The 49,812-nt window shown below is 61.6% G+C and carries 42 protein-coding genes (1 of these 42 cut by a window edge); 26 read left to right on the forward strand and 16 right to left on the reverse strand.

The genetic code is table 11. The features are described 5' to 3' along the window. The 11 genes from ISP19_RS09460 to ilvA all read left to right on the forward strand — a co-directional run. Positions 1 to 620: the end of a 2-isopropylmalate synthase gene (locus ISP19_RS09460; protein WP_204681110.1), read on the forward strand. The gene continues 1,042 nt to the left of window position 1, outside the view; only the last 620 of its 1,662 coding nucleotides appear in the window; its start codon lies off the left edge, out of view; it ends in the stop codon at positions 618 to 620. Next, complete coding sequence (locus tag ISP19_RS09465) at positions 617 to 1,606, forward strand: branched-chain amino acid transaminase (RefSeq protein WP_204681111.1); 990 nt, start codon at positions 617 to 619, stop codon at positions 1,604 to 1,606. The genes ISP19_RS09460 and ISP19_RS09465 overlap by 4 nt, the downstream gene beginning before the upstream one ends. Continuing rightward, complete coding sequence (gene leuC / locus ISP19_RS09470) at positions 1,603 to 3,015, forward strand: 3-isopropylmalate dehydratase large subunit (RefSeq protein WP_204681112.1); 1,413 nt, start codon at positions 1,603 to 1,605, stop codon at positions 3,013 to 3,015. The genes ISP19_RS09465 and leuC overlap by 4 nt, the downstream gene beginning before the upstream one ends. After that, positions 3,012 to 3,596, forward strand: coding sequence for a 3-isopropylmalate dehydratase small subunit (leuD, locus tag ISP19_RS09475; RefSeq protein ID WP_204681113.1), 585 nt, complete (start codon positions 3,012 to 3,014; stop codon positions 3,594 to 3,596). Before leuC ends, leuD begins: the two co-directional genes overlap by 4 nt. Then, positions 3,593 to 4,684, forward strand: coding sequence for a 3-isopropylmalate dehydrogenase (leuB, locus tag ISP19_RS09480; RefSeq protein WP_204681114.1), 1,092 nt, complete (start codon positions 3,593 to 3,595; stop codon positions 4,682 to 4,684). Before leuD ends, leuB begins: the two co-directional genes overlap by 4 nt. An 11-nt stretch (positions 4,685 to 4,695) precedes the next feature. Then, positions 4,696 to 6,408 carry a dihydroxy-acid dehydratase gene (gene ilvD / locus ISP19_RS09485; protein ID WP_204681194.1) on the forward strand — a complete coding sequence of 571 codons (1,713 nt, stop codon included), beginning with the start codon at positions 4,696 to 4,698 and terminating at the stop codon, positions 6,406 to 6,408. Next, complete coding sequence (gene ilvC, locus ISP19_RS09490) at positions 6,405 to 7,418, forward strand: ketol-acid reductoisomerase (RefSeq protein ID WP_204681115.1); 1,014 nt, start codon at positions 6,405 to 6,407, stop codon at positions 7,416 to 7,418. The genes ilvD and ilvC overlap by 4 nt, the downstream gene beginning before the upstream one ends. A gap of 75 nt (positions 7,419 to 7,493) precedes the next feature. Then, a complete protein-coding gene (locus tag ISP19_RS09495; RefSeq protein WP_204681116.1) occupies positions 7,494 to 7,808 on the forward strand; it encodes a VOC family protein in 315 nt (104 codons plus the stop codon). Positions 7,809 to 7,890: 82 nt separating this feature from the next. After that, on the forward strand, positions 7,891 to 9,759 hold the full coding sequence (gene ilvB / locus ISP19_RS09500) for a biosynthetic-type acetolactate synthase large subunit (RefSeq protein ID WP_204681117.1): 1,869 nt from the start codon (positions 7,891 to 7,893) through the stop codon (positions 9,757 to 9,759). Between the two features lie 31 nt (positions 9,760 to 9,790). After that, positions 9,791 to 10,030, forward strand: coding sequence for an acetolactate synthase small subunit (ilvN, locus tag ISP19_RS09505; protein ID WP_204681118.1), 240 nt, complete (start codon positions 9,791 to 9,793; stop codon positions 10,028 to 10,030). Then, on the forward strand, positions 10,027 to 11,592 hold the full coding sequence (gene ilvA, locus ISP19_RS09510; RefSeq protein ID WP_204681119.1) for a threonine ammonia-lyase, biosynthetic: 1,566 nt from the start codon (positions 10,027 to 10,029) through the stop codon (positions 11,590 to 11,592). Before ilvN ends, ilvA begins: the two co-directional genes overlap by 4 nt. Here ilvA and ISP19_RS09515 read toward each other — a convergent pair. Beyond that, positions 11,581 to 11,976, reverse strand: coding sequence for a VOC family protein (locus ISP19_RS09515; protein WP_204681120.1), 396 nt, complete (start codon positions 11,974 to 11,976; stop codon positions 11,581 to 11,583). The two genes, ilvA and ISP19_RS09515, sit on opposite strands and share 12 nt — an antisense overlap. A 261-nt stretch (positions 11,977 to 12,237) precedes the next feature. On the opposite strand from ISP19_RS09515, the gene ubiA reads away from it, so the two are divergent. Continuing rightward, positions 12,238 to 13,131, forward strand: coding sequence for a 4-hydroxybenzoate octaprenyltransferase (gene ubiA, locus ISP19_RS09520; protein WP_284385137.1), 894 nt, complete (start codon positions 12,238 to 12,240; stop codon positions 13,129 to 13,131). Positions 13,132 to 13,135: 4 nt separating this feature from the next. Here the strand turns inward: ubiA and ISP19_RS09525 are convergent, their stop codons facing one another. From ISP19_RS09525 to ISP19_RS09535, 3 genes are all read right to left on the reverse strand, one after another. After that, positions 13,136 to 15,295 (reverse strand): DUF6311 domain-containing protein, encoded by a 2,160-nt coding sequence (locus tag ISP19_RS09525; RefSeq protein WP_204681122.1) that lies wholly within the window; start codon positions 15,293 to 15,295, stop codon positions 13,136 to 13,138. Between the two features lie 93 nt (positions 15,296 to 15,388). Next, the gene (locus ISP19_RS09530) at positions 15,389 to 16,102 is read right to left on the reverse strand and encodes a ComF family protein (RefSeq protein WP_204681123.1); all 714 of its coding nucleotides are present in this window, start codon (positions 16,100 to 16,102) and stop codon (positions 15,389 to 15,391) included. Between the two features lie 14 nt (positions 16,103 to 16,116). Beyond that, the gene (locus ISP19_RS09535; protein WP_204681124.1) at positions 16,117 to 16,323 is read right to left on the reverse strand and encodes a hypothetical protein; all 207 of its coding nucleotides are present in this window, start codon (positions 16,321 to 16,323) and stop codon (positions 16,117 to 16,119) included. Positions 16,324 to 16,464: 141 nt separating this feature from the next. Here ISP19_RS09535 and bioB point away from each other — a divergent pair, with 141 nt between their 5' ends. The 5 genes from bioB to bioC are packed head-to-tail and all read left to right on the forward strand — an operon-like array spanning position 16,465 to position 21,165. Further along, complete coding sequence (gene bioB, locus ISP19_RS09540; RefSeq protein ID WP_204681125.1) at positions 16,465 to 17,505, forward strand: biotin synthase BioB; 1,041 nt, start codon at positions 16,465 to 16,467, stop codon at positions 17,503 to 17,505. After that, the gene (bioF, locus tag ISP19_RS09545) at positions 17,489 to 18,688 is read left to right on the forward strand and encodes an 8-amino-7-oxononanoate synthase (RefSeq protein ID WP_284385085.1); all 1,200 of its coding nucleotides are present in this window, start codon (positions 17,489 to 17,491) and stop codon (positions 18,686 to 18,688) included. The genes bioB and bioF overlap by 17 nt, the downstream gene beginning before the upstream one ends. Positions 18,689 to 18,716: 28 nt before the next feature. Then, positions 18,717 to 19,517, forward strand: coding sequence for a sulfurtransferase (locus ISP19_RS09550; RefSeq protein WP_204681127.1), 801 nt, complete (start codon positions 18,717 to 18,719; stop codon positions 19,515 to 19,517). Further along, positions 19,514 to 20,287: a pimeloyl-ACP methyl ester esterase BioH gene (bioH, locus tag ISP19_RS09555; RefSeq protein WP_204681128.1), complete on the forward strand. Its 774-nt coding sequence runs from the start codon at positions 19,514 to 19,516 to the stop codon at positions 20,285 to 20,287. The genes ISP19_RS09550 and bioH overlap by 4 nt, the downstream gene beginning before the upstream one ends. Further along, the gene (gene bioC / locus ISP19_RS09560) at positions 20,284 to 21,165 is read left to right on the forward strand and encodes a malonyl-ACP O-methyltransferase BioC (protein ID WP_204681129.1); all 882 of its coding nucleotides are present in this window, start codon (positions 20,284 to 20,286) and stop codon (positions 21,163 to 21,165) included. The genes bioH and bioC overlap by 4 nt, the downstream gene beginning before the upstream one ends. Before the next feature lie 24 nt (positions 21,166 to 21,189). On the opposite strand, the gene lptA is transcribed toward bioC, so the two are convergent. The 6 genes from lptA to ISP19_RS09590 all read right to left on the reverse strand — a co-directional run bounded on the left by lptA (position 21,190) and on the right by ISP19_RS09590 (position 26,358). Continuing rightward, a complete protein-coding gene (lptA, locus tag ISP19_RS09565) occupies positions 21,190 to 21,819 on the reverse strand; it encodes a lipopolysaccharide transport periplasmic protein LptA (protein WP_204681130.1) in 630 nt (209 codons plus the stop codon). A gap of 122 nt (positions 21,820 to 21,941) precedes the next feature. Next, positions 21,942 to 22,520, reverse strand: a complete 579-nt coding sequence (locus ISP19_RS09570; RefSeq protein WP_204681131.1) for a DNA-3-methyladenine glycosylase I — start codon at positions 22,518 to 22,520, stop codon at positions 21,942 to 21,944. Between the two features lie 92 nt (positions 22,521 to 22,612). Then, entirely contained in the window at positions 22,613 to 23,356 is a 744-nt protein-coding gene (locus ISP19_RS09575; RefSeq protein ID WP_204681132.1) for an MHYT domain-containing protein, read from the reverse strand. Between the two features lie 17 nt (positions 23,357 to 23,373). Beyond that, positions 23,374 to 24,141 carry a hypothetical protein gene (locus ISP19_RS09580; RefSeq protein ID WP_204681133.1) on the reverse strand — a complete coding sequence of 256 codons (768 nt, stop codon included), beginning with the start codon at positions 24,139 to 24,141 and terminating at the stop codon, positions 23,374 to 23,376. Positions 24,142 to 24,403: 262 nt separating this feature from the next. Beyond that, the gene (locus ISP19_RS09585; protein ID WP_204681134.1) at positions 24,404 to 25,354 is read right to left on the reverse strand and encodes a pyridoxal-phosphate dependent enzyme; all 951 of its coding nucleotides are present in this window, start codon (positions 25,352 to 25,354) and stop codon (positions 24,404 to 24,406) included. Beyond that, complete coding sequence (locus ISP19_RS09590; RefSeq protein ID WP_204681135.1) at positions 25,354 to 26,358, reverse strand: aldose 1-epimerase; 1,005 nt, start codon at positions 26,356 to 26,358, stop codon at positions 25,354 to 25,356. Before ISP19_RS09590 ends, ISP19_RS09585 begins: the two co-directional genes overlap by 1 nt. A 67-nt stretch (positions 26,359 to 26,425) precedes the next feature. On the opposite strand from ISP19_RS09590, the gene pepN reads away from it, so the two are divergent. Then, positions 26,426 to 29,071, forward strand: a complete 2,646-nt coding sequence (pepN, locus tag ISP19_RS09595; protein WP_204681136.1) for an aminopeptidase N — start codon at positions 26,426 to 26,428, stop codon at positions 29,069 to 29,071. Between the two features lie 67 nt (positions 29,072 to 29,138). Here pepN and ISP19_RS09600 read toward each other — a convergent pair whose 3' ends face one another. Beyond that, entirely contained in the window at positions 29,139 to 29,324 is a 186-nt protein-coding gene (locus ISP19_RS09600) for a hypothetical protein (RefSeq protein WP_204681137.1), read from the reverse strand. A gap of 543 nt (positions 29,325 to 29,867) precedes the next feature. Here ISP19_RS09600 and mnmG point away from each other — a divergent pair. The 4 genes from mnmG (at position 29,868) to ISP19_RS09620 (ending at position 37,136) form a co-directional block, all read left to right on the forward strand. Continuing rightward, positions 29,868 to 31,745, forward strand: a complete 1,878-nt coding sequence (gene mnmG, locus ISP19_RS09605; RefSeq protein WP_204681138.1) for a tRNA uridine-5-carboxymethylaminomethyl(34) synthesis enzyme MnmG — start codon at positions 29,868 to 29,870, stop codon at positions 31,743 to 31,745. A gap of 91 nt (positions 31,746 to 31,836) precedes the next feature. Further along, positions 31,837 to 32,601, forward strand: coding sequence for an RDD family protein (locus ISP19_RS09610; RefSeq protein WP_204681139.1), 765 nt, complete (start codon positions 31,837 to 31,839; stop codon positions 32,599 to 32,601). Positions 32,602 to 32,781: 180 nt separating this feature from the next. After that, positions 32,782 to 35,112 carry a Tex family protein gene (locus ISP19_RS09615; RefSeq protein WP_204681140.1) on the forward strand — a complete coding sequence of 777 codons (2,331 nt, stop codon included), beginning with the start codon at positions 32,782 to 32,784 and terminating at the stop codon, positions 35,110 to 35,112. 173 nt (positions 35,113 to 35,285) lie between these two features. Continuing rightward, a complete protein-coding gene (locus ISP19_RS09620; protein WP_204681141.1) occupies positions 35,286 to 37,136 on the forward strand; it encodes an autotransporter domain-containing protein in 1,851 nt (616 codons plus the stop codon). Positions 37,137 to 37,224: 88 nt separating this feature from the next. Here ISP19_RS09620 and ISP19_RS09625 read toward each other — a convergent pair whose 3' ends face one another. Continuing rightward, complete coding sequence (locus tag ISP19_RS09625; RefSeq protein WP_204681142.1) at positions 37,225 to 38,088, reverse strand: YbaY family lipoprotein; 864 nt, start codon at positions 38,086 to 38,088, stop codon at positions 37,225 to 37,227. Positions 38,089 to 38,705: 617 nt separating this feature from the next. Here ISP19_RS09625 and ISP19_RS09630 point away from each other — a divergent pair. Beyond that, positions 38,706 to 39,296 (forward strand): helix-turn-helix domain-containing protein, encoded by a 591-nt coding sequence (locus ISP19_RS09630; RefSeq protein WP_204681143.1) that lies wholly within the window; start codon positions 38,706 to 38,708, stop codon positions 39,294 to 39,296. Between the two features lie 392 nt (positions 39,297 to 39,688). Next, positions 39,689 to 42,544, forward strand: coding sequence for a TonB-dependent receptor plug domain-containing protein (locus tag ISP19_RS09635; RefSeq protein ID WP_204681144.1), 2,856 nt, complete (start codon positions 39,689 to 39,691; stop codon positions 42,542 to 42,544). A gap of 74 nt (positions 42,545 to 42,618) precedes the next feature. Here the strand turns inward: ISP19_RS09635 and glyS are convergent, their stop codons facing one another. After that, positions 42,619 to 44,766 carry a glycine--tRNA ligase subunit beta gene (gene glyS / locus ISP19_RS09640; protein ID WP_204681145.1) on the reverse strand — a complete coding sequence of 716 codons (2,148 nt, stop codon included), beginning with the start codon at positions 44,764 to 44,766 and terminating at the stop codon, positions 42,619 to 42,621. Continuing rightward, on the reverse strand, positions 44,763 to 45,674 hold the full coding sequence (gene glyQ, locus ISP19_RS09645) for a glycine--tRNA ligase subunit alpha (RefSeq protein ID WP_204681146.1): 912 nt from the start codon (positions 45,672 to 45,674) through the stop codon (positions 44,763 to 44,765). The genes glyS and glyQ overlap by 4 nt, the downstream gene beginning before the upstream one ends. 98 nt (positions 45,675 to 45,772) lie before the next feature. On the opposite strand from glyQ, the gene tfpB reads away from it, so the two are divergent. Next, positions 45,773 to 47,599, forward strand: a complete 1,827-nt coding sequence (tfpB, locus tag ISP19_RS09650; RefSeq protein WP_204681147.1) for a type IV pilus assembly ATPase TfpB — start codon at positions 45,773 to 45,775, stop codon at positions 47,597 to 47,599. 25 nt (positions 47,600 to 47,624) lie between these two features. Further along, positions 47,625 to 48,353: a glutamine amidotransferase gene (locus tag ISP19_RS09655; protein WP_204681148.1), complete on the forward strand. Its 729-nt coding sequence runs from the start codon at positions 47,625 to 47,627 to the stop codon at positions 48,351 to 48,353. A 7-nt stretch (positions 48,354 to 48,360) separates the two neighbouring features. Here ISP19_RS09655 and ISP19_RS09660 read toward each other — a convergent pair whose 3' ends face one another. Beyond that, positions 48,361 to 48,684 carry a DUF1820 family protein gene (locus ISP19_RS09660; protein WP_204681149.1) on the reverse strand — a complete coding sequence of 108 codons (324 nt, stop codon included), beginning with the start codon at positions 48,682 to 48,684 and terminating at the stop codon, positions 48,361 to 48,363. Between the two features lie 9 nt (positions 48,685 to 48,693). Beyond that, positions 48,694 to 49,377, reverse strand: coding sequence for a rhomboid family intramembrane serine protease (locus ISP19_RS09665; RefSeq protein ID WP_284385082.1), 684 nt, complete (start codon positions 49,375 to 49,377; stop codon positions 48,694 to 48,696). Positions 49,378 to 49,812 lie beyond the last annotated feature (435 nt).

Consider the following 49,812-nt stretch of genomic DNA (forward strand, 5'->3'; position numbering starts at 1 on the left):
ATTCCGGCCGCCATGCGCTGCGCCAGCGCCTGGAAACACTCGGTCACATGGTGGACGAAGTCGCCATGGATGGCATCTTCAAGCGCTTCAAGGCCCTCGCCGATCGCAAACGCGATATCCGCGACGAGGATCTGGAAGCGATCGCACTGGGTCAGGATCCGGATGCCACCGGCCCGTGGCATCTCACCCAGCTCAATACCAGTTCACACCTGGGCGGCAGCGCGTCGGCCACGGTGAAACTGAGTCACGAGAATGGTCGTGAAATCGGCGAAGCCGCGATCGGCGATGGTCCGGTCGACGCCGTGCTGCGCGCGATCGAGCGCGCCACCGGCACCGACATGCAGCTGACCCGCTTCCAGGTGCGCGCCATCAGCGAAGGCGGCGATGCACAAGGCCATGCGCAACTCACCGCACGTCACGCTCAGCGCGATTGGAACGGCAGCAGCGTGAGCACCGACATCATCGAGGCCACTGCGCACGCCGCGCTGGCCATCGTCAATCGCATCGAGCGGCAGGGTGGTGAACGCGCCGCCTATGCGCCGACTAAAGCGCTCGGTCATGGACGACCACCGTCTGATCTTCGGGCACAGGGACGCACGCAACCGGAGACCTCCGCATGAACACACCCTTCCTTTGGCACAACGGGCGCATCAAGCCCTGGGCGGAGGCGACCGTCCACGTCAGCACGCACGCGCTGCATTACGGCTCGTCCGTCTTCGAGGGCGAGCGTGTGTACGCCACGCCGGAAGGTCCCGCGTATTTCCGCCTCGCCGATCACACCCGCCGCCTGTTCGAGTCGGCACGGGTGTACGACATCGACATCGGCTACAGCGAAGACGAGATCAATCAGGCTTGCATGGACGTGATTCGCACCAATCGGATGGCCTCCGCCTATGTGCGGCCCATCGTGTTTCGCGGCGTCGGCGGGCTCGGCGTCCTCCCCAGAGACGGTGCGCCCGTCGACGTTGCGATCATGGCGATGGAATGGGGTGCGTATCTGGGAGAGGCCGCTGAAGTCGGCGCGGACGTCTGCGTGTCGTCCTGGCATCGCCCGGCACCCAACACGCTTCCGAGCTGGGCGAAAGCCGGCGGTAATTACCTGAGCAGCCAGCTGATCGGCCTGGAAGCGCGCCGCGGCGGTTATGACGAAGGCATCGCGCTGGGTTCGAACAGCCTGTTGAGCGAAGGCGCGGGTGAAAACCTGTTCCTGGTCAAGCGCGGCAAGTTGCTCACGCCACCTTCCAGCGCCGGCATTCTCGCGGGCATCACGCGTGACACGGTCATCACGCTGGCCAGCGACCTGGGCATCCCGTGTGAAGAACGCGACCTGCCACGCGAAGCGCTGTACTCCGCTGATGAAGTGTTCATGACCGGCACCGCCGCAGAAATCACCCCGGTGCGCTCGGTCGATCGCAAGAACATCGGCAACGGCACGCCCGGGCCGATCACGCGCAGCTTGCGCGACGCGTTTTTCGGCCTGTTCGACGGTCGCACCCGGGACCGCTACGGCTGGCTGACGTTGGTCAATGCGGTCATCCCTGACCGCGAATGTCAAACGGCGGCCAGCCATGGCCGCACTTCTCAAAAAGAGCGGACCACAGCATGACTCCTCGCACGCTATTTGAAAAAATCTGGGACGCCCACGTCGTCGCGCCCGAAACCGCCGACACACCGTCGGTGCTGTACATCGATCTGCACCTGGTGCACGAAGTCACCTCGCCGCAGGCCTTCAGTGAGCTGCGTTCGCGCGGCCTGAAGCTGCGCCGTCCGGATCGCACGCTGGCCACGCTCGACCATTCCACCCCCACCCTGCCGCCACAAGCCGATGGCGAGCGCCCGTATGCAAATGCCGAGGCCAAGGCACAGGTCGCGCAACTGGAAGCCAATTGCCGCGAATTCGGTGTGCAGTTGTACGGTTGGGACAGCAGCGATCGCGGCATCGTGCATGTGATCGGCCCAGAACTCGGTGCTACGCAGCCGGGCATGACCATTGTCTGCGGCGACAGCCACACCTCCACGCATGGCGCTTTCGGCGCACTGGCGTTCGGTATCGGCACCACCGAAGTCGGCCATGTGATGGCAACGCAGTGCCTGTTGCAACGCAAGCCGAATACCTTCGCCATCCATGTCGACGGCAAGTTGCCGCGCGGTGTCGGCGCGAAAGACCTGATCCTGCACATCATCGGCCGGATCGGCGTGGATGGCGGCACCGGCCACGTGCTGGAATACCGCGGCGAAGCCATCGAAGCACTATCGATGGAAGAGCGCATGACAGTGTGCAACATGTCGATCGAAGCCGGCGCGCGTGCCGGCCTGATTGCGCCGGATGAAACCACGTTCGCCTGGCTGCAAGGACGTCCCAAAGCACCGCAAGGCATCGCATGGGAAACAGCCATGCGGCATTGGCGTGCGCTACGCAGCGATGAAGGCGCCAGCTACGACCGGGAAGTGCGCATCGACGCCAGCCAGATTCGTCCCACCGTCACCTACGGCACCCATCCGGGTATGGCGATTGCGATGGACACGCCCGTCCCCGTCCCGCGCAATCCGGTGGAACAACGCGCACTCGATTACATGCAGGCAAAGCCGAACCGGCCGATGCAGGGCACCTCTGTCGACGTGGTGTTTGTCGGCAGCTGCACCAATTCGCGTCTGTCGGATCTACGCGAGGCGGCCAATGTGCTGCGTGGCCGGCATGTTGCCGAGGGTGTACGCATGCTGGTCGTTCCCGGTTCTGAAGCTGTGCGACGCGATGCCGAACGTGAAGGCTTGCACGAAGTATTTCTTGCCGCCGGTGCGGAATGGCGCATTCCGGGTTGCTCGATGTGCATCGCCATGAACGGCGATCTCGCGCAGCCGGGCCAACTGGTGGTGAGCACCTCCAACCGAAACTTCGAAGGACGCCAGGGCAAGGGCGCACGCACCGTGCTGGCGAGCCCCGCCACCGCTGCCGCATCTGCGATTGCCGGCGCGATCGCCGATCCACGCGAGTACCTGACGGAGGTGGCTGCATGAAACCCATAAACCGGATCCACTCGCGCACCGCTGTCCTGTGCGACGAAAACATCGACACCGACCGCATCATCCCCGCACGTTTCCTCACCACCACCGAACGCGCGGGTCTGGGCAAGTTCTGCTTCAACGACTGGCGCTATCGCCAGGACCGCAGCGACAACCCGGATTTCCCGCTCAACAAGCCCAGCGCGCACGGCTGCGCCATCCTGGTTGCCGGCCGCAATTTCGGCTGCGGCTCCTCACGCGAGCACGCACCGTGGGCGCTGCTGGATTACGGCATCCAGGCCGTGCTGTGCAGCGAGATCGCGGACATCTTCCGCGGCAATGCACTGAAGAACGGCCTGCTCGCCATCGTGCTGGATGAAGCAGAGCACCGCTGGCTGCTGCAGAACCCTGGCATTGAACTGTCCATCGACGTGCGCGAGCAGGTCATCCAGCTACCGGATGGTGGACATATCCGCTTCCAGCTCGAGCCCTTCGCGCGGCACTGCCTGCTCGATGGCGTCGACCAGCTTGGCTTCCTGCTGCAGCACGACCAGGCCATCACCCACTACGAACATCAACAGGAGAAGGCGGCATGAAGGCTCGCATCGTTACCCTGCCCGGCGACGGCGTAGGTCCGGAAGTTACCGACGCGGCCGTGGCCGTACTGCAAGCCGTTGCCGAGCGCAGCGGACACACCTTCGCGTTCGCCTCGCACCTCATTGGTGGTTGCGCGATCGACGCCACCGGCGAGCCGCTGCCCGCCGCTACGCTGGAAGCGTGCAAGAATGCCGATGCGGTTTTTCTCGGCGCAGTGGGTGGACCGAAGTGGTCCGATCCGCACGCCAAAGTACGCCCCGAACAAGGCTTGCTGGCACTGCGCGCCGCACTCGGCGTATTCGCCAACCTGCGCCCGTTGCAGGTGCATCCCGCGCTGGCGTCGCTGTCGCCGCTGAAGAACGAAAAGCTCAAGCACGTGGACGTGCTGTTCGTACGTGAACTGACCGGCGGCGCGTACTTCGGCGCGAAGACACGCACCGTCGATGCGGCAACGGATGAATGCAAATACACCGTCGCCGAAGTCGAACGCGTCACGCGCCGCGCCTTCGAGCTGGCGCGTGAGCGCCGTCAGCATGTCACTTCGGTAGACAAGGCCAACGTGCTTGAAACATCGCGCCTGTGGCGCAGCACCGTTACGCGCATTGCCGCCGAATACCCGGATGTAAAGCTGGAACACCAGCTGGTCGACTCCATGGCCATGCTGCTGCTGACTCAGCCTGGGCGCTATGACGTGGTGGTCACCGAAAACCTGTTCGGCGACATCCTCACCGACGAAGCGGCCGCGCTCGCCGGCTCGCTCGGTCTGCTGCCCTCCGCCTCGCTGGGCGTAGGCAAGGTCGGTTTGTACGAACCCATTCATGGTTCTGCACCGGACATCGCCGGCCAGAACGTAGCCAATCCGCTGGGCGCAATCCTTTCCGGCGCGCTACTGCTGCGTCACTCGCTTGGTCTGGAGATTGAAGCGACCACCATCGAGGCGGCCGTGGCGCATGTGCTGACCAACGGCCCACACAGCCGCGACATCGGCGGCAAGGCCAGCACCAGCGAGATGTGCGATGCGGTGATCGCCGCGCTGGACGATGTCGCCACGCCCGCCTTTCTGTGCGGCCTGCGTGCCTGTGGTTAAGCGAGGACATGATGCGCAGTGATCTGATCAAAACCGGCCCCGACCGCGCCCCGGCACGCGCCATGCTGCGCGCCACCGGCTTGCAGGACGGGGATATCGCTAAACCGCTGATTGCCGTCGTACATACCTGGTCCAACGTCAGTCCGTGCAATCTCAACCTGCGCGAACTGGCTGAGCATGTGTCCGCGGGCATTCGCGCCGCGGGCGGCACGCCGATCGAGTTCAACACGATCGCCGTCACCGACGGCATCGCGATGGGCACGCCCGGCATGCGGGCGTCGTTGATCAGCCGCGAAGTCATCACCGATTCGATCGAGCTGGCCGTGGATGGCCACTGCCTCGACGCAATGGTGGTGCTATGCGGTTGCGACAAAACCATTCCGGCCGCGGCGATGGCCATGGCGCGCTTGAACATCCCGGCGGTTGCGCTGTACGGCGGCAGCATCGCGCATGGCAATCACAACAATCACCCGATCACCATCCAGCAGGTGTTCGAAGCGGTTGGTGCGCACGGCGCAGGCAAGATCGACGATGCCGAGCTGACCGCGGTGGAAAAAGATGCCTGCCCCGGTGCCGGCGCATGCGGCGGCCAGTTCACCGCCAACACCATGGCGATGGTGCTGCAAGCATTGGGCTTGTCGCCGATGGGCTTCAACGATATTCCCGCGACCCATCCGGCCAAGGCGCACGCTGCCTTCCGTTGCGGTGAACTGGTCATGGATTGCCTGCACAAACAGCGTAAACCGCTGGATATCCTCACGACAACCGCGTTTCGCAATGCGGCGCGCATGGTTGCCGCCACGGCCGGCTCCACCAATGCGGTACTGCACTTGCTGGCGATTGCACGCGAAGCCAACGTACCCTGGACGATCGAGGATTTCGAACCGGCGTCGGTGCACACGCCAGTGATTGCCGACTTGATGCCGGGCGGCCGCTACACCGCCGTCGAGCTGTTCGGCGCGGGCGGCAGCGCGCGCGTCGCGCAGGAATTAATCGCCGCGAACATGCTCGAAGACGGACCCACCGTCACCGGCCGCAGCCTGTATGAAGAATGTGCTGCCGCGCCGCGTGCCGACCAGCAGGACGTGGTGCATCCCGTCAGCACGCCGCTGAAACCACGTGGTGGCTATTCGATCCTGTACGGCAATCTCGCGCCGGAAGGTTGCATCCTGAAACTTGCCGGCAAGGGCGCCAATCATTTTGAAGGCGTCGCACGCGTGTTCGAAAGCGAGGAAGAGGCTTTCGCCGCGGTACAAGGCGGCAAGATCAAGCCCGGCGACGTCATCGTCATTCGCAACGAAGGTCCCGCCGGCGGTCCCGGCATGCGTGAAATGCTCGGCGTAACGGCGGCGCTGGTCGGCCGCGGCCTTGGCAACGATGTCGGCCTGATCACCGATGGCCGCTTCTCCGGTGCCACGCACGGTTTCATGGTCGGCCACATCGCACCGGAAGCCGTACGTGGCGGGCCGATTGCGCTGCTGCGCGATGGCGATCGCATCGTCATCGACGGCGATCGTCGTGAGCTGCGCACCGACGCCGACCTGGACAGCCGTCGCGCCGAATGGAAGGTGCCACCCGCGAAAGTCACCCACGGCGCGCTCGCCAAATACGCACGTCTCGTCGGGTCCGCCTCGGATGGTGCGACCACGCATCCACGCAGCACTGTAGCCACCCCTCATCCCGTTCAACGACACACGCCCGATAAAACAGGAGTTACCGCATGACTACCGCCACCACCGACACACTCGCCAAAGCGCGCATCGCCGTTCTCGGCTACGGCAGCCAGGGCCGCGCACACGCGCTCAACCTCAAGGACTCCGGCCTGGATGTCGTGGTTGGACTGCGTCCCAACGGTCCCACCTGGCACAAGGCCGTCGCTGACGGTTTTCATGTGGCCGAACCGGCCGAGGCGGTGCGTGGCGCCGACCTAGTTGCGGTGCTGACACCGGACATGGTGCAGCCCACGCTGTACAAGCAAGCGATCGAGCCAAACATCAAGGCCGGCGCGGCGCTGCTGTTCGCGCATGGCTTCAATGTGCACTTCAAGCAGATCGAGCCGCGCACGGATATCGACGTCATTCTCGTTGCGCCCAAGGGCCCGGGCGCGCTGGTGCGTAGCGAATACGAACGCGGCCGCGGCGTGCCTTGCGTATATGCCGTGCACCAGGACGCCAGCGGTCACGCCGAGGAAAAAGCCACCGCATACGCGGCCGGTATTGGTGGCGCCCGCGCGATGTTGATCAAGACCGATTTCAAGGAAGAAACCGAAACCGATCTGTTCGGCGAACAGGCCGTGCTGTGCGGCGGCGCCAGCGAGCTGGTGGTGAAGGGTTTCGAAACCCTGGTGGAAGCGGGCTATCAGCCCGAGATCGCCTATTACGAAGTACTGCACGAGCTGAAGCTGATTGTAGACCTGTTCTACGAAGGCGGCATCACGCGCATGTTGGAGTTCGTGTCAGAAACCGCGCAGTACGGCGACTACATCAGCGGCCCGCGGGTGGTGGATGCAGCGACCAAGGAGCGCATGAAGGGCGTGCTGAAGGACATCCAGGATGGCACGTTTGCGCGCAACTGGATCGCCGAATACCAGGCGGGCCTGCCCAACTACAAGCGTCTGAAGCAGGCGGATCTGGAGCATCCGATCGAGCAGGTCGGCGCCAAGCTGCGCGCACGCATGGCGTGGCTGCAGAGCGGCGCAAAAACCAGCCAGGCACCGCTGAAGAAAGTGGGTTAAACCCATGTGGCGCTCTCCCACGTCCCCCATCCTCCGGCGGGAGAGCGCCACATGGACCTTTACAGGATCATGCCGATGAAACGCTTTCACATAGCACTGGCCGTACGTGATCTCGCGGCATCGATTGCCGACTACAGCACACGTCTCGGACAGCAGCCGAATGCCGTCGTCGCTGGCAAATACGCCATGTGGCGCACTGAGCTGCTGAATTTCTCGATCAACCAGAACCCCGAGCGTACCGGCCAGTTGCGGCATATCGGATTCGAGGATGACGGCGCTGAAGGCTTTATCAGCACACCGGACGTGAATGGCATCGAGTGGGAACACTTTTCTGCTCAAGCGCAGGACGAGCGCACCCTGGAGATGTACGGCATACCGGTCAGCGCCTGAAGCCTTTTGGTAACACCCGGATCATCGGCTCACAACAAGACAACGACACACGCTTTGAAAAACACCAGGGACTGACGTGAACATGCCATTGCCGAAACCTTTGTTCGCCGCCGATGCCATTCCGGGCAACGCGCGCCATCCGCTCGCAGGAAAGGACCTGAGCGGTGCGGATGTCGTCGTACAAGTTCTGGCTGAACAAGGGGTCGACGTACTCTTCGGCTATTCCGGTGGGGCGATCCTGCCTGTCTACGACGCCATTTTCCGGCATAACGCCGAGCACCCGAATCCCGATGACAGCGAACCGATGCCGCTGATCGTGCCGGCCAACGAACAAGGTGCGGGCTTCATGGCTTCCGGTTACGCGCGTGCGTCCGGCAAGGTCGGCGTGGCGGTGGTCACCTCCGGCCCGGGCGCGACCAATATGGTGACACCGGTGCGCGATTCGACTGCCGATTCGATTCCGATGATCGTGATCTGCGGCCAGGTCGCGACGCAGGCGATCGGCAGCGACGCCTTCCAGGAAGCGCCAATCAGCAACATCATGGGCTCCTGCGCCAAGCATGTCTTTCTGGTGACCGAGGCATCGCAGCTGGAAGTCACCATGCGTACGGCTTTCACCATCGCACGCAGCGGACGCCCCGGCCCGGTGGTGGTGGATGTGCCGAAGGATATCCAGAACGCCATCATCCGCTTTCAGGGCGAGGGTGAGCTGCCCCTTCCCGGTTATCGCGCACGCCTGCGCGCGATTGAACAGGCCACGCTCAGTGATGCGCAATGCGCGAGCTTTTTCGCGGCGTTGTCACGCGCAAAGCATCCGTTGATCTACGCCGGAGGCGGCATCATCGCCAGCGGTGCGGCATCGGTGCTGCGTACATTCGTCGACCGTTTCGGCCTGCCGGTCACGACCACCCTGATGGGCATCGGCGGCTACGACACCACCGATCCGCTGGCGCTGCACATGCTCGGCATGCACGGCACCGCCTACGCGAATTACGCGGTGGAAGATTGCGACTTTCTGCTCGCGCTGGGCGCACGCTTCGATGACCGCGTCGCGGGCGTCCCTGCGCAATTCGCGCCAAAAGCGAAGTTCATCGCGCACATCGACATCGATCCGGCCGAGATCGACAAGGTCAAGCACGCGGACTGGCATCATGTGGGACCGTTGGATCGCGCGCTGCAACGACTGGCGGAATACGGCAAGGCAAACCATCCGTCACCTTGCCTGACTGAGTGGCATACGCATATCGCGTCGCTCAAGCATACCCACGCCATGAACTACGATCGCGACAGCGCGCTGATTCAGCCTTACGCCGTACTGGAGGAGATCAATCGGCATACGCAAGGCCACGCCATCATCAGTACCGGTGTGGGCCAGCATCAGATGTGGGCGGCGCAGTACCTGGATTTCCGCGAGCCACGGCATTGGCTCACCTCAGGCTCCATGGGCACGATGGGCTTCGGCCTGCCCGCCGCGATCGGCGCGCAATTTGCCCGGCGCGATGCGCTGGTCATCGATATCGACGGTGACGCCAGTATCCGCATGAACCTGGGTGAGCTGGAAACCGTGACCACCTACGGCCTGCCGCTGAAGATCGTCGTGCTCAACAACGTCGGCGACGGCATGGTGCGGCAGTGGCAAAAGCTGTTTTTCAAGGGCCGTTTTGCCTCATCCGACAAGAGCCTGCATCGCAAGGATTTCGTACGCGCCGCCGAAGCCGACGGTTTCGCCTGGGCGCGGCGACTGGAACACCGCGAAGACCTGGCCGACACGATCGCCGCGTTTCTGGCGTTCGACGGCCCGGCCTTTCTGGAGGTGATGATCGACCCGGATGCCGGCGTCTATCCCATGGTCGGCCCCGGCGCCAATTACTCGCAAATGATTACCGGCGATTTCATTCCCTCGCGCGCGGTTTCGCACACCGGCGAAACCGCCGCTTCCGACAGCTTCTGACCCGCAACGAACCACTGAACTGGACCTGCCCATGCAACACACGCTTTCCATCCTTCTGCAGAACGAAGCCGGTGCGCTGGTGCGCGTGGCAGGTCTGTTTGCCGCACGCGGCCACAATATCGACACGCTGACGGTGGCCGCCACCACCGACCCGGCCGTTTCGCGCCTGACTCTCACGGTGCGCGGCGACGACGCCACGCTGACCCAGATCCTGCAACAGACCCGCAAACTGGTCGATGTGTTGCAAGTCGAGCATCCGGCCCAGGCATGAACGCCAAACTGCTGCCCAACGACGACGATCCTGTGTTGACGGCCGCTTCGGTGCTGCGTCGCGCCGAATCGGCACGGGTCTACGAAGTGGCGCATCACACGGCGCTTGAAGCGGCGACACTGCTTTCCGCACGCCTCGGATCCACTGTCTTGCTGAAGCGCGAAGACCAGCAGCCGGTATTTTCGTTCAAGCTGCGCGGCGCGTATAACCGCATGGCACAACTGCATGCGAACGAAAGGGCACGCGGCGTGATTGCCGCCTCGGCCGGCAATCACGCACAGGGCGTGGCGCTGGCCGCCTCGCGACTGGGAATTCGCGCCACTATCGTGATGCCGGTAACGGCGCCGCAGGTGAAGGTGGATGCCGTTCGACGCTTCGGCGGCGCGTTTACCGAAGTGGTGCTGGCCGGCGATTCGTATAGCGACGCGCAAGCCGAAGCCATGCGTCTGTGCGCGGCGATGAACGCCACCTTCGTGCACCCGTTCGACGACCTTGACGTGATCGCCGGCCAGGCGACGATCGGCTTGGAAATCCTTGCGCAGTATCCGGAATCCTTGCATGCCGTCTTCGTACCGATCGGCGGCGGCGGCCTGGCTGCGGGCATTGCCTCGGTGATCAAGGCGCGACGCCCCGATGTGCGCATCATCGGCGTGCAGGCCAGCGATGCCGACTCCATGGCACGGGCGCTCGATGCCGGCACGCGCATATCGCTGAATGACGTAGGTCTGTTTGCCGATGGCACGGCCGTGAAGCAAGTGGGTGCGCTGACCTTTTCGCTATGTCAGCACTACGTCGATGAGGTACTGCGCGTGGACACCGACGCGATCTGCGCGGCGATCCGCGATATTTACCAGGATACGCGCAGCATTCCAGAGCCTTCCGGTGCGCTTGCCGTGGCTGGACTCAAGCAATACGTGGCCGGTCATGGTCCCGCTGACGGGGCACTGGTCGCGGTGGTTTCCGGCGCCAACATGAATTTCGACCGCTTGCGCTTTGTCGCAGAGCGTGCGGAAGTCGGCGAACAGCGTGAAGCCGTGTTTGCCGTGACCATTCCCGAGCAACGCGGCAGCTTTCACCGCTTCTGCAACGCGCTCGGCCAGCACTCGATCACCGAATTCAATTACCGCATCGGCGATGCACACGCCGCGCACATCTTTGTCGGCGTGCAGACCGCCCAGCGCGGCGAACGAGAAGCCTTGGCGGCGGCCTTCCGCGCGAATGACTTCAGGGTGCTCGACCTGACCGATGACGAGCTGGCAAAGCTGCATCTGCGTCATATGATCGGCGGCCGGTCACCACTGGCGCGCGACGAACGCCTGTATCGCTTCGACTTTCCGGAACGGCCCGGTGCGCTGGCCCGCTTTCTGGACCGCATGCACCCCGACTGGAATATCAGCCTGTTCCACTATCGCAATCACGGTGCCGACTACGGTCGCATTCTGGTCGGCATTCAGGCACCTGCCAGCGAGCACGAGTTGTTGAGATACTTCCTGTCGAGCCTGGGTTATCCCTATATCGACGAGAGCGACAATCCGGCTTACCGCCTGCTGTTATGCGCGTAACGTGCCACGTGCAAGGTTGAGGTCCTCCTCGAGCGAGCCGCCGGCATCGAGTTCGAAGACGTGGTTGTCGTAGTCCATGAAATACAGGGCCGTGTCTTCGCGCGCCATGAAGTGCTCGACATCGAACGCAGCCAGCTTGTTGGCGCAGTCCCGCAACTGGTCGCGGCTGACTTCCAGTGCGATATGGTCACCATTGCGGGTAGCCGGGCCGTCGCCCTGGCGCAGCACGAACCAAATATCGCCGAGCTTCGCAAAGCTTTGCGGATGACCTTTGTCGCCAGGATGGTTGGCGATCACCTGCGCATCCAATACCCCGGCAAATAGCTCCGCGGTGCGCGCAGGATCACGCACGATCAGTGCGATATGACTGATGGTCGTGAACATGAACGGCTCCGGCCCCAATGCGGTGGACGATCCTAGACCGCCCCTCCGTGACCGGCAATGTACCACCCCCACCGTGGGAGTGGCCTAATGCACAGTTTCGGATGGAAGACTGCACGCTAAACTTGCCGGATGGCCCCGACCTCCCGCAAGCGCCCACGGCGCAACCCTCCTGTGCCGGCTACCAGCCGCGCGCGCCCCGTTGCCACCTCTGCGGCGGGAAAGCCGCCGCGTCCCGCCGATAGCTCCACCCGCGCGACGCGCGTGCTGGATTGGCTGTTGCAGAAATTGCCACAGCAACAGCGAGAGAAAGCGCGCGACATCCTGGTGCTGACCCGCATGGATCGGCCGATCGGCGCCCTGCTATTGCTGTGGCCGACCTGGTGGGCGCTATGGCTGGCTGCCGGCGATTTCCCGCCATGGAAGCCCATGGTGATCTTTACGCTCGGGGTTTTTGCGATGCGCGCCGCCGGCTGCGCCATCAATGATTTTGCCGACCGCAAGCTGGATCCCCAGGTTGCCCGCACCGCGGGTCGCCCCATCGCCGCCGGCCGGGTCACGCCACGCGAAGCGCTGATCGTCTTTGCGGTCTTGCTGTTGATCTCCTTTGGGCTCGTGCTGCTTACCAATGCGCTGACCATCAAGCTTTCATTTATCGGGGCGGCGCTGGCCGCGCTTTATCCTTTCACCAAGCGCTATACCGATCTTCCGCAAGTGGTGCTGGGCGCCGCCTTCGGCTGGTCGATTCCGATGGCTTTCGCCGCCGTGCAAAACAATGTGCCGCCGGTCGGCTGGGTGCTGTTTATCGCCAACATCCTCTGGTCGGTGATCTACGACACCGAATACGCGATGGTGGATCGCGACGACGACCTCAAGGTTGGCGCGCGCTCAACCGCCATCCTTTTTGGCGACGCGGATCTCCTGATCATCGGCATACTCATGGGCACCTTTATCACGGCCATGGTGATGGTTGGCACACGCGCCCATCTGAGCTGGCCGTATTGGCTTTCGATGGCGGCGACGGCCGCACTGTTCGGCTGGCAACAATGGCTGATCCGCAACCGCGAGCGCGACGCCTGCCTCGCAGCTTTTCGGCACAACAACTGGCTGGGGCTTACGCTGTGGATTGGCATCGCCCTGGCGCTTGCGGTGCGTTGAACCACTATTTCGCAGTTACTTGCATGCCGCCAAGCCGGATGGCGATAGTTCGGACATCCGCGTTTTCTCCGGCATCCTTCGGAGAACGTGGACTATCAAAATGAAATGCCAGCACGAGATTTCCATCAGGCGCCTGCCAGTCAGCCGGAATATCGAAAGCCACATCAGGCACCGCGTTGTCGCGCTGAAAACGCCAGTTTGCAAGGACATGCCCACCCATCTCGACACGCACACTCAGACTCGGGTACTTGGCAGGTAGATAAGGAAGTATCCGCAAGGCGACATGCACATCTGACAGGGGCAGCTGCCGGTGCATTGCCACCCAGGCAGCGGGCCCCAACGACCATACGCCACCGCTTTCGGCTGTACTCCACCCGCCAAGTAGGAAGGGGAGTCCATCGCCATGGCCGTCAAATAGATAAGGATGATCCAGCGCCATCGGCGGCAGGTCACCCCTTAGTGGGTGTTGCAGATACGGTGCACTGCCTTTTTCAAACCAGCCGGGCGCGACGACGGTAAAGCCGTCGATGGCGCCGACTCCCGTCGCGGGACTGAACATCACCTGCGCTGATTGCAGCTTTTCTTTGCCACTGGACTGGATGAGGTACAGACCATTCGGATCCAGATCGCCGCCCCAAAATGCTTCATGCCGCAGCAGCCGGCCTTGTTGCCGCGTCGCGGAGGGCAAGCGAGCATAGAATGCGGTATCGATGTGAAATCCGTATGTTGCGGCCAGATACTCGTAGTCAATGTACTCGTCACCTTCGTACTGACCCGGAATCACGTAAAGATTCGCATAGCGCTTGCGCGCAAGGCTCCAGAACGGCGAGTCAAAATCCGGAAATTTAAGGAATGCAAGCTTGATAGCGGTGACGTTGTGCGTAAATTGTAAATAAGGCCGCATATCGGCCAACTGCAGCAAAACCATTATGCCCAGCATCACTCTCGATGCCCGTGCAGGCCACCGGACCAACCCGCGCACGGCCATCATCAAAAGCACGTAGTAGACCGGCCAGAACATGCGTCCGGAGCAGCGAAAGATATTCACCATCCGGTTCAATCTTGCGGGCAGTGACACCTGGAAAAGCGTATGCGTGCCGAACGTGACGACGTTGGATAACGCGAGCAAAGTGAGACAAACGCAGCACAGAATCAGCGCGGCGTCGGGATTACGCAGGATGTCGTGGCGTCCACGGACCGGCGATCTCTTTCGTGTCACGGCCCACTGCACGATCGTCGCCAGCAATGCAAACAACACGCCCAAACCGAGGTAATTGAAGCCCTCGTACTGTCCGGCGGTAGCGCCGGTAGGTGACGGCAATAGGAATGGCCCCGCCCCGAGAGGCATCCATGGCGCCAACAGGTTCATGGAGTAGTAGCCGAACCCGAATGTCGACACATCCATGTCGCCGAAATATCCGACTAGCCACATCACGGTAATCGATCCGGCCACGGACGCTACTGTGCAGCAAACCGTGCTTAGCCAGGAAAGCTGCCGGACAAGAACGCCCTGGCGCAACAAATAAGCCGCCCAAATAGCGTAGACCATGAACATCAGATAGGCGTGCACCAAGGGTACGAACCACAGCAGAGCCATCCACTGAATGATGTACCGGAGCTTCGGCGGCGAGTAATAGAGATAGAGCGCGCAGACGATCAGCCAGTGTGCGGATAGCGCAAAGTGCGCCGAGGTGCGCAGCAACATGATCGGGCTGATCAGGAACAGCAAGACACCCGCGGCGAGTGCCAGACGATCACGCGTAAATTGCGAAAGAAGCCGATACGCAAAGTAGCCCTGCAGCACATAACAGCAGCACAGCCACAGACCTGCATATTGAAAATCTGTCGGCAGCACGCCTCTTAGCAGCTTGAATAGGAGTGCGAATGCAGGTATCGAGTCGGTATAGACGATCGAGCTCGATTGTTCCATCCCCATGGCGGGCGCGGCGCCGAGCGGAAACATCCACGGTGAATGCCGGAAAAACACCCACCCCAGATAGCTTTGGGCCGAATCGCCATGGGACAGCCAGCCAAGGCTTCCGGGTTCGAGCACACCCACGCCGAACACCAGATAGAACACCATCGCCCCGGCCAAAGCGGCCAGGCACGCTCCCGCGAACACATCATCGCCACGGGCACGTGCCATCGTGTCGTTCAACGTCATCAAATTTTCCCTTAGCCGGCGACCGGCGCCCCTGGCGAGCAGCATTCTCTCCCATATACCACCTTGACTGTACCGGGCGAGCCACGCGGTGGATCAACCGCCGGGTATGGGCGCTCGCGCCAGTGCCCACACGTCGACGCGCAACACGCCCGCACGCTTCAGGACGCGAACACACTCTGCAAGCGTGGCCCCGGTAGTGAAAACATCGTCGAGAACGGCGACATGGCTTGGTAATGCAGCGCCTTCTCGCAAGGTAAATGCCGCGCGCAGGTTGCGGCGGCGCTGCGTGGCGTCGAGTCCGGTTTGCATTTCGGTATGCCTGATGCGCCGGAGCACATCGTGCCTGCAGGTAATCCCCAAGGCATGCGCGAGCGGCCGCGCCAATTCCCAAGCCTGGTTGTAGCCGCGCTCACGCAAGCGCCGTTTGTGCAGCGGCACCGGCAGAATCATGAGCGGCAAATGGGAAGGCGGCTTTTCGCGCTGCCACAGCGTGACCAAGGCGCGGCCAGCAGCAAGATCCCGGCTGAATTTGAAGCGCGTTTCCAGACGGTCCAATGGCCACGCGTAGCGAAAGGGCGCCCACGCCGCATCCCAGGGCGGAGCCTTGCGCAGGCAACGTCCGCACTGCGGCACAGATACCGGCAATGGCAAGGCACATTGGGCACAGCACGGGGTATTGCGCGGCAATTCCGCAGCGCAATCGCTACACAGATCCACGCCTTCTGCGCCGGCGTCGCCGCACAACAGGCAGCGCCAGGGCAACAACCATTGATGCAGGGCTGACAAGCGCCGTATCAGCGCATCCATATGCGAAAGACGGGTTAGTTGTTCGGCTTGAACAAGGCCGCGTCCACGATCGACCAGAGATGGATGATCCAGCCCATCCAGATCACCCACAGTGCTGCGGCAAGCACAAACATGAAAAACGCCTTCAACAACCGTCCCTGCACCAACTGGCCCAGCCCCGGGATAAAGAAACTGCACACCGCCGCGATGACGTTACCGGTGCTGCCCTGACCTGCACTCATGATCGACTCCTTCGATAGATGGTCGTGGGATGGTAATCGGTCCACGTCCGCACTCCGTCAACCATTCGCCAACGAATAGAGTTGACAGTATCGGGAGCGACTTCCAAACTTGCTTGCTTGATTGCCACGGAGCCCCACCCCATGCCCGCAGCCGCTCTTCGCCATGACTGGTCGCGCGACGAAATCGCCGCATTGTTCGCCCTGCCATTCAATGAGTTGCTGCACCGTGCGCATGGCGTTCACCGCGAACACCATGACCCGAACGCGGTACAGGTCTCCACCCTGCTGTCGATCAAGACGGGGGGCTGCCCGGAAGATTGCGGTTATTGCCCACAGGCGGCGAGGTATCACACCGGCGTCAAGGCGGAAAAATTGATGTCGGTAGACGCCGTGGTCGCCCGGGCCCAGGCGGCGAAGAACGCCGGCGCCAGCCGCTTCTGCATGGGCGCGGCCTGGCGCAGCCCGAAGGATCGCGACGTGGCCCAGGTGGCGGAGATCGTCTCGGCCGTGAAGGCCCTGGGCCTGGAAACCTGCGCCACTTTGGGCATGCTCAGCGACACCCAGGCGCAGACGCTCAAGCACGCCGGCCTGGATTACTACAATCACAATATCGACACCGCGCCGGAGTTCTACGGCGAAATCATCCACACGCGCCAATATCAGGATCGCCTGGATACGCTCGAACACGTGCGCGATGCGGGTCTGAAGACCTGCTGCGGTGGCATTGTCGGCATGGGTGAAACCCGCGATCAGCGCGCCGGTCTGCTGCAGACGCTGGTCAACCTGCCCGAGCATCCGGAATCGGTGCCGATCAATCAGCTGGTGCAGGTGGAAGGCACGCCGCTGCACGGCACGCAAGCGCTGGATCCGTTCGAGTTTGTGCGCACGATCGCCGTGGCGCGCATCCTGATGCCCAAGTCGATGGTGCGCTTGTCCGCCGGTCGTCAGCAGATGGACGATGCCGTGCAGGCGCTGTGCTTCTTTGCCGGCGCAAACTCGATTTTCTACGGTGAAAAACTGCTGACGACCGGCAACCCCGACGTGGAGCACGATCGCGCACTGTTCCGCCGCCTCGACCTGCATGCCTTGGAAATCGTCGAGGAAACCGACACGGTGCACGCCGGCATCCTCGAAACCGAATCAGCCGGCAGCTGTGGTCAGGGCTGTGGCTGCGCGGCCTGATCTGCTTCAACGACTGGCCGTACAGACGGCCGAACGTGCGCAAGCGCAGCTACAGCGACGTCTGCGCACGATCGACACCTGCCAAGGGCCTTTTGTAGAAAGCGGCGGGCAGCAGTTGCTTGCTTTCTGCAGCAATGATTACCTGGGCCTTGCCCACGATCCGCGACTGGTCGCCGCCTTGAAGACAGCCGGTGACGAAAGCGGCGTCGGCAGCGGTTCGGCCCATCTGATCTGCGGCCATCGCCGCGAACACGCTGCGCTGGAAGAAGCCTTGGCCGAATGGACCGGGCGTGAGCGCGCACTGCTGTTTTCCACCGGCTACATGGCCAATCTCGGCGTGATCCAGGCCTTGCTTGAGCGCGGCGAACTGTGCGTGCAAGACAAGCTCAATCACGCCTGTTTGCTCGATGGTGCGCAGCTCGCCGGCGCAACGCTGAAACGCTACCCACATGCCGATGTCGATGCCGCTGCACGACAATTACACAGCAACGCAGATGGTTGTGCATTGCTCGCTACCGACGGCGTGTTCAGCATGGACGGCGATATTGCGCCGCTGCGCGAATTAGCCGCCTTGTGCGCCAGCGAACGCACCAGCCTGATGGTGGATGACGCGCATGGACTGGGCGTGCTCGGCGAGGACGGCGCCGGCAGCGTGGCGGAAGCCGGATTAAGCGAAACCGATGTTCCGATCCTGATGGCCACATTGGGCAAGGCGCTTGGCTGCAGCGGCGCCTTCGTTGCCGGCAGCGCCGCCTTGATCGATGGGCTGACCCAGTTTGCACGCACCTATATCTACACCACCGCCATGCCCCCCGCACTGGCGGCTGCCACCCATCGTGCGGTGGAACTGGCGCGCAGTGAACATTGGCGACGCGACAAGTTGAACGTCCTGCTCCGGCGTTTTCGTACCGGCGCGGCCCAGCTGGGCCTGCCATTGATGCCCTCGCGCACGGCCATTCAGCCGCTCATGCTCGGCGATGCCCAGCGCGCCCTGGACACGTCCCGAGCGCTGGAAGCTCAAGGGCTGCTGGCCGTGGCGATCCGCCCGCCCACCGTTCCCCATGGGCAGGCGCGCCTGCGCATCACACTTTCCGCCGCCCATGAAGAAGCCCACGTGGACAGGTTGCTGCAGGCACTCGAGTCCCTGCGGCTCGGGGCATCCCCTACGGGCGCGCCGGTATAATTCACGGCCAAGTATGCCTGCCCCGCCTATGTCGATCCTCAACATCTCCGCTTATCGCTTCGTCAGCCTGGACGATCTGCCAGCGCTGCGTGAACGCGTGCTCGCGCAATGCCATGCGCTGGAATTGAAGGGCACCATTTTGCTCGCGCCGGAGGGGATCAATCTGTTTCTGGCAGCGCCGCGTGAAGCCATCGAGACGTTCATGGCATGGCTGCGCCAGGATTCGCGCTTTGCCGGTTTACAGGCCAAGGAATCGTTGTCCGATGGGGCGCCGTTCAAGCGCATGCGTGTGCGCCTCAAGAAAGAAATCATCACCTTGCGCCAGCCTGCGATCCGCCCCGAAGGCGGCCGCGCACCGGCCGTGGACGCGGCCACACTCAAGCGCTGGCTGGATCAGGGACATGACGACCAGGGCCGCCATGTGGTCCTGCTTGATACGCGCAATGCCTACGAAACCGACGTCGGCATGTTCCCGCAAGCGGTCGATTACCGCATCGCCAGCTTTACCGAACTGCCCGCCGCCCTGGCTGCCGATCAGGCGCGCTACCGCGACAAGACGGTGGTGTCGTATTGCACGGGTGGGATCCGTTGCGAAAAGGCGGTCTTGCACATGCAGGATGCCGGGATGGAAAACGTGTATCAACTGGAAGGTGGCATCCTGAAGTATTTCGAAGAAGTCGGCGGCGTGCATTGGCGCGGCGAGTGCTTCGTTTTCGATGAGCGCGGCGCGGTCGACAAAGCATTGAGTCCAGCTCCTATCCAGCCACCCGCTCTGTCCTCTGGGCGACTCGAAGGTAGTCCCGTGGGAGAGGGGGAGCTTTACACATGAGTCTGCATATCGAGGTGCGCGGCAGCGGCCCGATGCCGCTGGTGATGATCCACGGCTGGGCGATGCACGGCGGCATTTTTTCGCCACTCGTCGACGTACTCGCTGAGCGCTGCACGATGTATCTGGTTGACTTGCCTGGCCACGGCTACTCGCGCAACTGCGGATTGCCGCTGGAGCCGCAGGCATGTGCACAAGCCATCGCGGCCGCCACGCCGCCGGCCACCTGGCTGGGCTGGTCGTTGGGCGGACTCGTTGCGCTCAGCGGCGTACTGAATAAACCGCAGCATGTGCGCGGACTGGCCATGCTCTGCGCCACGCCGCGTTTTGTCAGCGCCAGCGATTGGCCTTGCGGACGTGATCCATCGCTGGTGAAACAGCTGGCGATCGATCTGGAAACCGACTACCACGCAACGATCGAGCGCTTCCTCACGCTGGAAGTGATGGGCAGCCCCGATCCGCGCGGCGAGCTGCGCCGCTTGCGTGCGGAAGTATTCTCGCGCGGCGAACCCGATCTGCGCGTGTTGCAGGAAGGTATTCGGATGCTCGATCAAACCGATCTGCGCAGCGGACTGGCACAACTGAAGGCAGGCCACAGCTGGTGGAGTGCCGGACGCCTGGACCGGCTGGTGCATCCGAATGCCATGCAGGCCGCTGCTGCACTGTGCGAAGGCGAATTTCACGTCATTGCGCACGCCGGACACGCCCCCTTTCTCAGTCATCCCGATGCCGTCGCGCAGGCGTTGCTGTCCTGGCTTGAGGCCCGTTCATGAGCGACTTCCAGGTCGACACGCGCCGCGTCCGCGCCAATTTCAGCCATGCCGCCGGCAGCTACGAGCAACACGACGCGCTCCAGCGCGAAGTGCAACAGCTCCTGCTGGAACGCCTCGACTTCTATTTGCAGCAGCCGGAGCGAGTGATCGACGTCGGCGCAGGCACAGGGCGCGGCAGCGCGCTGCTCAAGAAACGCTATGCCAAAGCGCAAGTCATTGCCGTCGATGCGGCACTACCCATGCTGCGCACGGCCAAATCTCACGCCGGCTGGCTGAAGCCGTTCCAGCGCGTGTGCGGTGAAGCCACGGCGCTGCCGCTGCCCGATCACAGTGTCGATGTCCTGCATTCCAACCTGTGTTTCCAGTGGATCGATGATCTTCCCGCGCTATTCGGCGAATGCGTACGCGTGCTGAAACCCGGCGGCATGCTGCTGTTCTCCACTTTCGGCCCCGATACCCTGCGCGAGCTGCGCGCCGCCTGGGCCTCAGTCGATCAGCATTCCCACGTCAGCCGCTTCCTGGACATGCACGACCTGGGTGACGCCATGATCGCGGCCGGCTTGCGCGATCCGGTGCTGGACGTCGATCGCTATATGCTCACCTACAGCGAACCCAAAGCCTTGTTGCGTGAGCTCAAGGGACTGGGCGCCACGCACGCCGACCGCGGCCGCGAGCGCGGCCTGACCGGCAAGCGTCATTTCCAGCAGATGCTGGCGGCTTACGAAGCCATGCGCACGGAGGGCCGCATTCCGGCAACGTGGGAAGTGGTAACGGCGCATGCCTGGGGGCCGCCGCCGGGACAATCGCGCCGCGCAAAAGGCGGCGGCGAGATTGCCAGCTTTTCCATCGATAGCTTGCGCGGCTCGCGGCGGCGTTGAGTTCACGCCGCGTGGCCCTCGGGTTTACGCCTGTGGCGTCGGCGCCGTACTAGCCGATGCCGGCATTGCGCCACCCGGTGCCGAACTCGCCGACGCCGGCTTTGCGCCGCCCTGCGCCGCAGGCGGATTCTTCGGCGGTTTGGGCTTGGGCAGATAGGTCGCGCTGACGTTGCCGGTGCCGGTGAAGTACGTGGTGTTGGTGTTATAGGTCACCTTGTCACCGTGCGCATCGCCGGTGTCCTGCTCGGTGACGACGGCGTTGGGCGAGAGCACGGCAATGCCGTTGATGTTGTCGTAATCGAGTGTGGGCGCTTCGCCGGTCATCAGCTTGTCGTTGTTGTCCAGCTGCTGGATATGTGCCGGATTGCCCTTCATCACAATGCGGCTGACCTGCGTATCGGCATCGAGATAGATGTATGCGACATCACCGGTGGCTTTCATGCTGCCTTGGATGACGACTACATGGCCAGTCAGCGTGGTCATCGTATTGGGCGCATTGAAGCCGTTTACCGAATCTTGCGTGGTATTCATCGGCTGGTTGCGGTCGCCGGTCTTGGCGTGTGCGCAGGGCATCAGTGCGATCAGCAGCAGCCCGGCGCAGGATCGGACTACGAGGCCTCCGTGGCGAACGCCAAAGTTATGGAACGGCCTCATGCGACGTATCTCCTATCCCCGCGATGACGCCCATTCTAAGGCCAGACCGCGCCAAAACCAGCCGTCCGGAACCGAACGGCGGGCTGGTTTGTGGCGCCGTTTGCAGGCCGAATTGCGCCGGCCTAGTGCTTGCCCGCGCAGGCCTTGTGGCGGAAGCATTCCACCAGGTGATCATTGACCATGCCGGTCGCCTGCATAAAGGCGTAGCAGATGGTGCTGCCGACAAAGCGGAAACCGCGCTTTTTCAGCGCCTTGCTCATCCGGTCCGACAACGGTGTACTGGCCGGCACCTCAGCTTTGGTCCGCCAGCGGTTATGGATCGGCTTGCCGTCGACAAACGCCCACAGGTAGCTATCGAGGCTGCCATGCTCGTCGATCACCGCCAGGGCCGCCTTGGCGTTGTCGCGGGTGGCGGTGATCTTCAGGCGGTTGCGGATCAGGCCTGGATCAAGCAACAGCTTTTCCAGCTCGCGATCCTTCATGGCCGCAACGCGGGCCAGGTCGAAATCGTGGAAGGCGCGGCGATAGTTATCGCGTTTTTGCAGAACCGTGCGCCACGACAAGCCCGCCTGGGCGCCCTCCAGGCACAGGAACTCGAACAGCGCACGATCGTCATGCAGCGGCACACCCCACTCGGTGTCGTGATAGGCCTGCATCAACTCGCCATCGGCTGCCCAATGACAACGAATGCGCGATGCCATGGCTGTTCTCCCCTCTGCACAAGACGCGTCATGAAGAAAACAGCATAACGCCACATCCGCGTAAAGGTTAGCGCCCTTTCAAATAGGGATGCTCAAATGGAGATGCTGGACCGATAGCGCTGACGCCAATAATGCAGCACCAGCATGAGCACCAGCAGGATCGTCACCACCACGAAGATGGTCAGGCCGAGATTGCCGCCGCGCAATCCTTCGGCATAGCCATCCGGCAACTGGCCGCCGTTGTCTTCGAAACTTGCTGCGGCCATGCCGGTGTAATGCATGCCGCAAACCGCCACACCCATCACCAGCGCGCTACCGATCATCTGCAACGGACCGCGCAGGTTGAAAGCCAGCCACAACGCAACGGTCGAGGCCACCATCGCGATCACCACGGACAAGGCCACCAGACCCGAGGCGTAGCTGATCTTCGCGGGCATCATCATGGCGGCCATGCCGATGTAATGCATGGCCGCAACGCCCAGGCCCATACAGATGCCAGCCGCCAACAGCCGCAGCCAATCAAAACGCCCGCTTCCCACCAGCATCAGCCCGGCCACGCACGCAGCGAAGGCCACCAGTGCCGACAAGGCGGTCAGCGAAGCGTCATAGCTCACATCCATGCCGTTGTCGCAGGCGAGCATCGCAATGAAATGCATGGCCCAGATCGCCCCCAGCCCCATCGCCCCTCCAGCCATCACCACGGCGGCCGTCTTTTGGCGTTGCGTGGCCGCCAACGGAATGGCAACCGCCAATTGCAAGGCGGTAAACGAGCCGAGCACCGACACGGCATAGGAAAGCAACACCAGCAACCAGTTGTAGTTGAGTTGCATCGACATAGTGCCTCCAAGCTCCATCAATGTGAGATTTCCAGGCTGCAAAGCGCAGCGCCGTTTCCTCTGCAACCAAGGTGGCGCACGAACACCTTCCCGGGCGCGATCGAGCCACTGAGCAAACCCTCCAGATATCCCCCATAGAACTTGCATCCGGAATGCATCCCGGGTGTGCACAGCGGACTATTGAGGATATGCACGTGCACGCCGTGCTGCTCTATCTCGGCCAGCTGACGCAACGCCGGAACGGCGATGCGCTTGATGGCATCTGCCAGCCCCAGCTTGGCGCCCAGCGCGTAATCTCGCTTGTAGACCCACGCTCCTGTCCGGCGCCCGGCCAGCATCAGCGAGGACTCACGTACTGACTCGGCGACACTGTTTTCCAACGCCACCAGCCAGGGATAAATCTGCGGATAGTCCTGTGCCAGCTTGGGCAGGATGTGCTCGACCTGTAGTACGTCCGGCATGACGGCGCCAGGCAACTCGGGCACCGCCACAGGTTCGGCGAGCGGCATCGCCGACGCGCTTGTCGGCTTCGCGCAGATGACCGCCGTTTCGCCCGCCAGGGCAGCTTCGAAGCTCAGCACCCGGCTATGCGTGCCGAGCATCTCCTCTAACGCAAAACGCTGCTCGTCCGGACCACGCACCAGCATGGACAGGTACGCGCCACGTCTGTCCTGCGTCAGCCGCTGGCGTACTAGCGAAAAGTGGTTGGCAACGACAACACGTCCAAGCTCGACGAGCAGACCTTCCCTGCGATCAGAGAAGACCTGTATCTCCAGCTCGACCATAAGGCCCCCCTGTTGCTCGATGCTGGGTTCTAAATTGTAGGCAACTAGGGTCCGCGATTTAGAGGAATCAAAGCGTGATTGATTTCAAGCTTCATCCAGCACAAACGCAAACGGCATCACAGATGGCGTATTTCGTGCTTAATTTTTGAAACGCGATCGGTGCTCAAGCCAAGACACCGAGGCGCCGTTCGGTACGTTTTGCAGCGCGGCGGCCACGCTGCCGTTGCATCCCATCCTCTCTCAAGAGAATGGGCTTCATGGATCACCAGGGCAAGGCATCGATATCCACATTGCCGCCGGTCAGCACCAGACCCACGCGGCGGCCGGCGAAGCGATCACGCTGTTTTAATACCGCAGCCAGCACAGTAGCACTCGACACTTCGACGACCAGCTTGAGCGTCTGCCACAGCAAGCGCATGGCCTGGATGGATTCCTCATCGCTGACGGTGATGATTTCCACCTGATGCTCACGCAGTGCATGGAAATTCGGCTCGCCGATCAAGGTGCGCAAGCCATCGCAAACGGTGTCAGGCGTGAAATGATCGATGCGCGCGCCGCGTGCGAGAGATTGCACGGCATCATCGGCACCCGCCGGCTCAGCACCGTACATGGCAATGGACGGATCGAGGCCATGTGCCGCAATCGAACATCCGGCCGACAACCCGCCCCCGCCCACCGGCGTCATGATCGCGTCCAGCCCCTGACTTTGCGCCAGCAACTCCGCCACCAGGCTGCCCTGCCCCGCCATCACACGCGTGTCGGCATAGGGATGAACCAAGGTCGCGCCGGTAGCCTGTTGCACTTCCGCTGCCTTGGCTTCGCGCGCCGCAATGGTGGGCGCACATCGATGCAGGATCGCGCCAGCCTTCTCGATCGCCTCCAGCTTGGCACGCACGGCGCCTTCCGGTACCACTACATGCGCGGCAATGCCACGCGTGGCAGCGGCCATGGCAAGCGCGTTGCCATGATTGCCGGACGAATGCGTCACCACGCCACGCGCGGCTTCTTCATCCGACAGCGACCACACAGCGTTGCATGCACCGCGAAACTTGAACGCCCCCCCGCGCTGCAGGTTCTCGCACTTGAAATAGAGCTGCGCACCGGCCAGCGCATCCAGCTCTGCGTTGCGCAGCACCGGTGTAACGATGGCATGCGGCGCGATGCGTGCGGCCGCATCGCGAATCTGATCGATGGTTGGCAATGGCACGCTCATTAGCACTCGATCTCCACACCGCAACGGAATTGCCTTTCCATGCCAGGCTCCAACCGGATGACCTCGGCACAATCCGCGCGATTGAACGCGTTCGACATGCTTTCCATCGGCTCCAGCGCTACCGAACGCCGGACATCACGCGTGACGGTATCGGCCGTAAATACCAGCATCACGCCACGCTCCTGCCAAACGTTGATGCCCAAGCCGCTGGCCGGATCACGCAAGCGCGTACGCGCACGGCCATCCGGGCCAGTCACCAGGCCGGCATAGGCGCCATCGATCCTGGTACTGCCAATGGGTTTCGCGTTCCTGAAATCCAGCTCTTTCGGCGCATCATCGAGCGGCTGATAAGCCCGTTCATCAGGCAGGGGAATGTAGCCGGGCGTGACACGAACGATTTGCTTCGCCGGGATCTGTAGCTCCCACGTATCGACCGCGCTGTCACCCACACGAAAGTAAGGGTGCCAACCGAAGAAACAGGGCGCGGCGGTATCGCCGACGTTACGCATGCTGACCAGCAAAGCCAGCCCATTTGCGTCGAGCGTGTAAGTCACCTTCAGATCAATGGCGTGCGGATAGCCGGGGAACGCGTCAGGTCGTATCACCGAGGTGGCAAACGTGACCTCCGCGCCATCCTGCGCAAGACGCTGGCTGGCGATGTCAAAGTCCACGCCGCGCACAAAGCCGTGCCGGCTCGCACGCTGTGCTCCCTCGACGCCCGGCTGAAGATCCTGTTCCTTGCCATCAAAGGTATAGAGCGCGTCGTCGATCCGGTTGGCGAACGGCGCCATGATCGCAAACCGCGAACTTGGCCGACTGTCCAGCTCGGCGGCGTCCCGGTAGCCATCCGCCAGCTGGCGAACGGCGCCATGCACAGTCTGCTCCAGGCCAATCAGGGTCGCGCCCCGGCGCGCGATCCGTACGGTGCGCGCCCGGCTGGCATCATGGAGAACGGCAACTTCGTGCGGTCCAAGCTGCATCCTTTCGATACTAAATGTGCTCATGCAGTTGTCCTGGAGGGGGAAAACCCGCATGTTAGCCTGATCCATCCTTGATCCACCCGTGTGCCGCATGACTCTTGCAAACGAATCCGCCATCAGCCCCATCCGCCTGCGTGACTACCGCCGTCCGGCCTGGACGGCGCACACCGTCGAACTGGATGTCGACCTGGGTATCGATGCCACGGAGATCACGTCGCGCCTGACCTTGCGCCACGACGCCGAGCAACCCGTGCCACTGCGCCTGGATGGCGAGGGATTGGAACTACTGGCGATTTCACTTGATGGCCGCGTGCTTGCCCCGGCGGAATATCACTACGACAACAGCACGCTGGAGGTCACCGGCGCACGCGACGGCAGCGTGCTGGAAACGCGCGTGCGCGTACATCCGGCGGCGAATACCGCGCTCGAAGGCCTGTATCTGTCCGGTCCGCGCGAAACCGGTTTTTTGTTGACCCAGTGCGAAGCGGAAGGCTTCCGTCACATCACCTTCTTTCCGGATCGGCCGGACGTGCTGGCCCGCTTTACCGTCACCTTGCGCGCCGATCGCAAGCGCTTTCCGGTGTTGCTTGCGGGCGGCAATCCCGACGGTAGCGGCGAGCTTGCCGATGGCCGCCACTGGGCGCGCTTCGTCGATCCGCATCCCAAGCCGAGCTATCTGTTTGCGCTGGTCGCGGGCCGACTGGAAAGCATCCAGCGCGACTACGTGACCGCGGATGGCCGCCAGGTAAAGCTGGTGATCTGGTCCGAAGCCAATGTCATTGATCGCTGCCATTACGCACTCGACGCCCTGGAGCGTTCGATGCGCTGGGATGAGCGCACATATGGGCGCAACTACGACCTTGATGTGTTCCACGTGGTCGCCACGCACGACTTCAACATGGGTGCGATGGAGAACAAGGGACTCAACATCTTCAACGCCAAATATCTGCTTGCCGATCCGGACAGCAGCACCGATGAGGAATACCGCGCGGTCGAGGCTGTCGTCGCGCACGAGTATTTCCATAACTGGACCGGCAATCGCGTCACCTGCCGTGACTGGTTCCAGCTTTCACTCAAGGAGGGACTGACGGTTTTCCGCGAACAGCAATTCTCCGCGGACATGAATTCGCCGCCGCTCAAGCGCATTGAAGACGTATCGCTGCTGCGCCGCACGCAGTTCCCGGAGGATGCCGGCCCGTTGGCGCACCCGGTGCGTCCGGCCGAATATCGCGAGATCAATAATTTCTACACGGCCACCGTGTACGAAAAAGGGTCCGAGCTGGTGCGTATGCTGGCTGGCCGCCTTGGTCAGGATGGCTTTCGTCGCGGCACAGACCTGTATTTTGAGCGCCATGATGGCCGAGCCGCGACGATCGAGGACTTTCTCGCTGCACTTGGTGATGCCAACGGCATCGACCTGATGCCTTACCTGGCCTGGTACGCCCAATCCGGCACCCCACGCTTGCACGCCAAGGGCGAATACAACGCCGCACGGCGCGAATACAAACTGACGCTTTCGCAGCAGACACGCGCTACGCCCGCACAACCGGAAAAGCTACCGGTACCGATTCCGGTGAAGCTGTCCCTGTTCGATCAGCACGGCAAAATGCTGCCGTTATATCTGGACGGTCAGCCTGCCGAGACGGAAAAAGTGGTCGTGGTCGACCAGGCTACGCAACAGTTTGTATTCCGCGACATTCCTGCTCCGCCCATTCCGTCCTTATTGCGCGGCTTTTCTGCTCCGGTGGTGCTGGAATGCAATTACACGCCTGCCGAGCTGGCCTTGTTGCTCATCCATGATGCTGATGGTTTCAATCGCTGGGAGGCTGGCCAGCAGTTGGCAATTCTTGCCTTCGACGATTTGCATGGAACGGACGGCTCTTCCGCGTGCAAAGCATGGTGCGATGCGCTGGCCGCCTTGTTCGAGAGCCCTGAGATCGATGACGCGCTACTGGCCGACCTGTTGACGCCGCCGGGTGAAATCGAATTCGCCGATCGCCAGAGTGAGGTAGATCCGGCGAAAATCCGCGCGCAGCGACAAGACTTGCAGTCTCGTTTGGCACAACGCATCGGCGCAACAGCACTGCATGATCGCTATCAGGCGCTGTGCGCCGACACCAGCCAGCAACTCGACGCAGCCAGCCAGGCAAAGCGCCGCTTGAAGCGCCGCGTGCTGGAGCTGCTTGCATTGATTGATGCCACTCAGGCACATGCACTGGCGGCACGCCAATACGAACACGCGCCCGGCATGACCGATCGCCTTGCTGCCTTGGGTGTACTGGTGCGTGATCGCGCTCCGCAGGCTGCTGCGTTTCTCGCCGATTTTCGCCAGCGCTACGCGGACAATCCGTTGGCGCTGGATAAATGGTTTACCGAGCAAGCGAAGCTACCGGGCGATCCGGCGCTTGCCAGCGTCATGGCGCTGGAGAACGATCCGGCTTTCACACTGAAGAATCCGAATCGCGCACGCGCCCTGCTCGGCACCTTCGCCAGCGCCAACCCCAGCGGATTTCATCGCGCCGATGGCGCCGGTTATCGGCTGCTTGCCGAGCGGCTGGCACAACTGGATGCACTCAATCCGCAAATCGCGGCACGGCTCGCCACTGCATTCAATGGCTGGCAGCGCCTGGAACCTGTACGCCGCGAGGCGGCCCATGCGGCTCTCGATAAACTGGCCAAATGTGATGGCCTGTCACCTAACCTCAGCGAAATCATCAGTAACGTGCTGCGTCACTGATCCTTAAGACGCGAACGGCGGCCCCTGAAAGGTCGCCGTTGCGGGGCGGCAAGCAAAGGGTCTTTGCTTAAGCCGGAAGCTCATCCAGCTCGCTGAGCAAATGGTGCATGCGTGACTCCAGGCGCGGGCGCAATTGCTGTTGCTGCGTGGGGTCGCGTTCGACCAGATGATCCATCGCCATTTCGAGGCGACCGATCTCAATCATCAGGTCATGCCGCAAATATACGGGTGCGAATTCGTTGCTGTTATCCATGACACGTCCCCTCTTTGGCTTGCACCGAAGTGCTGCAACAGACGTGCCATCTGTGATGTAGATCACACAACGTTATTGCCCCAAATCACGCAGTGACCTTTTGTGTCAGCAGCTGCCGTTTACCGGCATAAATTTGCGTTTCAGTCACCCCATGTTCACGCGTGCGGGGCGATGATCCCTCCACGCACACGGGGGAGCGACCATACTGCGTACCCCGTAGAATTTCAGTTTCTGGCGCCCGGCAATACGGTCATCCTGGATTCCCCCTGTTCCTGAGACCGCCGGGCGCCAGATCTCTCTCACGATTCGAGATCGAGATCACAAAAAACGACGGCGCCCCGAAGGGCGCCGTCTTTGCTTCCTGTCCCGGTACGCGAATGGACCCCTGTCGTCCTATCTCAGCGCGCGTATCGCGCGGCATCTGCCCGTGAAAGTGCGGTGGAATTAAAAGCAGAAAACATGCCAATCAAGTGTAAGGCATGCCTTACGGCATCCCTGGTATTACCATAAGCCTTTGTGTATCCCTGTATTTTGGGTCCTCCGATGCTCCATCCCAGCTTCTATGACGTGATCGTGATAGGCGGCGGCCATGCCGGTACTGAAGCGGCCTTGGCGTCGGCACGTTGCGGCGCACGCACGCTACTGCTCAGCCACAACATCGAAACGATCGGCCAGATGAGCTGCAACCCTGCCATCGGCGGTATCGGCAAGGGCCACTTGGTCAAGGAAATCGACGCCTTGGGCGGCGCCATGGCGCGCGCCGCGGATCGGGTCGGCATCCAGTGGCGCACGCTGAATGCGTCCAAGGGACCGGCCGTACGCGCCACACGCTGCCAGGCAGATCGCGTGTTGTACAAGGCGGCGATCCGCCGGATGGTGGAAACCCAACCCAACCTGGACCTGTTCCAACAGGCGGTGGATGACCTGCTGATCGAGCACGGCCGCGTCATCGGGGTAGTGACGCAAATGGGCCTTTCCTTCCGTGCCAGGTCCATTGTGCTCACAGCGGGTACTTTTCTGGCCGGCAAGATCCACATCGGCCCGGCGCAATACGCCGGCGGTCGCGCAGGTGACCCGCCCGCCACAACCCTGGCCCAGCGCCTGCGGGAGCTGCCCGTGGCGGCCGACCGCCTCAAGACTGGCACTCCGCCGCGTATCGACCTGCGCAGCATCGATTTCACCCATCTGGACGAACAGCCGGGCGATGACCCGGCGCCGGTGTTCTCCTATCTTGGCTCACGCGCCGACCATCCGCGCCAGGTCAGCTGCTGGATCACTCATACCAGCGCGCATACCCACGAGATCATCCGCGGCTCCCTCGACCGGTCGCCGCTGTATACCGGCCAGATCGAAGGCGTCGGCCCGCGTTACTGCCCCTCGATCGAGGACAAGGTGGTGCGTTTCGCCGAAAAGAGTTCGCACCAGATTTTCATCGAGCCGGAGGGGCTGGATAGTTTCGAGATCTACCCCAACGGCATTTCCACATCGCTGCCGTTCGATGTGCAATTGGCGCTGGTCCATTCGATCAAGGGCTTTGAGAAGGCGCACATCACCCGCCCGGGCTATGCAATCGAATATGACTATTTCGATCCGCGCGGCCTGCATCCGTGGCTGGAAACCAAGTCGATTCCCGGCCTGTATTTCGCCGGCCAGATCAACGGCACCACTGGCTACGAAGAGGCCGCAGCGCAAGGCCTGATCGCCGGCCTGAATGCCGCACTGGCCGTGCAGGGCAAGGCGCCGTGGTATCCGCGTCGCGATGAAGCCTATGTGGGCGTGCTGATCGACGATCTGACCAGCAATGGCACGATCGAGCCCTATCGCATGTTCACCTCGCGCGCCGAATATCGCCTGCATCTGCGTGAAGACAATGCCGATTTGCGCCTGACCGAAACCGGTTACCAGCTAGGTGTCGTTCCGCAGGAGCGTTTTGACGCCCTGCGTACCAAGCGTGAAGCGGTCGAACGGGAAGTACAGCGTCTGGGGTCGCTCTGGGCCGCTCCCAACAATGCGCTGGGTGCGGCGATCGAGCGCCAACTCGGCGTGGCGGTGAGCCGTGAAACCAATGCACTGGATCTGCTGCGCCGCCCCGAACTGGATTACGCCAGACTGACCACCGTGACCGAACTCGGCCCTGCCGTCGAGCACGAAGATGTCGCCGCGCAGGTCGAGGTGCAAACCAAATATGCCGGTTATCTGGAGCGCCAGCGCGAGGAAATCGAACGCCAGCGCCGCCACGAAAACACGGCCATTCCCGGTGGTTTCGATTACGACAAGGTGCGCGGCCTGTCCGCCGAAGTGCTGCTGAAACTCAAGCGCAGCCTGCCTGCCACCATTGGCCAGGCAGCACGCATCAGCGGCGTGACGCCGGCGGCGATTTCCTTGCTACTGGTTCACCTGAAACGGCGCGACGCAGCCTGAGCGCCCGTCCACCGGTCCCGCGCAGGCAGGCTCCAAACATTCCGCCATGGCCGCATGGCATCATGCGCTCCTGCTTAACGAGGAGCACCCCATGGAAGTGTGGATCGGTCGACTGGGCGAACGCCACGGCCCCTATCAGGAGGAACAGGTCAAGGAATGGCTGCGCAATGGCCAGCTCAGCCGCGAGGATCTGGGCTGGTATGACGGCCTGGCCGATTGGCAACCGCTGTCAGTGCTGTTTCCGCTGGAAAAGCCGACGCCTCCGCCTGCTCCTGACATGTATGCGCCACCTCCGCTGCAGCAACCGCAGGTCAGCGCCGGCGCCTTCGATTACGCCAGTTTCTGGCAGCGCTTTGGCGCCTGGGTGATCGACCTGGTTGTCCTGATGATCCCGTCGATGATTGCCACCTACTTTCTTGGCGGCGTGGAGGCGTACAAACACTTTCTGGAACAGATGCAGGCTGGCGCCGACATGAGCGCAGCCCTGCGTGAATACAGCACCGCCACGGAAAGCTCACAAGTTGCGTCGCTGGTGATCACTTTCCTGTATTACTCCTTCTGCGAAGCCTCCAAATGGCAGGCGACGCCGGGCAAGCTGGCCTTGCGCCTGCGCGTGACGGATATCCACGGACAACGCCTGACGATCGGCCGCGCAGCGGCGCGCAATATCGTCAGGCTGTCTGCACTTATCTTCGGTTTGATCCCGGTGATCTGCTATCTCGCCATAGCCTGGACGCAACGCAAGCAAGGCCTGCACGACCTGATGGCAAGCACGCTGGTACTGAACGGCACCGCGCAACAACAGCCGCCGCAGCGAACGCAATCGAGCAGCCAGCACGGCCGCTTCGACGCCTGAATCAACCACATACAGACGGCGCAACCCTTATGGTGTTGCGCCGTCTTTTTTTGTCATGCTCGAAAACGGGCGTCCTGAACATACCTTTCGGACGCCGCTTGATATGATGGCAAGCTGCAACAACCTGGTTTCATCATCACGCTTGCCGCAACACGAACGCCCAGGAATTTCTTCAGTCTCATGCTCAGCATCGAACAACGCATCGCCCAGGACATCGCCGCCAAGCCAGAACAGGTACACGCCGCAGTGGATCTGCTTGATGGCGGCGCCACCGTGCCGTTCATCGCGCGCTACCGCAAGGAAGCCACCGGTGGTCTCGACGATACGCAATTACGCCTGCTCGAAGAGCGCCTGCGCTATCTACGCGAATTGGAAGAGCGCCGCGAGGCGATCCTGGCCAGCATTACCGAACAAGGCAAGCTGACCGATGCACTGAAAGAAGACATTCTGGGCGCCGATACCAAGGCCCGCCTCGAAGATCTTTATCTGCCTTACAAGCCCAAGCGCCGCACCAAGGCGCAGATCGCGCGCGAAGCCGGCCTGGAACCACTCGCACTTGGCCTGCGCGAAGATCCATCACAAACACCTGAAACGTTCGCAGAATCATTCGTGGATGCCGACAAGGGCGTGCCGGATGTACGCGCCGCGTTGGATGGTGCACGTGCGATCCTGATGGAAAGCATCGCTGAAGATGCACAGCTGCTCGGCGAATTGCGTGACTGGTTGTGGGAAAAAGGCCAGATTCGCGCCAAGGTCGTCGCGGGCAAGGAGCAGGAAGGCGCGAAGTTTCGTGACTACTTCGATCACATGGAAGCGATCGGCAAGATTCCTTCGCATCGCCTGCTTGCGCTGATGCGCGCACGCAACGAAGGCGTGATCGAACTGGAACTTGCGCCTGCCGTCGAGGCCGAGCAAGGCCATCTTGAAGGCGAAGGCCGCGTGGCGGCGCATACCGGCATTATCGATCGCGGTCGCGCGGCCGATGCGTGGCTGCGCGAAACGGTGCGCCTCACCTGGCGCGTAAAGCTGCATTTGCATCTCACTCTGGATCTGTTCGGTCGCGTGCGCGAGGGTGCGGAAGATGAAGCGATTCGCGTGTTCGGCGACAACCTCAAGGATCTGATGCTCGCAGCCCCGGCCGGCGCCAGGACGGTGATGGGTCTGGATCCGGGCATTCGTACCGGCGTGAAGGTCGCGGTGGTGGATGCAACCGGCAAGCTGCTCGCGACGGATACCGTTTACCCGCATGAACCACGCAATCAATGGGATCAGTCGCTCGCTCGTCTTGCCGTGCTAAGCAAGCAACATGGCGTGAACCTGATCGCGATCGGCAATGGCACGGCCTCGCGCGAAACCGACAAGCTCGCTGGCGAGTTGATCAAGAAACATGCGGATTTGAAGCTCTCCAAGATCGTGGTGAGCGAAGCCGGTGCCTCGGTGTATTCCGCTTCTGAAACGGCCGCCAAGGAATTTCCCGATCTGGACGTCAGCTTGCGCGGCGCCGTCTCGATCGCGCGCCGTTTGCAAGACCCGCTCGCTGAGCTGGTGAAAATCGAACCGAAAGCGATCGGCGTGGGCCAGTACCAGCACGACGTGAATCAGGTGAAGCTGGCACGCGCCCTGGACGCCAAGGTGGAAGACTGTGTCAATGCCGTTGGCGTCGATGTGAACACCGCTTCCGCTGCCCTGCTTTCACGCGTTGCCGGTCTTTCCGCGAGCGTGGCTGAGAATGTGGTGAAGCACCGTGACGCCAACGGCCCGTTCCTCAATCGCAAGGCATTGCTGAAAGTCCCGCGCCTGGGCGACAAGGCGTTCGAGCAGTGCGCAGGCTTTTTGCGCATTCCCAGTGGCGACAATCCGCTGGATGCCAGCTCGGTGCATCCGGAAGCCTATCCGGTGGTCGAGCGCATCATTGCGCAGTGTGGCCGCGAAGTGAAAAGCGTCATCGGTGACATCACCTTCCTGCGCGGCCTGAAGCCCGAGCAGTACACGGATGAACGCTTTGGCGTGCCAACCGTGCGCGACATTCTCAAAGAACTGGAAAAGCCCGGCCGCGATCCCCGCCCGGAATTCGTTGCACCGAGTTTTGCCGAGGGTGTGGAAGATCTGAAGGATCTCAAGCCCGGCATGATTCTCGAAGGCCGCGTCACCAACGTGGCGGCGTTCGGCGCGTTCGTCGATATCGGCGTGCACCAGGACGGTCTCGTGCATGTCTCCGCGCTGTCGCACACCTTTGTGAAAGATCCGCGTGATGCGGTGAAAGCCGGCGACATCGTCAAAGTGAAGGTGATGGAAGTGGACATTCCGCGCCAGCGCATCGGCCTGTCCATGCGCCTGGATGACGAACTTGGCCAGGTTCGCGGGGCACGCCCTGCCGGCGGTAACGAGAGCCGCGGTGGCTCGCGCGACAACCGCGGCCCACGGCCGGGCTCCGCGACGCCTTCCAAGCCGGCCGCAGCACCGGCCAATAGCGCGTTCGCCGACGCCCTCAGCCGCGCCCTTAAGCGCTGACTCCAGTCGGATCAGGCACTTCGGTGTCTGATCTGTCAGCCGAAATCCCCCGGAAAGCGCCAGCGCATTTCCCCAGCTACCTGCGAAGCGCCGCTTACTTGCGGCGCAGCATGCGCGCACGTATGGCATGCATTAACGTAACATCACTATAACAATCGCAGGAGCACCGCCCCATGTTTCACCCGCGCAAGATTGCCGGCGCCGTTGCGCTGGCCCTTGGTCTCGTAGGCGCTGCCCAGGCTACGGGTAATCCGAACCCCACCTTCAACAACGTCATCGCGTTCGGCGACAGCTTGAGCGATGCAGGCAATCTCTCGTTGTACGAAGTGCCGAGCTTCCAGCCTCCGCAAAAGTTCACCACCAACCCCGGCAACATCACCGTGCAGAACATTGCCGCCGCGCTGGGTCACGCGCTGACCGCATCGCTCGCGGGCGGCAATGACTATGCCTGGGGTGGGGCCGGCATCTTCAACAATTCGCCGGGTACTCCGGCTGGTGTTCCAACCATCACCGATCAGGTCGACACCTATCTGGCCAGCCATCCCACGCTCAACAGCCATGCGCTGTACACGATGTGGGGCGGCGCAAACGACATTTTCTACGCGACCACCACGCCCGCGACTGCGCAGACCCAGATCGTCGCCGCCGCGCAGCAGGAAGTGAAATTGCTGGGTGAAATGCAGGCCGCGGGAGCGAAGAACATCCTGGTGTTCAATCTGCCCAACATCGGCCTGACGCCGGAAGCCCAGGAAGCAGGCGCGTCCGCCGCTTCTTCGCTGACCACGCTCAGCGTGATCTACAACGGCCAGCTCAATGCCGGCATCGGCAAGCTCGGCATGGGCATCATTCCGGTGAACGCCTTCGCGTTGCTCAGCCAGGTGATCGCCAGCCCGGGACGCTACGGTTTCACCAATGTCACGACACCTGCGTGTGGCGTCGGCTCCGATTCCGTGCTGTGCGGCCCGCAAGGCTCCGGCTTGCCGTACACCTATGCGTCGGGCACTAATAACACCTATCTGTTCGCCGATGGCGTACATCCCACCACCGGTGCGGACAAGATGCTGGCGCAGGTAGTGCTGTCGGAGCTGGCCGCGCCACAGCAGATCTCGCTGCTGCAGGAAGCCCCGCTCGCCGCCGTTACCACCCAGACCGCCGCCGTGCGTCAACAGATGATGGCCGACAACTTCGGCAGCCCGACGCGTGCCTTTGCCAGCATCAACTATTCAAACCAGCAGTTTGACCAGAGCGCCGGTGCGCCCAAGACCACCAGCAACAATGTCGACCTGACCGTCGGCGTCGATGTGCACGCCAACGATTACATTTCGGCAGGTGCGGCGCTGGGCGTCGGCGAACACTATGCGGATGTCAGCGGCGGTGGCGGCTACGATCTGCAGGCGATCACCGGCCTTGGCTATCTGACCTGGCACGACGCGGGCGCGTATGCCGGCGTCTACGGTGACTTCGGTCAGGCCAGCTACACCAACATCAACCGCGTATTCATGGTGGGCGATGACCGCACCCATGAAGCCGGCAAGACCGATGGCTCCTACCTGGGCCTGGGCCTGCACGGTGGCTACTGGTTCGATGTCGGCAGCTTCAAGACCGGCCCATTTGCGAACGTCGAATACCAGAACATTCGCATCGATGGCTACAGCGAAAGCGGCAACGACGCGACCGCCATGTGGTTCGGACGCCAGGAACGCAACGCGTTGATCAGCACTGCCGGCTGGCGCCTGCAGGGACACTGGCAGTACAACTCGATGGATCTGTCGCCGTATGTCGAGCTCGGCTGGAATCACGACAGCCGCGCCAGCACCGACATGGTCACCGCCGGCCTCAACAGCTTGAACGGCAGCTTCGAAATGGCCGGCTTTACGCCGGAGAAAAACTGGGGCGAGGGCGATATCGGCCTGATGGCGCAGTTCACGTCGAACCTGTCCGGCTGGATTGCCTACAACGGCCACTTCAGCGATGACGCCCAGCGTTACAACGCGATCAACCTCGGCGTGAAATTCGGCTTCTGAGCCGGCTTCACGGATAACAAAAAAGCCGTCCGCAATGCGGACGGCTTTTTTTATATGCAGCTTCGCTTACAGCGAGCATCCTTCCGGCTTACTTGCCCTTACCGCCAGTGGCCAGACCGAGGATCTCTTTGGATTGCTGCTGCAGGCTCGCGGCATCGCTGTCACTCAGCGTATCGGTGCTACCGTTGGCTTCGTGGGTCTTCAGCACCAGCGAGCCATCGTCACCCCAACCGGCGGTATCCACCGACGTTGGCTTGGCGGCCTGATTGGCCTTCTTCTGCTGTTCCACCACCCACGGCTTGCCATCCTTGTAAGCGTAGTCGGTCTTGGTAAAGCCCTTGTCGCCGTAGTCGACCAGCTCACGAATGAACTTCACTTCGGTGCCGTCACGGAACACCTGCCAGGAGCGCGAGACATTCGGCTCAAGCTTGGTGCCGCTGGAAACCTTCAGGCCACCGATTTGCTTCTGCAAAGTCTGGAAAGCAGCGAGCTGCTTTTCACCCGGGGTCTGCTCCGGAGCCAGTTCAATCGCAACGTTCGACGTTGGATGACCTTGCGTCAGCACCGGTGCCTGGATCGGCATGTTGTAGTGGCGATCACCATCGGTCAGCTGAGCCTGCACGATGTAGAGATCGTTGGTTGCAACATTCGCGGGATTGAAGTCGAGCTCGAACTGCAGCGGGAAGGTTGTGGCCGGCGCGATGGTCTTGGTCGCCAGCGGCGCGGAGCCTTGTGCGGTCAAGTCGACCAGGCTGATCACAAGCTGGTCCTGGGCCGACGGCTTGATATCGCCGCGTAGAGTGATAGTGCCCGAAACACTTGTGGCGGCGGCAGACGCCTTGGCCGCCTGTCCATCATCCGCGCCAGCCGAAGACGACGGGCTGGAGGAATTACTGCAGCCGGCCAGTGCAACCGCTGCCACTGTCATCAGCGACCAAACAACGCTGCGCATGGGATTGAAACCTCAGGTGTGGATCGAATCGAACGACATGCCTGCATACGCACACGCAGCGGACATTCGCGGGGGAGCCTCAGAGAATAGCCCAAACTTGGAACGTGTAAAAGTCAACAGTGCGAGCCTTCCATTCGCATACGTATGTATTCATTGGGTTTAGTACCAGGCGGAGCCGTGGCTACGTTCCTCAGATTCGACCTCAGGCAAAGCTGCCTCTGCTTACTTACGGAGAGAAAGGGATTTCCTTCGAATAAAGTCGTCCATCCCTTCTTGAGCAAACAGGCTCCGCCCGGAGAACCTAGTCCCCGCTGGCGTGCCGTGGGTGTACCGGCCCGGCGCCGGTCTGTCTTTCGGCCCGTTAGATCTGTTGAGGCCTGGCGTAAACGCCGCCCCGCAGTTTCTTGCCCCATCCAACGGCCTACATGTCAACCCAGGGAACCCTGACGCGTTTATGCGGGCAAGGAAGGCTTGACGTTTCGTGATTCGTAATTTTATGCGAATTGATTCAGGAATTTGCGCCAAAACCCTTCTATAACACTTGCTACACAGGTACATGCAAGGCGCTCCAGTAAGAATCTGCCGGTAGGCGCCCCTGATTACTGCGGAAATTTGCGATGAATCTGCCTCCCAATACCCACCTCGAATCCACCACGACATTTGCCGATCGCATCAAGGTGCTTATCCAGCGCGTTGGCAGCGTTACGGAAATCGCACGTATGTGCGGCTTTTCGGAGGGTGTCGTGCGAAGCTGGCGGGATGGCAACACCGATCCTTCGCGCGCACGTTGCGTCACGCTGGCGCGCACGCTGGGTATTTCCCTGGTGTGGTTGGTTGCTGGCGAAGGTTCCATGCAAATCGATCCGAATGCCTTGGTGCCGGATGACAACGCCGCCAATAGCGCTGAAACCGCTTCGGCCGCCCAACGGCATCGCGCCAAGCTGCGTGTGGCAGCTGACACGCTGGAAACCAGTGGTTCGGCGGTGGACGCGCAGCGGCTCAACACGGCCCTGCATATCCTGCAATCCGAATTGGATCTCGCCGAAAGCAGCCTGACTCTGGCGGAGAATTCCGACATGCTGGCCGAGCTGTATGACATCCTGGGCCCGGGTGGCAATGACGTCGATGCGACGGCGATGGTGGCGTTCAATCATCGGCTTGCCGAGCGCCTGAAGAACAATCGCACATCCAACCGCGTGCCGGCCTGAAACACTTTCCGATGACATGAAAACGGCGACCGCAGGTCGCCGTTTTTGTTTGCGTGCCTGAAAAGCAACTCGGTGCAGAACCTCCAGTCACCGCCTTGTAGGCGCGGGCACTGGATCCAGGCAGCAGCTCAACGAGCCAAAGCGCCGTAAGTTATTGCTTTACATGGCCCTGCCAGCAATATCTTACGCAATACTGTCGCAAACCTTACATAAAATCTTGCGTTTTCGTACGAACTTGCCCTAACGTGGAAATCACATCGCCCCGCTCGGAGCGGCAGGCGGTGCAGGGGCACGCCCACACAAGACCGCTCATGCGTGGGGGCCATTTCCATAGTTTCGGGTTGCCCAGCGAGGGAGAAGCAACGGCTGGCAGCTCGTTTGGAGGGAGTTTGATGAAACAAAAGACCATGCTGGCCACCGCTATCGCGGCGGCACTCATGCTGCATACCTGGGCCGTTTCCGCGCAAGACACCGCCCCGGCCCAAAGTGATCAGGCTGACGCAACAAAAGCCAAGAGTCTGGAAACCGTCACCGTGACCGGCTCACACATCCGCAGTGTGGATGTGGAAACGTCTCAACCGGTCTACACCATGGACCGCCAGGCGATCAAAGCCACCGGGCTGACCAATGTCAGCGACATCCTGGCCCGCATGCCATCGGTGGGCACCCCGGATATCACCCCGCAGGACACGCTTGCTTCCGGCCCCGATGTGGGTGGCACCTACGTCAATCTTCGCTACCTTGGTTCACAGCGCACGCTGGTGCTGGTGAACGGTCGCCGCTGGAGCACCAGCCTCAGCGGCATGACGGATCTGTCGACCATTCCGGTATCGATGATCGAGCGCATTGATGTACTGAAAGATGGCGCCTCGTCGGTGTATGGCGCGGATGCCATCGGCGGCGTGGTCAACATCATTACCCGCGATCACTATGACGGTGGCGAGGCCAACGTCTACTTCGGGGAGAATGGCGGCGGCGATGGCCAGCAGAAAAACGCGGACTTCACCTGGGGCCATACCACGCTGAAGAATGCCTTTATCGTCAGCGCGGCTTATCAGGAGCTGTCGCCGGTATGGGACAACCGGCGCGACCTCACTCGCTATGCCGACGGTCCGCGTCATCCTGACGATGGCTGGGGACTGGGCCCGTGGGGACGTGTGCTGGATCCGGACAACGGCAACACGTATGTGATCAATCATGGCGCCACCGATACCGCCAATTTTGCCAATTACCATCCGTACGATTCGTCCAGCCTCGCGGACAAGTACCGCACTTCGAAGGACATGACCTTCCGCGCAGGCAGCAAGCTGAAGAACCTTTACGTACAGGATCGCTATAAGCTGACCGACAACATCTCCCTGCACGGTTCGGCGACATACAGCACGCGTGATAGCTCGAATCAGCTCGCGGGCTATCCGTTCTCCACGGACGCCACCGGCCTGACCATCGATCCAGACAACGCATACAACCCGTTCCCCGGCAATGCCACCACGTTCTGGCGCCGCACCGTTGAGATGCCGCGCATCACCCGGTCCAACTCGCGCCTGGCACATATCGACGTGGGTGCGGAAGGCTACTTCACCTTCCTCGATCACGACTGGAACTGGGACACCGGCTATACGTTCTCGCAGACGCACATCCGTCAGATCACCACCGGCAACATTTACTTGCCGAACGCCGAAAAGGCGTTGGGCCCGACCACGATCCTCAACGGCCAGGTGGTTTGCGCCGATGCTGCTGACCGTGCGGCAGGCTGCGTGCCCTGGAACATCCTGGCCGGTCCGGGTGCAACACCGCAGTCCGTCTGGAACTACGTGAACTCGGTCAGCACCGCGCGCCAGTTCGCCCAGACCGACGATTTCACTGCGAACGTCGGCGGCGGCCTCTTTGACCTGCCGGCAGGTACGGTCAACATTGCAGGCGGCATCGAGCATCGCCGCGAAAAAGGTTCCTATCACCCGGATCCGAATGACTCGGCCGGTTTGACCACCAACCTCGCCAGCGCGCCCACCAACGGCCGTTACGACGTCAACGAAGCGTATCTCGAGCTGGATGTACCGGTATTGCGTGATCTGCCTGGCGTGCAGGAATTCGGCATCAACATCGCCAGCCGCTACTCGCACTACAGCGACTTCGGCAGCACGGTGAACAACAAGTACAGCGTACGGTGGCGTCCGATCAATGACCTGCTGGTTCGCGCCACGTATGCCGAAGGTTTTCGCGCTCCGACCATTGACGACTTGTACGGAGGCACCGGCCAGAGCTTTGAAACCTTTCTGGATCCGTGCGACTCCGCTTTCGGCGCGGCGGCCACCAATGCGACGGTGGCGGCTCGCTGTGCAGCGGCTGGTGTGCCGACCAACTACCGACAGAAGGACCAGGCAGGTAATCCGATCACCAGCAACGCGGGTGGCCAGTCGCCGACTGCTTTCCTATCCGGATCCAATCCGCAGCTGAAACCGGAAACCTCGGTGACCCGTACGTTTGGCCTGGTGTACAGCCCGCATTACGTGGAAGGCCTGGATTTCACGCTGGACTACTACGACATCCGCCTGACCAATGCGATCGCGGCGGTGGACGCCAGCGACATCCTCAACTTCTGCTACGTGCAAAACGTCTCGGACTTCTGCAATCGCTTCACCCGTAATGGCGCCGGCGTGATCACCAGCCTCAACGAGAGCCTGGCCAACCTTGGCTCGATTGATACGCAGGGTTACGACGTTGGCATTCACTACCGCTTGCCAGAAACGCCATTCGGGACCTTCCGCGTGGCTTCGGACAGCACCTACCTCGTCAAATACGACACCACCAGCGGCCCTGGCCAAGTGACCAATACGCTGGCCGGCTTCATGGATAACGAGGAAGGCCTGTATCGCGTGCGCTCAAACCTGCAGCTGGATTGGGACTACAAGCAATTCGGCGCAAGCTGGACGATACGCTACTACTCCGGCCTGAAAGACAGCTGCTGGAGCGTCAGCCCTGCCGTGGAGTGCAGCAATCCGAGCTACACCAACCCGTGGATCGGCAGCTTCGGCATTGCACAGAAGGGATCGGTGGCATTCAACGATTTGCAACTGCGCTACACGGCACCTTGGAAGGGCACCTTCACGTTCGGCGTGAACAACATCTTCAACAAGCAGGGACCGCTGTACTACAACGTGACATTGGCGGGCGCGGGCAGTCCGCCCTACAACCCGGCGTTCGATTACGACCGTTACTTCTACGTGTCGTACAACCAGAAGTTCTGATCTGCACTACAAACTCCCTCCCCGATTGCTGGGGAGGGAGTCGTATCGGCGAGTCCAGGGACGCTGTCGGAGACTTACAAGCGCGCGATATCAGCGATGGCCGTGAATTGCGCTTTAAGACGTCCCAGCAAGGCGAGTCGATTGGCGCGCACGGCCGGATTATCGGCATTCACCAGCACATTATCGAAGAACGCATCGACCGGCGCCTGCAATTGGGAAAGACGTGCGAGCACCGCGGTGTAATCGCGACGTTGCAGTGCTCCCATGTTGTCGGCCTGTGCAGCTTCAAGTGCCTGTGCGAGCGCACGCTCCGCATCCGCCTCGAAGTGCGCGGGGTCAACATGATTGCCGATGCTTTGCGCCCCGTGTTCTTCCTGCTGCTTCCGCAAGATATTGGCAACGCGCTTGTTCGCGCCCGCCAAACTTGCAGCCTCCGGGCGGCGCCCGAATTCAACCACCGCACGCAGGCGATGATCGAAGTCCACCAGGCTGATGGGTGCCACGGCCAGCACGGCTTCGTACTGCTCGGTGGTGAACCTTTGTTCGGCGTAGTAACCGCGCAGACGCTCCAGCACAAATTCGCTCAGTTCGTTGACCAGCGCGGTACGCCGCTGGCCGGCGTCGAAGGCAGGTGCCTTACCGTCTTTGCCCGGCTTGATGCCGGCAGCGAGTGCGGCTTCCGGCAACAGCTCCAGCGCCTCGACAAAAAGGGCCTTGTGATCGAGATCCAATCCGCCTTCGATCAAGGTACGGGCAAGGCCCAAGGCTGCGCGGCGCAGTGCAAACGGATCCTTGTTACCGCTGGGCTTCAAGCCCACCGCAAAAATGCCGGCAAGCGTATCGACACGCTCGGCCACCGCAAGCACCTGCCCCACCTTGCCGGCAGCGATCGTATCGCCCGCAAAACGCGGCTGATAAACGCTGTCCAGCGCATTGGCCACTTCCGCGGGTTCATGCTCATGCTGCGCGTAGTAACGCCCCATCACGCCTTGCAGTTCCGGGAACTCACCCACCATGCGCGTAAGCAGATCGCATTTGGCCAGGCTGGCGGCGCGCGTCGCCTGACCGGCATCAACACCAACACGATTGGCGGTGATGCGAGCCAACTCAGCCACGCGTACGCTCTTATCCCAGAGGCTGCCAAGCGCCTGCTGATAGGTGACGTTCTTCAGGGCTTCTTGATAGCTTGCCAACGGCGTTTTCAGGTCTTCATCCCAGAAGAATTTCGCATCGGCGAAACGCGGACGAATCACGCGTTCATAGCCTTTGCGAATTTCGCCAGGCTGTTTGCTCTCGATGTTGGCGACACCGATGAAGTGTTCGGTCAATGCACCGTGGGCATCGAACACCGGCACGAATTTCTGGTTGGCTTCCATCGTGGTCACCAACGCTTCGGGAGGCACGCTCAAGAATTCGCGTTCGAAGGCGCAAGCGATCGCCACCGGCCATTCCGTGAGATTGGCGATTTCGTCCAGCAGCGCGTCATCCAGGCGTGGCGTACCGCCGGTCTGCTTGGCGGCGCGAGCGACTTCATCGCGAACACGCTGGCGACGCTCGGCCGGATCAGCCAGCACCTTGGCCATGCGCATCGCGTCCAGCCAGCTATCGGCATCTGCCACGTGCACCGGTTGCGGGTGCATGAAACGGTGACCGCGTGATTGTCGGCCGCTACGCAAGCCCATCACTTCGCCATCGACAATATTCGAGCCATGCAGGATCACCAGCCAGTGCACCGGACGCACAAAGGCGTAATCGTGATCAGCCCAGCGCATGGGCTTGGGAATCGGCAGTCCCTTCAGTGCTTCGTCGACAATCTCCGGCAACAGCGCGGCAACCGCCTGCCCCGGCTTGACGGTGCGAAACACGAACCACGCGCCTTTGTCGGTTTCCAGTTTTTCCAGCTGTTCCACACTGACGCCGCACGATTGCGCAAAGCCAAGCAACGCCTTGCCTGGATTGCCATCGGCGTCCATCGCTGCATTGACAGCAGGACCGCGACGCTCAAGCGATTGCTCCGGCTGCGCAACGGCCACCTCAGGGATATAGACGGCCAAACGGCGCGGTGTAACGTACAGCTTCGCCTGTTCCAGCGACGCACCCACGCCACGCTTGCTCAATCCGTCACAGATGCCGCGCAGGAAGGCCGCACCGAGCTCATCGAGCGCCTTCGGCGGCAGCTCTTCCGTACCCAGCTCGATGAGCAATGACTTGGCGGCGCTCATGCAGCCTGCTCCTTCTTCTGACTCTTGAGGCCCGGGAAGCCGAGCTTTTCGCGCTGTGCAACGTATGCCTCGGCCACGCTGCGCGACAGCGTGCGCACGCGCAGGATATAGCGCTGGCGCTCGGTGACGCTGATGGCACGTCGCGCATCGAGCAAATTGAAAGTGTGGCTGGCTTTCATCACCTGCTCGTACGCGGGTAGCGGCAGGCCCGCAGCGATCAGCTTGTTCGCCTCGTTTTCGCACACATCAAACCAGCGCAGTAGTTCGGTGACGTTGGCGTGCTCGAAGTTGTAGGTGCTTTGTTCGACTTCGTTCTGGTGAAACACATCACCGTAGGTCACCTTGCCATGCGGACTTTCGGTCCAGACCAGGTCGTAAACATTGTCCACGTTCTGCAGATACATCGTCAGACGTTCCAGGCCGTAGGTGATCTCGCCGGTGACCGGCTTGCACTCCAGGCCACCCGCCTGCTGGAAATAGGTGAACTGGGTGACTTCCATGCCATTGAGCCAAACCTCCCAACCCAGGCCCCAGGCGCCCAGGGTGGGCGATTCCCAGTTGTCTTCCACGAATCGCAGGTCATGCACCTGTGGATCCAGGCCCAGTTCCTTCAGCGAGCCGATGTATAGCTCGAGGATGTTGTCCGGGTTGGGCTTCATGACCACCTGGTATTGGTAGTAATGCTGCAGACGGTTGGGGTTTTCGCCGTAGCGGCCATCGGTAGGCCGCCGCGAGGGCTGCACGTAGGCCGCCGCCCATGGCTCTGGCCCCAACGCACGCAGGAACGTAGCGGGGTGGAAGGTACCGGCGCCTACCTCGGTGTCGAGGGGCTGCAGCAGCACGCAACCCTGCTTCGCCCAGTAGCGGTTGAGGGTCTGGATCACATCCTGAAAGGTAGGTGCGGACATTGCTTTCCTAACCTAAGTGTAAAGCGGGTTAGTATAGCCGCAGCGCATCATTTCGCCGTTTTCCCGGGCGATCGGTGCTCATTCGGGGATCCTTGCAGATGGCAGCCACTCAACAAATCGCCTCCTTGCTCGGCCGTCGCGGCCGCCTGGCTTTGGATGATGTGCTTGCCGCCCTGGTGGTCGATGGCTATCTGTCCGCCGATGATGCCAAACAGCTGCGCATGGGCAACCGCGCCGGGCGTACCACGATCGAGCTGAACCCGCTGGTGGTCATCGCCAATGCCAAGCTCGTCAATCAACGTGACCCGGGACGACCGCTCAGCCTGGAAGGGTTGACCGAGTGGCTGGCCGGTCAGGCTGGTTTGCCCTATCTGAAAATCGACCCGATGAAGATCAACGTGGCGGCGGTCACCCAGGTGGTCAGCCACGCTTATGCCCAGCGCCATCGCATTCTGCCGGTCGCTGCGGCGACTGGAGAAGTGACGTTCGCCACGGCCGAACCGTTCGACAACATCTGGTCCAAGGATCTGGCCCAGATGCTGCGCCGCGATGTGCATCGTGTGGTATCCAGCCCGATCGATATCAATCGGTACCTGCAAGAGTTCTACGGCGTCCAGCGCTCGATCCAGCTTGCCAAAGACGCCAAGAACCAGGGCGGCTACGACACCAGTACGCTGCTCAACTTCGAGCAATTGCTGGAGCTGGGCAAGGCTGGCGAAGTCGGCGCGGACGACCGCCATGTGGTGCATATCGTCGATTGGCTGCTGCAATACGCTTTCGAGCAGCGTGCCTCCGATATCCATCTGGAACCCCGTCGCGAAGCCGGCCTGATGCGTTTCCGCATTGACGGCGTCATGCATAAGGTGTTCGAACTGCCGCCACCAGTAATGACGGCCGTGACCTCGCGCATCAAGATTCTTTCGCGCATGGACGTGGCGGAAAAGCGTCGCCCGCAGGATGGCCGCATCAAGACGCGCGCCACGTCCGGGCGCGAAGTGGAACTGCGCATTTCCAGCATGCCGACGGCGTTCGGCGAAAAGCTGGTGATGCGTATTTTCGATCCGGACATCGTCGCGAAGGACTTTTCGCAGCTTGGTTTTTCATCAACAGAAGATGCCTTGTGGCGCGGCCTGGTGGAACGTCCACACGGCATTGTGTTGGTGACGGGCCCCACCGGCTCAGGTAAAACCACCACGCTTTATTCAACGCTCAAGCACCTGGCCACGCCTGACATCAACGTCTGCACGGTTGAAGATCCGATCGAAATGGTCTCGCCGGAGTTCAACCAGATGCAGGTGCAGCCGTCGATCGATCTGGATTTCGCAGCGGGCGTGCGTACGCTGCTGCGCCAGGATCCGGACATCATCATGGTCGGCGAAATTCGCGATCTGGAAACCGCGCAAATGGCGGTGCAGGCATCGCTGACCGGCCACCTCGTGCTTTCCACCCTGCATACCAACGATGCACCGAGCGCGGTGACGCGCCTGCTCGATCTGGGTGTGCCGCATTATCTCATTCAATCGACGGTAACCGGCATCGTTGCACAGCGTCTCGTACGTACGCTGTGTCCGCATTGCAAGCTGGAAACCCTGCAGGATCCGCATGAATGGACCGTGTTGACTCACGGCTGGTCGATTCCTGTACCCGAGCGCGTTTTCAGACCAGTTGGCTGCCTGGAATGCCGTAATACCGGCTTCCTCGGACGCACCGGCATCTATGAAATGATGCAGCTCAGCCCGCGCTTGCGCAGCTTGATCGGCGCGCAACTCGATCTGATCCGCTTCGGTCAGGCTGCGTTGGCGGAAGGTATGCGTCCATTGCGTATTTCCGCGGCCGATCAGGTCGCGCGAGGATTGACCACGGTGCAGGAAGTACTGACCGTACTACCGCCGGTCGAACACGTTGAAGATTCTCCGCCTGAGTGATCTAACCCGAATTGCCCGTCGCTCCATGAAACCCATTTTGATCATCCGTACCGGTCAAGCTCCCGATAACATCCGTGCTCGCTACGGCGATTTTCCGCACTGGTTTCGATTGTCCGCACAGTTGGAGCCGCAGCACATACAGGTGATCAATGTGGCCGCAGGTGAAACCCTGCCACCGCCGCAGGAAGTTGCCGGCGCGCTGATCACCGGCTCGGCGGCGATGGTGACCGATCGCGCCCCATGGAGCGAAAACACCGCGGGATGGATTCGCAATGCGATGGACTCGGACCTGCCGCTGCTCGGTGTCTGCTATGGCCACCAACTCATGTCGCATGCACTCGGGGGACGCGTCGATTACCTGCCTGGTGGTCGCGAGATCGGAACAATACCGATCGACCTGCTGCCTGAGGCTGCGCAAGATCCTTTGACCGCTCAATTGCAGCCGATATTCCGGGCACATGCCACACATGAGCAGAGTGTCCTGGAAGTGCCCAAGGGCGTTACCGTATTGGCGCGCTCAGAACATGACCCGCACCATCTGATTCGCTACGGCCGTAACGCAGTCAGCGTGCAATTCCATCCGGAATTCAACGCCGACATCATGCGCGCATATATTCAGCGCAAGCACCATGACATGCGGCGTGAGGGCTTCGATCCGCATCACACTTATCAGCAAGTCGCCGCGACACCCATTGCACGCCGCTTGTTGAAAATGTTTTCACGCCACCACGGACTGAGTCGAGGGGCGCGATAGCCGATCGTCAGCGGTTGCGTGGTGGCATGGGAAACGGCGTGACCTTCTGCCCGTCTGACGCATCGTGAATCGCCAGCGCACCTTTGCGCTCCACTTCCTCGATACGCACGACGGATTGCATGGGCAGATGCAGCACGCGCGTGTCCTTGAATTCTTCGCGCAGGCGCTCCTCGGTAGGGTCGACCACCAAGCCCTCGCCGCTCGGCTCAAACACCAGATCACCGACCTCGGTAAACCCCCATAGCCCGCTTGAGGCGACGTGATGGGCGTAAAGCTCGTAGCACTTGCCCAGGTGCAAGAAGGTGACTTTGTAGAGTTTCTTGTTACGCATGGCACCATTTTACCGGCGCATGCGGCGCATGATTGCACCGCGCGACATCAGGGCAAATATGGCCCCGAACAGGAAGCCGGCGACGTGGGTCCACCAAGCATAGCCACCGTAGCTCGGACCGACATAACTGAACAACAGTTGTAGCAAGGCCCAGATGCCGATCAGCAAAAACGCCGGCACTCGCACGAATTCCAGATAGAAGCCCAGCGGCAAGACCAGCCCCAGGCGTGCCCGCGGAAAGAGCGATACGTAGGCGCCAAGCACCGCCGATACGGCTCCACTGCAACCAATGATCGGCCTCACTACGCCGGCCAGTGATATGGCTCCGGCCAGATTGGCCACCACGCCGCCGAGCAGGAACAGCACCAGGAAGCGAACGGATCCAAGCGTGCGCTCTGCCGGAACACCAAAAATCATGAGGAAGAGCAAATTGCTCAGCAGATGCAACCAGGCAACATGGATAAACAAGGCCGTGAAAAGCCGTAACAGCGCCGGATCGCTCAGCTGCTGCCAGAGCGGCTGATGCGCATCGAAGATATTGGCGGGGACAGTCCCCCACTCCAGCAGGAAGGTAATGCGCCGCGGGGCCGGCATCAGTGCCAGCACGACAAAGGTCACCACACAGATGAAAACCAACAGCATCGCGGCCCAATGCAGACGGGGATGACGTCGGGTTTCAACATTAACGAACACGGCGCTTCTCCTCGGCGAATGCGCTGGTCAAGCCGACCCGAAACGCATCATGGGTGATAAGCGAGCCTCGACTCCGTTCGTGCAGCGTCCTTACAGGCTGGCTGCTGCCGTACATCCTATCGCCGGCGCGGCCAGCTAACCTGACTGCATTCGTAAAATGCGGGCTGCAACACTTTTTACTGTTATGCGTGGTTACTCGCAGCTATCGGTAGATAGCCACCAGCTATTCGTGCGCAGAAAAACTTATCTTGCGCCAAGGAGCAAAAGGCGACCGGCTGCCTTGGCGGATAAGACTAAGGCGCGGCCTTGGCCGCCGAAGGAGATGCGAGTCGGGGTAAAGCAAAACGCCTTCCGGTGAGGGAAGGCGTTTTAAGGATAAAGCCCCTGGCGGTGACCTACTCTTGCATGGAAGTCCACACTACCATCGGCGCAGCT

The organism is Dyella flava, from assembly GCF_016904955.1.
Lineage (GTDB): Bacteria > Pseudomonadota > Gammaproteobacteria > Xanthomonadales > Rhodanobacteraceae > Dyella_B > Dyella_B flava.

Bases quoted from the DNA above. Each gene is read 5' to 3' on its own strand.
- ISP19_RS09465 (WP_204681111.1), top strand. From the start codon at position 617: ATGAACACACCCTTCCTTTGGCACAACGGGCGCATCAAGCCCTGGGCG.
- leuC (WP_204681112.1), top strand. From the start codon at position 1,603: ATGACTCCTCGCACGCTATTTGAAAAAATCTGGGACGCCCACGTCGTC.
- leuD (WP_204681113.1), top strand. From the start codon at position 3,012: ATGAAACCCATAAACCGGATCCACTCGCGCACCGCTGTCCTGTGCGAC.
- leuB (WP_204681114.1), top strand. From the start codon at position 3,593: ATGAAGGCTCGCATCGTTACCCTGCCCGGCGACGGCGTAGGTCCGGAA.
- ilvD (WP_204681194.1), top strand. From the start codon at position 4,696: ATGCGCAGTGATCTGATCAAAACCGGCCCCGACCGCGCCCCGGCACGC.
- ilvC (WP_204681115.1), top strand. From the start codon at position 6,405: ATGACTACCGCCACCACCGACACACTCGCCAAAGCGCGCATCGCCGTT.
- ISP19_RS09495 (WP_204681116.1), top strand. From the start codon at position 7,494: ATGAAACGCTTTCACATAGCACTGGCCGTACGTGATCTCGCGGCATCG.
- ilvB (WP_204681117.1), top strand. From the start codon at position 7,891: ATGCCATTGCCGAAACCTTTGTTCGCCGCCGATGCCATTCCGGGCAAC.
- ilvN (WP_204681118.1), top strand. From the start codon at position 9,791: ATGCAACACACGCTTTCCATCCTTCTGCAGAACGAAGCCGGTGCGCTG.
- ilvA (WP_204681119.1), top strand. From the start codon at position 10,027: ATGAACGCCAAACTGCTGCCCAACGACGACGATCCTGTGTTGACGGCC.
- ISP19_RS09515 (WP_204681120.1), bottom strand. From the start codon at position 11,976: ATGTTCACGACCATCAGTCATATCGCACTGATCGTGCGTGATCCTGCG.
- ISP19_RS09525 (WP_204681122.1), bottom strand. From the start codon at position 15,295: ATGACGTTGAACGACACGATGGCACGTGCCCGTGGCGATGATGTGTTC.
- ISP19_RS09530 (WP_204681123.1), bottom strand. From the start codon at position 16,102: ATGGATGCGCTGATACGGCGCTTGTCAGCCCTGCATCAATGGTTGTTG.
- ISP19_RS09535 (WP_204681124.1), bottom strand. From the start codon at position 16,323: ATGAGTGCAGGTCAGGGCAGCACCGGTAACGTCATCGCGGCGGTGTGC.
- bioB (WP_204681125.1), top strand. From the start codon at position 16,465: ATGCCCGCAGCCGCTCTTCGCCATGACTGGTCGCGCGACGAAATCGCC.
- ISP19_RS09550 (WP_204681127.1), top strand. From the start codon at position 18,717: ATGTCGATCCTCAACATCTCCGCTTATCGCTTCGTCAGCCTGGACGAT.
- bioH (WP_204681128.1), top strand. From the start codon at position 19,514: ATGAGTCTGCATATCGAGGTGCGCGGCAGCGGCCCGATGCCGCTGGTG.
- bioC (WP_204681129.1), top strand. From the start codon at position 20,284: ATGAGCGACTTCCAGGTCGACACGCGCCGCGTCCGCGCCAATTTCAGC.
- lptA (WP_204681130.1), bottom strand. From the start codon at position 21,819: ATGAGGCCGTTCCATAACTTTGGCGTTCGCCACGGAGGCCTCGTAGTC.
- ISP19_RS09570 (WP_204681131.1), bottom strand. From the start codon at position 22,520: ATGGCATCGCGCATTCGTTGTCATTGGGCAGCCGATGGCGAGTTGATG.
- ISP19_RS09575 (WP_204681132.1), bottom strand. From the start codon at position 23,356: ATGTCGATGCAACTCAACTACAACTGGTTGCTGGTGTTGCTTTCCTAT.
- ISP19_RS09580 (WP_204681133.1), bottom strand. From the start codon at position 24,141: ATGGTCGAGCTGGAGATACAGGTCTTCTCTGATCGCAGGGAAGGTCTG.
- ISP19_RS09585 (WP_204681134.1), bottom strand. From the start codon at position 25,354: ATGAGCGTGCCATTGCCAACCATCGATCAGATTCGCGATGCGGCCGCA.
- ISP19_RS09590 (WP_204681135.1), bottom strand. From the start codon at position 26,358: ATGAGCACATTTAGTATCGAAAGGATGCAGCTTGGACCGCACGAAGTT.
- pepN (WP_204681136.1), top strand. From the start codon at position 26,426: ATGACTCTTGCAAACGAATCCGCCATCAGCCCCATCCGCCTGCGTGAC.
- ISP19_RS09600 (WP_204681137.1), bottom strand. From the start codon at position 29,324: ATGGATAACAGCAACGAATTCGCACCCGTATATTTGCGGCATGACCTG.
- mnmG (WP_204681138.1), top strand. From the start codon at position 29,868: ATGCTCCATCCCAGCTTCTATGACGTGATCGTGATAGGCGGCGGCCAT.
- ISP19_RS09610 (WP_204681139.1), top strand. From the start codon at position 31,837: ATGGAAGTGTGGATCGGTCGACTGGGCGAACGCCACGGCCCCTATCAG.
- ISP19_RS09615 (WP_204681140.1), top strand. From the start codon at position 32,782: ATGCTCAGCATCGAACAACGCATCGCCCAGGACATCGCCGCCAAGCCA.
- ISP19_RS09620 (WP_204681141.1), top strand. From the start codon at position 35,286: ATGTTTCACCCGCGCAAGATTGCCGGCGCCGTTGCGCTGGCCCTTGGT.
- ISP19_RS09625 (WP_204681142.1), bottom strand. From the start codon at position 38,088: ATGCGCAGCGTTGTTTGGTCGCTGATGACAGTGGCAGCGGTTGCACTG.
- ISP19_RS09630 (WP_204681143.1), top strand. From the start codon at position 38,706: ATGAATCTGCCTCCCAATACCCACCTCGAATCCACCACGACATTTGCC.
- ISP19_RS09635 (WP_204681144.1), top strand. From the start codon at position 39,689: ATGAAACAAAAGACCATGCTGGCCACCGCTATCGCGGCGGCACTCATG.
- glyS (WP_204681145.1), bottom strand. From the start codon at position 44,766: ATGAGCGCCGCCAAGTCATTGCTCATCGAGCTGGGTACGGAAGAGCTG.
- glyQ (WP_204681146.1), bottom strand. From the start codon at position 45,674: ATGTCCGCACCTACCTTTCAGGATGTGATCCAGACCCTCAACCGCTAC.
- tfpB (WP_204681147.1), top strand. From the start codon at position 45,773: ATGGCAGCCACTCAACAAATCGCCTCCTTGCTCGGCCGTCGCGGCCGC.
- ISP19_RS09655 (WP_204681148.1), top strand. From the start codon at position 47,625: ATGAAACCCATTTTGATCATCCGTACCGGTCAAGCTCCCGATAACATC.
- ISP19_RS09660 (WP_204681149.1), bottom strand. From the start codon at position 48,684: ATGCGTAACAAGAAACTCTACAAAGTCACCTTCTTGCACCTGGGCAAG.